This is a genomic window from Marinobacterium halophilum (genome assembly GCF_003014615.1).
Lineage (GTDB): Bacteria > Pseudomonadota > Gammaproteobacteria > Pseudomonadales > Balneatricaceae > Marinobacterium > Marinobacterium halophilum.
In genome coordinates this window covers 1-57,671 of record NZ_PYGI01000021.1, presented here as the reverse complement: position 1 = coordinate 57,671, position 57,671 = coordinate 1, and the positions used below count along the sequence as shown (strand labels likewise).

Below are 57,671 nucleotides of genomic sequence, written 5' to 3'. Positions count from 1 at the left end.
CACCGGGCGTCCACGCACCAGCTCGACAACGTAGTACAACAGGTGTCCTCCATCCAGCATCGGGATCGGCAGTAAATTGAGAACGCCGAGACTGATACTGAGATAGGCCAGAAAACTGATAAACGACTCCAACCCTGAAGCTGCCGAAGCCCCCGCCACTTTAGCAATGGTTATCGGGCCACTCAAGTTTTTTACCGAGATCACTCCGGCGATCATCTTGCCGATGGAGTCCAGAGTCAAACCAATCATCTGACCGGTTTTATGAAAGCCATTTCCCAGGGCGTCCAGCGGGCCATAGCTCAAGGTGCGCTGCATCTCATCCGGAAGGCTGACGGGCGCAACACCAACACCGATATAACCTTCAACGGTGCCCTTTTCGGTCGTCCGTGCGGCGGGCGTCAATGTTATCGCCTGTTCACGACCGTCACGGTCGATCACCAAGCGCAGCGTTTTCTCCGGGGCCTGCTGAATCAGCGCAACCAGATGCATCCAGTTGGCGACGGGCTCACCCTCAACACTCAACACACGGTCGCCGACCTGAAGACCATCTCGCGCCGCAGCCCCCTCCGGCAGCAACTGCCCGATTTCAGCGGGGAAGTCAGGACGCCAGGGCTCCAGTCCCAGAGCACCCAGAGGTGATTGCCGCTCCAGGTCTACGCGCCAGTCGTCAATAGGAACCTGATAGCTATGGGCGAAGCCGCGGGCAGGCTCTCCCATCAACAGCTCGACGCTACCACTTTCACCAATCCGGGATGCCAAACGCAGATTGACCTCGCTCCAGGAACGTACCGAATGGCCATCGACTTCCAGTATTTCATAGCCGCTATCAACACCAGCCCGAGCTGCAGGCGAGTCGGCCGTGATCCCGCCAACAACCGGCACCACCACGCTAACGCCCGACATGAACAGGAACCAGTAAGCCAGCACGGCAAACAGAAGATTGACCACAGGGCCGGCAGCGACAATAGCGATACGCTGCAACACCGGCTTGTTGTTGAATGCCTGGCCACGCAGCGCCTCAGGCACATCGCCCTCGCGCTCATCCAGCATGCGCACATAACCACCCAGTGGAATGGCAGCCACGGCGTATTCGGTACCGTCCGCTGCGGTACGCATCCATAGCGGCTTGCCGAAACCAACCGAGAAACGCAACACCTTGACCCCGCAGCGACGCGCCACCCAGAAGTGGCCCCACTCATGAATGGTGACCAGAACGCCAAGCGCCACCAGAGTGGCCAACAGGGTCTGCAGCAGTTGCATAAGGGTGGTTAGACTCCGTAAAGAAAATAGAGGCCCGCAAAGAAGACGGGTGCCGCAGCTGTCAAACTGTCGATGCGGTCAAGAATGCCGCCATGTCCCGGCAGCAGCTTGCCGCTATCCTTGATACCACGCTCGCGCTTGAGCATGCTTTCAAACAGATCACCCAGCACCGAGACCAGCCCGGTCAGGACTGACAGCGCCAGTAAATAGACTGACTGCAGCCAGGATAGTTCCAACCATACCGCAAAGCCCAGCCCCACCAACACGCAGACTGACAACCCGCCGAACAGACCTTCACGAGTTTTGCCGGGGCTGACGGCCGGTAGCAGTTTATTGCGCCCAAACGACTTGCCCGCCGCGTAGGCACCTATATCCGCACCCCAGACCAGCAGCATCAGCATCAGCAACAACGCAAAACCCTGCTCTTGAGCCCGCAGAGCGGTCATTGCATACCAGGAGGGCACCAGCACAACCGCCCCCATCAGCAAGCCAATGCCACGCTGACAGTAGCTTGCCGATGCAGGATAACCACGGACCATGAACAATGCTGCCAGCCAGAACAACAGCGCAAATCCAATGACAATCAGTTGTAATGGTGCCGCCCAGCCAACCAGCGCCATCAAGACACCCAACAGCAACACATAACCTGCCCGCAGGCCTGACGGCAGTCGGCACAGGTTACCCCACTCCCAACCGCCATATAGAAAAACTGCCGCCGCCACCCATTCGAAAGGTTGCTGCGGCAGCAAAAACAGCGCTGCCAGCGCCAGAGGCGCCAGTAGTAATGCCGTCAATATTCGTTGTTTCAACACCGCTGATCGGCCTCCACCTGCTCACTGGTACGCCCGAAACGACGCTCACGGGTCAGAAAGGACTGCATCGCGCTCAGCAGTTCGGCCTTACCAAAGTCAGGCCAGTACGCGTCAGTAAAATAGAATTCGGCATACGCAAACTGCCAAATCAGGAAATTACTGATCCGCTGCTCACCGCCCGTACGAATACACAGATCCGGCGCAGGCAGGTCTGCCAGGCAGACCTGTTCAGCAAACAGCGCCTCATCGATATCCGCAGGTGACAGCTCACCACTGACACAGCGCCGGGCCAAGCTTTGCGCCGCCTGTACGATATCCCAACGACCACCATAGTTGGCCGCGATATTCAGCGCCAAACCGGTATTTTCGGCCGTTTTGGCTTCAGCATCACGGATACGCTGTTGCAGCTCTGGACTGAATCGACTGAGATCACCTACCACCCGCAAACGGATATTATGCCGCGCCAACTTGCGCACCTCACGCTCCAGTGCATGCATGAACAGCTGCATCAACCCCTTGACTTCAAGAGCCGGGCGTTTCCAGTTTTCACTGCTGAATGCAAACAGTGTCAACGCTTCAACACCCTGCTCGGCACAGCACTCGATGACGGCACGTACGCTGTTAACGCCAGCCTTATGCCCCGCCAAGCCCGGCAGGTGCCGTTCTTTGGCCCAGCGGTTATTGCCATCCATGATAATAGCGATATGGCGGGGCAATGCGCGCCCCGGAGGAATAGTCAGTTGCTGATCAGAAGCCATGCAGATCCGTCGCAGAGCCCAAGCCCTGCTTGCCAGTTTAGATTTCCATCAGGTCCGATTCTTTCTGAGCCAGCAGCTGATCGGCTTCGGCCACATACTTATCGGTCAGCTTTTGCACGATATCTTCACCGCGACGGCCATCATCTTCACTGATGTCCTTGTCTTTCAGCAGGTTCTTGATATCACCATTGGCGTCACGACGAATATTACGAATCGCCACACGTGCGTTTTCCGCTTCATTACGCGCCTGACGGATGTAGGTTTTACGTGTTTCCTCAGTCAACGCAGGCATCGGCACACGAATCACGTCACCATTGGTGCTGGGGTTCAAACCCAGATCCGACTTCATGATCGCCTTTTCGATATCACCCGCCACTTTCTTTTCCCACGGGATGATCGTCAGCGTACGCGCATCTTCAACCGACACGTTGGCAACCTGCTGGATCGGCACATCAGAGCCGTAATAGGAAACAGTGATCGAGTCCAAAATGCTCGGATGAGCACGCCCGGTACGGATCTTCTTGAAGTTCTCTACCAGGGACTCAATGCTTTTCCGCATGCGGCTTTCCGCATCGCTCGCAATCTCATTAATCATCGTTTTCTCCAGCGGCAGGACCGCTATCAATCAAGGTTCCTTCGTTCCCACCGACCACCAGATTCACCAGCGCACCGTGCTTGTTCATATTGAACACGCGTACCGGCATGCCGTGGTCACGGGTCAGGCAGATCGCAGTCATATCCATCACGCCCAGCTGCTTGTCCAGCACCTCGTCAAAACTCAGGTGCGTGTAGCGGGTCGCGGTCGGATCCTTCATCGGATCCGCGGTATATACGCCATCAACCTTGGTCGCCTTCAACACCACGTCAGCGCCGATCTCAATGCCACGCAGGCAGGCGGCAGAATCAGTGGTAAAGAAAGGATTGCCGGTTCCGGCAGCAAAAATTACGACGTCACCCTGGTTCAGGTAACGCATGGCATTGCGTCGGTCATATTGATCAACAACACCGCTCATCGGAATTGCCGACATGACCCGCGTCGCTATGTTACAACGCTCAAGGGCATCACGCATCGCCAGCGCATTCATGACGGTGGCCAGCATGCCCATATGATCACCGGTAACCCGATCCAGTCCGGCAGCACTCAGCGCCGCACCTCGGAACAGGTTGCCCCCGCCGATCACCATACCGACCTGTACGCCAATCCCCACCAGCTGCCCGATTTCGAGCGCCATACGGTTCAGAACCTTGGGATCAATCCCGAAATTCTCATCACCCATCAGGGCTTCACCGCTCAATTTAAGCAGTAACCGCTTATATCTGGATTGTTTATCATTGGCAGGCATGATCTGTCTCCGCACAGACGAAATGGCAAAAAGTGTAGCAGGAAAGCAGGCGACTGGGCACAGGAAGATGCCCAGTCGAAAGGATAGCAGAATCAGCCTTTCAGCTGTTCAGCTACTTCAGCAGCAAAGTCTTTGTGCTCAACTTCGATACCTTCACCCACGGCAACGCGAATGAAAGACACGACTTCAGCACCAGCGGCTTTGGTCATCTGGGCAACAGTCTGCTCAGGGTTCTTGACGAACGCCTGCTCAACCAGGCTGTTTTCGGCCAGGAATTTCTTGATACGACCGCCAGCCATCTTTTCCTTGATTTCCTGCGGCTTACCTTCCATATCCGGCTGAGCCATGATGATCTCTTTCTCACGCAGCAGCTCTTCTTCCGGCATATCTTCCGGACGAGTGATGCGCGGGTTGACCGCAGTCACGTGCATGGCAACATCGCGGGCTACTTCAGCAGTGCCGCCGTTCAGCGCAACGATGGCAGCCAGACGGTTGGTGCTGTGAACGTAGGCATCAACCATATCACCTTCAACCAGCATCAAACGACGCACGCTGATGTTTTCGCCGATCTTCTGTACCAGTGCTTCACGAGCAGTTTCCAGCTCGCCAGCCATCAGTTCAGCAACATCAGTGATTTTGGCAGCAAACGCCTTTTCCAGTACGGTGTTCACGAAGCCAAGGAAGTTGTCATCGCGCGCAACAAAGTCGGTTTCAGAGTTCACTTCAAGGGCTACGGCGTAGCTGTTGTCGTCGGCCACTTTAACGGCAACCACACCATCAGCAGCAGTACGGCCAGCTTTCTTGGCGGCTTTCATGCCGGAAGACTTGCGCAGATCATCGATCGCACGCTCGATATCACCCTCAGCTTCAACCAGTGCTTTTTTGCACTCCATCATGCCCAGGCCGGTACGTTCGCGCAGTTCTTTAACCATCGCTGCAGAGATTTTCGCCATGTCGCGGTCCTCTTTGTTTAATCGCTTAAATTCAAATTCAAAAAAGGGGAGCCAGGCCCCCCTTTGCACATCCAGACAGACTATGCGTATCGGTTGTCAGTACAGTTACTGAGCCGCTTCTTCAGCGTCAACTTCAACGAATTCGCCAGCATCAGCAGATGCACCTTCAGTGCAAGCATCAGCGATGGACTTAACGTAGATCTGGATGGCACGCAGAGCATCGTCGTTACCCGGGATGATATGGTCGATACCATCCGGGTTGCTGTTGGTATCAACTACGCCGATAACCGGGATACCCAGCTTGTTGGCTTCGTTGATAGCGATACGCTCGTGGTCAACATCGATAACGAACAGCGCGTCCGGCAGACCGCCCATCTTCTTGATACCACCAATGGACAGCTCCAGCTTTTCCATTTCGCGGGTGCGCATCAGAGCTTCTTTCTTGGTCAGCTTCTCGAAGGTGCCATCCTGAGACTGAGTCTCAAGTTCACGCAGACGGCTGATGGACTGACGGATAGTCTTGTAGTTGGTCAGCATACCACCCAACCAGCGGTGGTTAACGTAAGGCATGCCCGCGCGAGTGGCTTCCTCTTTGATCACTTTAGCCGCAGCACGCTTGGTGCCGACGAACAGGATCTTGTTCTTGTTGCTGGCCATGTTCTGAACCACATCCAGGGCGTTGTTCAGTGCCGGCAGGGTGTGTTCCAGGTTGATGATATGGATTTTGTTACGTGCGCCAAAAATGAATTTGGACATTTTCGGGTTCCAGTAACGAGTCTGGTGACCGAAGTGAACACCTGCTTTCAGCAGGTCGCGCATAGAAACTTTTGCCATTGTGGTATGTCCTCTAACGGGTTATAACCTCCACATATCCCATCGCCCAACCGCATGGCGGCACCCCGGACGTATGTGACGATACGTGTGTGTTTTTTAGTTAAGTAAATTCAAGGCACCTGAGCACCTCTTTCGGGAGCGCGATTTATACCATAGCAGCTGCCGTTTTTGAAGCACACTTTGGCACCAGGCGCCCGCTTTCGATACAATATGCATTTAGCCGATACACGCTCTGCCTGCGTGCGACTCATACCGTTCAGAGAAGCCGAGACTTTAATGACTATCAAAATCAAAACCCCGGAAGAAATTGAAAAAATGCGCATTGCCGGCCGCCTGGCAGCTGATGTGCTCGACATGATCGGCCCTTACGTCAAGCCTGGGGTCACCACCAACGAACTGAACCAGATCTGCCATGATTACATCGTCAATGAACAGCACGCGGTTCCGGCTCCGCTGAACTACCACGGTTTTCCGAAGTCGATCTGTACTTCGGTCAATCAGGTGGTCTGCCACGGCATTCCCAATGACAAAAAGCTGAAAAACGGCGACATCATCAACATCGACATCACCGTAATCAAGGACGGCTATCATGGTGATACCAGCAAAATGTTCTATGTTGGCGACGTTGCCCCCCATGCCCAGCGCCTGTGCGAAATCACCCGCGAGTGCATGATGAAAGGCATTGAGCAGGTACGCCCGGGCGCCCGCCTCGGCGATATCGGCGCGGTCATTCAGCAGCACGCTGAAAGCCATCATTACTCCGTTGTCCGCGAGTACTGCGGCCACGGCATCGGCGCCGAGTTCCACGAAGATCCGCAGGTTCTGCACTACGGCAAGGCCGGCACCGGCGAGGAACTTAAGGAAGGCATGATCTTCACCATCGAGCCGATGATCAACGCCGGCAAGCGCCAGGTAAAATTGAACAAGCGTGATGGCTGGACTGTTGAAACCAGCGACCGCCGCCTGTCTGCCCAGTGGGAACACGAAGTGCTCGTGACCGCCGATGGTTACGAAATTCTGACCCTGCGCGCAGACGAACGGACCCTCTGAACCACTGACAGCGAGAACCGGCATGCCACGCACTGTGCAACTGCTCGAAGCCGCACCTGAACTGTTCGATCCCGAGCAGGTTCAGGCCAACCTGCGCATCGGTGAACAACCGGTCATGACGGTTCTCAAAAAATCCCTGCGCGACGCCCAGAAACGCATGGATGACGCTTTCCGTGAAGGTGAGGATATCCGACGCCTGATCTATGGCCGCGCCTGGGTGCTGGACAGCATCCTGCAGATCGCCTGGGAGCAGTTCACCTGGCCCTCCGCGCACCAGGCCGCCCTGGTGGCGGTTGGCGGTTACGGGCGCGGCGAACTGCACCCGTTCTCAGACGTGGATATCCTGCTGCTGTTCGACCAGGTTGATCCGGAAGACTGGCAGGAAAGCATCAGCGGCTTTCTGACCCTGCTCTGGGATATCAGCCTCGACCTCGGCTCCAGCGTGCGCACCATCGACCAGTGCTATGACGAGTCCCGCAACGATATCACCATTGCTACCAACCTGATCGAGTCGCGTACCATCTGCGGCGAACCGGCCCTGCAGCAGGAGATGTATGAACGCGTCACCTCGGAAGGTGCCTGGACCGACAAGGAGTTCTTCAAGGGCAAGTTGGCCGAACAGAAAGAACGCCACGAAAAGACCAACAACACCGAACACAATCTGGAACCCAACCTCAAGACATCACCCGGAGGGTTGAGAGACATCCAGACCATCGGCTGGGTGGCCAAGCGTCATTTCGGCGCCACCTACATTCGCGACCTGGTCGACCACGGTTTCGTCACCGAATCGGAACTGGACACCCTGAACAAGGGCGAGCTTTACCTCTGGACCGTGCGTTACGCTCTGCACATGCTGTGCAAGCGTCGCGAAGACCGGCTGCTGTTCGACCATCAGCGTACGCTCGCCGCCTACTTCGGCTATGAAGATCAGGAAGGTGCTCTCGCAGTCGAACAGTTCATGAGCAAGTATTACCGGGTAGCCATGGCGATGTCAGAGTTCAATGACATGCTGCTGCAGCACTTCGACGAAGCGATCCTGCGCCTCGATGACGAACAAAGCATTCGGCCGCTCAACAACCGTTTTCAGGTCCGCAACGACTATCTTGAAACCGTGTACGACAAGGTATTCGAGCACCACCCCTTTGCCATCATGGAACTGTTCGTGCTGATGGCACAACACCCCGAAATCAAGGGCGTACGTGCTGCAACCATCCGTCGGGTGCGGGATCATCGCTACCTGATCGATGACGAGTTCCGCAACGATATCCGCAACACATCTCTATTCATGGAGCTGCTGCGCTCGCCCGAAGGCGTCTCCACCGAACTCAAGCGAATGAACCGCTACGGCATTTTAGGCCGCTACCTGCCCGAGTTCGGCCGTATTGTCGGCCAGATGCAGCATGACCTGTTTCATATCTACACCGTCGACGCGCACACGTTGAAAGTGATTCAGAAGATGCGCCAGTTTCGCCATGGCGAATACCGCGAACAGTTTTCCATCGCCCACCGCATCGTCAACCAGCTGCCGAAAATCGAACTGCTCTACATCGCCGGTCTCTATCACGATATCGGCAAGGGTCGCGGTGGCGACCACTCGGAGCTCGGTGCCGAAGACGTGATCGAATTTTGCCGCAGCCACCACTTGGGTAAATGGGATACTCACCTGATTGCCTGGCTGGTCCGCAATCATCTGAAAATGTCGATGACCGCTCAGCGCCGCGATATCTCCGACCCGGAGGTGATCCATGACTTCGCCATGGAAGTCCGCGACCTGGTACACCTCGATTACCTGTATGTGCTCACGGTCGCCGACATCAACGCCACCAACAACACCCTGTGGAACAGCTGGCGTGCCACCCTCCTGCGCCAGCTGTACATGGAAACCAAACGCGCTCTGCGGCGCGGGCTGGAAAACCCGATCAACAAGGAAGACCGCATCGAGCAGGTCCAGCACGAGGCCATGCTGCTACTGGCCCGCAAGGGCGTGCGCGAACAGGATATTCACGATTACTGGAGCCTGCTCGGCGACGACTATTTCCTGCGCGAAGACGCCCACAATATCGCCTGGCAAACCCAGGCCATACTGGAACATGGCGACGACCCCCTGCCACTGGTGCTGATCCGCAAAACCTCCTACCGCGTGTTCGAGGGGGCAACCGAAATCTTTATCTACAGCGAAGATCTGCCCACCCTGTTCCCGGCCACAGTGGCCGCCATGGACCAACTGCACCTGAATATTCAGGACGCCCGCATCATTCTGACCGACCACGGCCGCACCCTGAACACCTATACGGTGCTGACCGAAGACAACCAGCCGCTATCGGAAAACCCTGAATACCTGGCACACATCCAGCGCCATCTGACCGAAGAACTGGATGACCCCGAGGACTACCCGGCCATCATTCAGCGCCGAGTGCCGCGCCAGTTCAAACTGTTCACCACTCCGACCCGGCTTACCCTGAGCAACGACCCGGTGGCACAGCAAACCATTCTGGAAGTCATTACCCCGGACCGGCCGGGACTGCTGGCCCGCATCGGCCGCATCTTCGTCGAATACGGCATTTCGGTACGCAAGGCCAAGATTTCCAGTATCGGCGAACGGGTCGAGGATTTCTTCTTCATCACCGACCCCGACAACCAGCCGATCAGCGATCCGGAGCTGTGCCGACGCCTGCAGCAATCCATCTGCGAGCAACTCGACCAGCACGTACACGACCCACACTAAGCACCCGCCATGGAGGAGCGGCAGCAGGTTTTTCATGTCGCCGTTCCAATACAGACAGTGTTTTTTGCTAAAGTAGCGCCGCTGCGTACCGATACAGGCTTTTATAACCGTCTCGGCACAGCCATTTCAGACGTCAATAAGGAACGTGTGGCCATGAACAACCCCCTCAAGCTTTCTGCCATTGCAGGCCTGTCACTGCTCATTTCAGGTTGTGCACACTATACCTGCAGCACATGCGTCCCGGCATATCCGGCACATCAAACAACCCGGATTATACAGCCGGTCATCGCACCGCAGCGCGCTCCCCAGCCGATACCTCAGGCATATATAGCGGTAGACGACATCCAAGTGATTACCGTGACCGGTTACGGAGCCCCCAAAAGCACCTTCGAGAACCTGGCCCAGCGCCGCCTGATGGCACTGCGCTCCTCCGAACTGGATGCTTACCGCAAGATTGCCGAACAGATTTCCGGTCTGCACATCGTCGGCGATACCCGCATGGACGATTTCATCGCCAATCGTGACCGCTTGCGTGCCTACGTCAACAGCTTCGTGCAGGGGGCTGCCATTACCCGGCAGGAGTTTGAAGACGATGGCATGGCCGTGACTACCATGTCGCTGAAAATCAGCCGTCGCCAGATGCAGCAAATGCTGGAACAGGAACGTCGCTGGCATGCCTCCGGTGGTCATCTGCCTGCGGGCGCGGCCTACCATGACCACGGCAGTTACGCACCGCGCTATTAATGCAGACATGGCGCCCGACAATCGATGCGGGTGTCCGCCCTGCTTGAACCCTTAAGGAATCCGCATGCTGTCGTCATTTCATCGGACTGTTGTAGTGTTTGCGCTGAGCCTGGCGGCCATTTCGACGGCAGTCGCTCAAGAATCCATCTATGTGGTCAAGCGCGGCGACAGTTTCTCTTCCATTGCCGCCAGCCAGCTGAACAATGCCAGCCGCTGGCGTGAAATCTGGTCCCTCAACCCTCAGGTCCGCCGCCCCACACAACTACAGGCAGGCATGCGTCTGCAGCTGCCGACAGCAACAATGCCGGCGGCGGCGCGCATGACCACTGCAACGCCCGTGCCCGCCACCACAGGTACAACGCCCCCTGACGGCACTAAAATGATGGCACTGGACCTGATTCGCAGCGGCCATATCGGCACACTGAATGCGGACTATCGCCTGCTGGATAACAGTCAACTGCCGCAACTGCCTCGCATCCATGCCGAACGCAACGAAGCGGACGGGCAGTACCTGTACGCACATCAGCTCGACGTTCATGCTGCCACCGGGCAGACATATGGCCTGTTTCTGCGCAGTCCCGAACCGGCTGGTGCGACATTCACTGAACTCACCCGTGTCGGCAAGGCCGTACTGGTGATGCGCGACGGCAATAAGGGTCGGTTGAAAATCACCGAAAATCGACGCGGGGACCTGAGCGATGTACTGCTGTTACCGATGGCAACCCGGTCAGCACGCCTGACTCCCGAGTATCCGCAAACTGGAGTCGAAACGCGCATACTCAAGGCACTGTATGAACAGCCCGGCGGGTATCTATTGATCCTGGATCAAGGCAGTCAGGCAGGTTTGCAACCGGGCCACCTGCTCAACGTATTCAAGCGCAATCCGATCGAGAATGACACGGGGCAGATCCTCGAACTGACCGCCATTAACGCAGCACGGGTCATAATCATCGACACCAGTCGGGACGCCAGCCTGGCACTGGTGCTGAGTGCGCAGCGCGTCCCTGCCGTGGGTGACCGCGTCCGCTGATCTTCACTCAACAGCCTCGACCAGTACAGGAACCCCCTGTCGGAAGCGCGCACAGGGCAAGGTACGCTGCAGCCGACCACCGACATCAAGACGCAGGTTGCCCGTTTCGCCCTCGAAATAGCCCGAGACGGCAGACTGCATCTGTGGCAAGGCGCGATATATTGAAGCCGCATCCATGCCCAAGGCAAAAAAGCCACTGGATGAATCCGGTTGTAGCCGTTGCCGCAGCCGCCAGGGCATGTCACAGAACAGAATCCCTTCCAGGTCACGATCCCTGTGCGGATCGATATCGCCACTGAACAGGTGTGAGCTGGCGTAGACCGGCAACGCTGAAGCCTGATGGAAGTTCAAAATCGGTTTGAGCAAGCGAGCCGCGCCCGGGCGCGCAATCAATAGCACCGCATCCACATCCTGCCGCCGCCGAGGCTCATGCACCGGCTCTTCCCCCAGGAGCATGCCCAGCTGTACCGCCCGCCGCTTGCTGGCCTGCACCCCCAGCACACGCTGTACCTGTTGATTCAACTGCTCTGGCGTACCCTGATAGCGTACCCGCCCGGCAATGACAATGCCCTGCTCTGCCGTCAACTGTTCGACCCAGGCCAGCAATGGCTCGACCCAGACCTCCTCAGCCGGTGCCAGCAGCAGAATACGGCGTTGCCCGGCCTGCTGCATCCGGGCCACCAGCTGACGCAGCTCCTGATCGGAAGCCAGATCAAGCTGATAACCATTGAAACGCCCACCCCCGACACGGTTCAAGGCCAACACCGGGAACGGCTGCGGGCTGTCCAGCTGCAGGCTGAGCCGGCGTTGCATCGGCCCGACCAGCATATCCAGCTGATGGTCTCGAGCCAGTTGCTGCAGAAAAGGCTGCGTCGTCTGGATGTCAGCAGCGTCAAACACTTGCAGTTCGGGGACGGCATAACCCTGTCGACGGTCCCAATCCAGCGCCGCACGCAGGCCCGCCAGCACCTGTTGTCCCTGCTCGGCGAAGGCCCCACTCAACGGCAGGAGCACCCCCAGATGTGCCACTCGTTCCGGCACCGGCATGGCTGTCGATACCTGCTGCAGGCGCGATATCAGCGCCATCGCCGGATGGTGGAACCAGCGCTGCTGCCAGTGGGCCAACTGCGCCGATCGCTGTGGCGGCAGCGCCAAACGATAATCGCTGGCCAGTTCGAACCATCCCTGCTCGAAGTAGTTATTGTTCTGATCACGCACCTGCGCACTCAGTTGTTCCGCCGACAGACGCTGCAACGCTTGCCAGATACGGCCCAGCTCAACGGCTGATGCCTGACCGGCCAATCGGTTGATCTGCAGGCGCAATGCTTCATCCCGATCTGCAGCCAATACAGACCCGACAGGCAGCCACCCGAGCAGCAGTAACAGCAGACATATGCATAGCCGTGACATCAATTGACCCATCCATCCTTCGAGCCTGTAATATGGTGTTTTTCCCCGCTACAATCCAGAAATGCCTACCTTCTGTTCGGATGCCGGTTTTATGAAGCACATCGCTACCGCCCTGCTCCACGTTGCCCTATTCACCCTGCTGCTGTTGCCCGGGCGAGCTGTCGCACTGGCGATCGAAGCCACCGGCCAAGCCCCCCATACAGCTGAAGATCCGGGATTGGGACGGCAACAGGCGCTGCAGCGTGCCATGGCACAGGCATCGTCACAAGCCGCCTCATGGCTGAGCTCAACGCGCCAGGCCCGCGATGGCATCCTGGAAATCGACACCCTGCGTCTGCGCTCACTGGGCAAAGTCAGCAATGTCCGCATCATCGACGAGCAGATCAGCCGCGGCCAGATCAGTGTCACCATCATTGCCGACGTCGACATCGCCCAAGGGTGCAAGGACAGCCACCCCGAAACGGCCTACCGCAAATCACTGGCGGTGACCCACTTCCCGCTGGAACAGCCACAGGAAGCCAATAACGGCTACCTGCATGAGATTCAGCAAGGACTGGCCACTCTGCTGGCCTACGAACTGCGCCAGAGCAGCACCTTCGACGCCCTTGATGCCGGCAGCCTCAACATCATCGGCAATCCCGGTACGGCACCGGTGCGCATGTTACCCGAAGGCACCCTGACCACCCTGCTGCACAGCAGTGAACAGCACCAGGTGCAGTATCTGGTCAGCGGCGTCATCCGCAGCCTGGCACCTCACCAGGCCATTGGCCCCCGCGACCCCAACATATTGGTCGACCTCTACCGTCAGGCCGATGTCGTCGACCGCTACCATAAACGCGACTTTGTACTCGACCTGTTCATCCACGACGCACTCACCGGCACCCTGCAGCACCAGCAGCGTTATCACATGAATGCTGACTGGAATGCCGATGCGCATGCCAAAGTCGGTTTCGGTACCCCCGCATTCTGGCAACAGCCGTTCGGTCAGGAACTGCGTAGCGTGATCCGCGCGATCAGCAATGATATCCAGCTGCAGCTGACCTGCGAACCTTTTACTGCACGCATCACCCGCACCCGCAACAAGGAGGTCTGGATCAGTGCCGGCAGCATTGACGGTCTCAAGCCCGGTGATCGACTGAGCGTGTACCGCCGTCTGACCCACTACGACAGCCAGATGCGCCCTGAATATGAACTGGTCAATACCGAGCACAGCCTGACCATCACCCGCACTCAGCCCAACTTGGCCAGCGGCACCCTCGACGTCGACAGCGAAACATTGAACATTCAACAGGACGATATTGTAATTGCGCATTGAGCAGCTTAGTCTTGAGCCCTTTGATCACGCGTCAAGGAGCAAGGCACCATGCAGAGCGGACTCTTTACCGAACTGGAAAGCAAGATTGAAGGACTGATTGAAGAAGTTGAGCTGCTGCGTCTCGAAGTCAGCGAGCTGCGTCAGGAAAAACAGAGCCTCGAAGAAGATCGTGCGCAGACCGAACAGGGCCTGCAGCGGATGCTGGGCAAGTTTGATCGTCTGAAGGATAGCGAAGATATCTGACCGACAGATGAAACAGGGACATCATGAATGTCCCTGTTTCAGTTTCACCCGCCCGTCAACCGACGGACATGGCCACCTATATTAACGCTGAGTACCTCGGATCTTGATTTCCACCCGACGGTTCATCGCCCGTCCACCAGCCGAATCATTGCTCGCAATCGGGTAACGCTCACCCAATCCCTGCGCATTCAGGCGCAACTGACTCACCCCTACCGACGACAGGTAACGCGATACGCTGTAGGCGCGGCGCTCCGACAATTGCTGGTTGTACTCGAACGAACCTGTGGAATCGGTATAGCCTTCGACTGCCACCTGAGTGCGGTCAAACTTCGCCAATACTTTGGCAACGGAGTCCAGCACCGGATAAAACGACGGCGACACTCGATCACTGTCGGTCGCAAAGGTAATGTTGCCCGGCATGATCAGGCGAATATCGTCACCCACACGCTCAACGCGGACACCGGTGCCTTCCAGCTCCTGGCGCAGCAACATCTCCTGCCGGTCCATGTAATAACCGGCACCGCCGCCTACGGCCCCCCCGATCACGGCCCCGGCCAACGCGCCTTCGTTGCGATCACCCTTGCCGGCAACCGCCGCACCCAGTACGGCTCCGGTCAACGCACCGATCCCGGCACCTTTGGTTGCGTTGGATGTTTTCGATTGCTGGGTATAAGGATCTAGTGTTGTACAACCACCCAGTACCAGTGCGCTCATTGCCGTTGCCAGCATCAGTTTCTTCATGCTTTCTCCTGAATTCAGATACCCGGTACCCGCGTATGCACCGGTAAGTGTGGTCTATTTAGCTCAGCATAGCTGAATGGGTCATGAAAAACAGGCACTGCAACAATACTTAAAGCGGCGTACAGTGCTGGTCAGCTCAGCATTCAGGCGATAAAATGCACTGTTGTCCTTAACTGTCACCTGCATCACCACCCCGAGGAGTTTCTTTTGTCTCAACTGCCTGTCATTGTCGGTTTTGGTGGTATCAGCCCCGCTGGTCGTTCCTCTTTTCACCACGGTTATCGCCGTCTGATTCTTGATCAGCTGGATGAGCACAGTCGACAGGAAACATTGACCGACCTGGCCACTTTGACCGGTCTGGCCCAATACGACAATGGGCAATTCACGCTCGGCGAAAGCACCCTGCCGGACCGCAAGGCTCTGGCGGCCGCCGTTGAGCAGCAGGTGCGCAACAACACCCTGATCCGCCGCATTCATCCCGACTGGTTTGACGTCAACGCCGTAATGTTCAACCGGCCGGCAACGGTCCACACCGGTGAGCAACCGCTGCAATTCACCCTGCGCAACCGTCATCTGCCACAGGTAATTCCCGCCAATTGGACCCTGCGCGATATCGGCGGTGGCCAGTCGGAAGTTACCGTGGACGGCAGCTGCGAGCTGATCTTCCCGGACAGTAAAACCGCACTGGTGCAGAGCGCCGGCATGCTGCCCACCGGATTCGAGCCGGGCAAACTGTACCAGTCGCGTAACCACCCACGCGGCCTGCAGATGGCCGTATATGCCGCTTCGGACGCCCTGCGCTCCGTCGGTATCGATTATGACAGCATCATTGATCGCCTGCCGCCGGATCAGATTGCCGTGTTTGCCAGCAACTCCATCGGCCAGCTTGATGATCTCGGCTTCGGTGGTCTGACCAAATTCCCGGCACTGGGCAAACGCACCACGTCCAAACAGATGCCGCTGGGTTATGCACAGATGCCCGCCGACTTTATCAATGCCTATCTGCTGGGCAATGTCGGCACCACTGGCGGAGCACTCGGTGCCTGCGCCACCTTCCTGTACAACCTGAAAAGTGGCGTGGAAGCGATTCGTACCGGCCGTTCCAAATTGGTACTGGTCGGCGGCAGCGATGCACCGGTTACGCCCGAAATCATTGAAGGTTTCCGGGCCATGGGCGCGCTGGCTGAAGACAAACAATTGCAGGCACTGGATAACCTGGCTGAACTGGCCGAAGAGCACTATCGTCAGGCCTGCCGCCCGTTCGGCAACAACTGCGGCTTCACCATGGGTGAATCCAGCCAGTTCCTGGTGCTGATGAGCGATGATCTGGCGCTGGAGCTTGGTGCCGATATCCATGGCGCCGTGGCGGATGTTTTCGTCCACGCCGACGGCCACAAGAAATCGATCTCGGCACCGGGCATCGGTAACTACATGACCCTGGGCAAAGCGGCCTCTCTGGTCAGCGACATGCTGGGTGAAGAGTCCCTGCGCCAGCGCAGCTTCGTGCAGGCTCACGGCACCAGCACACCACAGAACCGGGTCACCGAATCCCACGTCATCAATGAAACCGCCAAGGCCTTCGACATTCCGGCCTGGAACGTCAGTGCCGTAAAAGCCTACCTGGGACACTCTCAGGGCACCGCCGGCGGCGATCAGTTGTTTGCCTCCCTTGGCGTGTGGAAATACGGCATCATCCCCGGCCTGACCACCACACCCGAGATCGCCGACGATGTGCATAACTCCCACCTGAACCTGCCGCTGCAGCACCTGAACACCGGTGCTGAAGGCATGGATTCCGTGCTGATCAACGCCAAGGGGTTTGGTGGCAACAACGCCAGCGCTGCGGTACTGGCACCGCATGCGGTCGAAAAACTGTTGACCAAACGTCATGGTGAAACGGCGATGAACGCCTGGCGCCAGCGCCGTGAGCAGGTTCGCGAGCAGGCCGAAGCCTATAACCAGGCGGCCATCAATGGTCTGGCACGCCCGATCTACCGGTATGACTACAATGTTCTGACCGGTGAAGATCTGCAGATCAGCGCAGATGAAATCCGCCTGCCCGGTTACAATCAGCCTATATCTCTGCGTACCCAAAACCCCTACAAGGATCTGTGCTGAACGCGCAGATCCTTGTAGGGGCGGGGCTGAGTCGAGGCGGAATTATCTGCTACACTCGCACGCACCGATTTTTTATACAGGACGTTGTCATGAAGCGTTTGAGTCTGCTGGCCGCCGTGCTGGCTCTGGGGGGATGCGTCAACCTGTCTGGCGCGCTGAAGGAAGATCCCACGGCTGACCAGTTCTATACACTGGATACCCGCTACTACCGTTTCTGTCGCGGCGAAACCGCTGACTGTCAGGATCTGACCTCTATCGTCTCGGTGCGTGCCCAACTGGCACCGATCGAGAAAGTCTATGGTCGGACAATCAGCGGACCCAATTACCCGACCGACCTGGCACGGATGATTCTGACCCCGCCTGACGGCAGCTATACCAGCACACCGATGGACAGTGACGGACGCTATTTCCGCATCCCGATCAACACCCACACTGACACGGTGTGGACCACCATCGACAACGCCTACAACAGCATCTACCGCTGATTCGGCAGGCGCAGCAACTGCTGCGCCGTCGCTGTTGTCACCTCGGCAATGTACTCAATCGGCTGTGTCCGCAACTCGGCAATCAACGCCGCCACCTCGGCGACCTGCGACGGTTCGTTGCGCTGCCCCTGACAACCGACCAGCGGCATATCCGGTGCATCCGTTTCCAGCACCAGCCATTCCAGCGGCAGCTCCACAGCCAAACGGCGCAGCCGGTGCGCTCGCGCATGGGTCATCGCACCACCAAACCCCAGCTTGAAACCCAGACCAGCATAGATCTGCGCCTGCTGCTCACTGCCGGAAAAGGCATGCACAATGCCACCGCGCACCAGTGAATGGCGGCGCAGCAACTTGAGCACCTGATCATGGGCTTTCACCACATGCAGCAACACCGGCAACTGCAGCCGCTCGGCAAGCTGCAGTTGCCGCTCGAACAGCGCCAGCTGGGCCTCCGGCGCAGCCTGGTCGGGGCGGAAATCGAGCCCGATCTCACCAACCGCGACCACCGACGAGTTATTCAGTGCCTGCTCCAGCATCGGCATGGCTGAATCGGCCGCATGTGGAAAACAGGGGTGCAACCCAAGCGCAGGATAAAACTGCGGCGACGTGGCACACAAATCGAGCACCGGCTGAAAGTTATCCACAGTGATGGAGGGCACCACAATTTGCCCGACACCGGCCGCTCGCGCACGACAGATAACAGCCTCGCGATCGGCATCAAAAACGGCAAAATCCAGGTGGCAGTGGGTATCGATCAACATGATGGGAGTATGGCACAGGCCGGAAAGGCCTGTGCCCTGACGCGTATCAGTGCTCGCGGGTGGCGCGGAACTGAATGTCCGGCCAGCGTTCTTCGGTCAGTGACAGGTTAACCCGGGTGGGTGCCAGATAGGTCAACAGCCCGGCACCATCCACCGCCAGGTTGTCATAGCCCTTGCGGCGAAACTCTTCCAGCATCTTGTTATCGTTGCACTCGACCCAGCGCGCCGTCTGCACACTCACCGGCTCATACAGGCAATCGACCTTGTATTCGTCCTTGAGACGGAACACCACCACTTCAAACTGCAGCTGACCGACCGCACCCAATACCAGGTCATTGTTGCGCAGCGGCTGGAACAGCTGCACCGCACCCTCTTCCGACAACTGCTGCAGACCCTTCTGCAGCTGTTTCATCTTCAACGGGTCAGTGGGGCGAACACGACGGAACATCTCCGGTGCAAAGTGCGGAATGCCGGTGAACTTGAGAGATTCACCCGCCGTAAACGTATCCCCGATCTGAATGGTGCCATGGTTGTGCAGGCCGATGATATCGCCGGACCAGGCTTCTTCCACGTTCTCCCGGTCACCGGCAATAAAGGTTACCGCGTCGGCAATGCGGATATCCTTGCCGATGCGCACATGCTTCATCTTCATGCCGCGGGTGTAGGAGCCCGAACAGATGCGCATAAAGGCAATGCGGTCACGGTGTTTCGGGTCCATATTGGCCTGAATCTTGAACACGAAGCCGGAAAACGCATCTTCGTCAGCGGCGACCTCACGGGTTTCGGTGGCACGCGCCGGCGGGGCCGGTGCCCATTCGACGAAATCATCCAGCATCTCCTTAACGCCAAAGTTGCTCAAGGCGGTACCGAAGAAAACCGGTGTCAGCCGACCTTCCATATAGGCCTGTTGATCCCACTCGTTGGTCGCGCCACGGACCAGTTCGATCTCGTCAACGTACTCGTCATACTCGTCATCGAGCAGTGCCCGCGCCTCATCGGAGTCCAGCCCCTGAATACGCTTGTCTTCCGGCAGCTTGTGACCCTGCCCCGGCGTGAACAGGTGGATGGTGTCCGTATAGAGGTTATACACACCCTTGAACCATTTGCCGGAGCCGATCGGCCAGTTGATTGGAGCCGCCTTGATTTTCAGCACCTCCTCAATCTCATCCAGCAACTCGATGGGGTCACGGATATCGCGGTCCAGCTTGTTGACGAAGGAGAAGATCGGCGTGTCACGCAGACGACAGACATCCATCAGCTTGATGGTGCGGTCCTCGACCCCCTTGGCACCATCGACCACCATCAGCGCCGAATCCACGGCGGTCAGAGTGCGATAGGTATCTTCGGAGAAGTCTTCGTGCCCCGGGGTGTCCAGCAGATTGACGGTACGATCGTTGTACGGGAACTGCATCACCGATGAGGTGATGGAGATACCACGCTCCTGCTCCATGCTCATCCAGTCAGAGGTCGCGTGGCGGTCGCTACCACGGCCCTTGACGGTACCGGCCACCTGGATCAGCTGGCCGAGCAACAGCAGTTTTTCGGTGATCGTGGTCTTACCGGCGTCAGGGTGGGAGATGATGGCGAAGGTGCGGCGCTTGGAAACTTCCTGGGCAATGGACATGAATTCGGGTCTTCTGTTCTGGACAGGGACAGGGCGTTGCGCCCCGTGTGTGCGATTGATCATGGATTGGGCGTTATTCTCGCCGATCACACGGGGTTAAACAACGGCTTTGGCATGGGTTGTTGTCGCAAGTGACGGGTTTATCCACAACCTCGGGAACCAGCATCCAGCCAATCAGGCCATCATGTGGTGGCTGTGGAGCCCATCCATCTGTTCAGCTGCAAGCTCATACACTCGCGATTTAAACTTTAACCACTACGCGAGATAGCGCCGCAGTTCAGACTTTAACCCGTTTCAACCAGGCCGTATCGGGCCTGGATGGTGTCGGCATAAGGACCACAGCTCAAGCTCAAGTGAGATCGGCAAGATCAGCCGCTCTCTGGATGGATATGCTCAACAACTGCAGCAACAGACCGGGCGATTCAAAGTCTGAACCGAGACCGGAACCATTATTCAGAGTGCGGTTTCCGGTTACTTCCATAACTCCGACACGGGTGTGTCCGGCTCGAACCGATCGGCTACCTGCGCCAGCAACAACTCGCCACAGGCAATGGCATCGGTCAGCGCATGGTGTGGACGATAGAACGGCAGATGGTAACGTTCGCGACTTTGTGCCAGCCGGATGGATATCGGCTTGCGGCCACACAACCGCGCCCAGAAGCCAATCCGCTTGCGTCGATACAGCCGTGCTTCCAGCTCCATGGTATCAATCACCGGAAATTCGATGCCTTCGCGAATCCGCGCCTTCAGTGCGGCATTGAGAAAGGCCCGCTCGATGCCACGGTGATGAACCACCACTACCTTGCCCTGCAGCTGTGCCAGCAGCTCGTCCAGAATATGTACCAGATCCGGTGCCGACGCGATCTCGGAATGGGTGATGCCATGCACTACCACCGACTCGCTGCTCAGTGCTGCCCGCGGCTTGAGTAGCCAATGCCTGGCCTGGGCACAGTGGATGCGGTTGATCGTCATCGGCACCAAGCCAATACTGACAATGCCGCCCTTGTGCGGGTCCAGCCCGGTGGTTTCAAAGTCCATCGCCACCATTGGCACCTCGGACAGCGGCGTACTGGCGTCCACCACACCGGCACTGTAAAAGGCTTTCAACGCCGGATGACGGGCCGAAACGGCCAGCGTACGGTAACGCTCCGCCCAGTCGGTAATCGCCCGGTCCTGCCCCGACAACGAGGGTTCGTTCTGCAACTTGTCCTTATCCAGATACAACATCAGTTGCTGCGCCCCGGCTGGTAACGGTATTTGAGGAACTTCTGCGCATTGGACAGTATCTGAAACGCATCTTTCAAATTCTTGCGCTCAAAGTCGGACAGGTTTTCCGGTTCGATATTATTGTCCGGTTCGTTGCCCGCTTCCAGATCCAGCGCCTGATGGCGAATACGTACCATGGCGATCAGCTCTAGCGCGTCACGCAGGTCCGGTCCGCGGCCACGGGGCAACAAGTCCGAGTCGATAATGTCCTTGAGCCGGTCAAAGGTGTTGCGCTCGCGGGAACCGATTGCCAGTGCATGTACCCGCACCAGATCGGCCAACGGTGCCGTACCGCGCCGCTTCATGTTGATCGAGTTACTGTGGCGACCATCGGTCTCCATCACGAAGTCCTTGAAGAACCCCAGCGGCGGCGTACGCCGCAGTGCGTTGCGCGCCATGCAGGCAAGGAAACGCGGGTTGCGCCGCGCCTTGCGCCAGATCAAATCATTGAGCATGTTGGCCCAGTACTCTTCGCCCCAGACGCCTTCAAGATCGAAGAAAATCGAGCTATTGAGCAGGGATTCCGGGGTTGGCTTTTCGATCCAGTCGTTGAAGTACTGCTCCCACACATGCAATGGCTGACGCCATTTGTTGTTGGTCGCCATGATGTTGCCGGTGCAGTATGTATAGCCGCACGCATCCAGCCCGTCGCAGACAAAAGCCGCCAGCGCCTTGAAGTAGGCGTCGTGTAGCTTGGGGTCAAAGCGGTTGTCCAAAATCATGGCGTTGTCCTGATCGGTGACGATCAGCTGCTCTTCCCGCGCCATTGAGCCCAAAGCCAGAAAACAATAGGGTACCGGCGGCGGCCCCAGTTTCTCCTCGCCAAGTTCGAGCAGACGCTGCTTGAAACTGCGCCCGATCACCGACATTGCCGTGCCGATCATCTGCGAATTCGCGTCTTCGTTGACCATACGGCTGAAGCAGGCACTGACATCACCGCGCAGTGCCACCAGCTCATCAACACTCTGGGCGCGGAAGATGCTACTGACCACAAACAGACTGTTCTGCGACTCGTAGCGGATGATATCGGACAGCGCGATTACACCCAGCGGCTGTTGCCGTTTGAGCACGGGCAGGTGGTGCACATTATGACGCAGCATCAGCAGCATCGCTTCGAACACAAACTGGCCGTGTTCTACCGCAATCAGCTCGGCAGTCATGATCTCTGTCACCGGCGTATCGAAGACAAGCCCCGGCGTAATCAGGCGGTTGCGCAGGTCACGGTCGGTAATGATACCTGCGACCGGGCGCCCCTCTGCAGCCTCATCCACGATCAGCACCGAAGAGACCCCCTCTTCGGTCATGCGAACTGCCGCATCACGTGCCGTGGCCGTAGTGGGCAGCGTAATCGCCTCACGCTTGACCAGGGTTTCAATCTTCGCGGTCATCAGTTCATTGGCGTCTTCACGCCGCCGCGCCACTGCCTGACGCAGCCGGGTACGGTCTTCCACTTCGACAATATCGGCAAAGGCCTCGTTGTCATCGAACAGTTCGTTGAACACTGGCTCCGGGATCAGATACACCAGCGTATCTTCCAGTGCCACAATCGGGAAACGTACCCTGCCATTGCGCAGCAGGCCAAATTCGCCGAAGAAACCGCCTTCGCTGAGGCGGTTGTACAGATCTCCGTTGCGCCGGTAAATTTCCACCGCACCGCTACGGATCACATACCAGTCATGGATCTCTTCACCGAATTCAAGCACCTGAGTACCGGCCTTGAAATAGGTGATTTGGACCTGGGTCGCCACGTGCGCGAGCTGCTCTTCAGAGAGTTCGCTGAACGGCTGGTGCCGGCTCAGGAAGTCGACGATTTCAATATGTTCCGCTTGCATCACAGAGGCCTCTCTTCAGCACTGAAACGAAAACAGGCGGAGCAGCGCATGCGCTGACTCCGCCTGTCGAAGTTGGACACCCGAGCCCTAGTTGCGCGGTTCCGACGCCAGCCCCTTGATGGTGGAGAACGACGCCATCAACAGTACCAGCGTGAACGGCAGTCCCGTGGAGACCGCCATCGCCTGCAAGGCTGCCAAACCGCCCCCGAGGATCAGCGCGATCGCCACCAGTCCTTCAAAGGTACACCAGAATACCCGCTGCGGCGTCGGTGCATCGACCTTGCCACCGGCTGCAATCACGTCAATGACCAATGAGCCGGAGTCCGACGAGGTCACGAAGAACACGACAACCAGGACGATTGCGATAAACGACGTGATCTCTGCCAACGGCAACGCATCCAGCATGGTGAACAGCTGCAGTGGCAGTGCCGCTTCCTTGATCGCGGTGTAGCCTTCGGTGAAGTAGAGATCGACCGCGGTTCCGCCAAACACGCTCATCCAAAGCACACAGGCAGTTGACGGGATCAACAGCACGCAGACCAGGAACTCGCGCACGGTACGACCACGGGAAACACGGGCGATGAACATGCCAACGAACGGCGACCATGAGATCCACCAGGCCCAATAGAACGCGGTCCAGCCGGAGACAAAGTTGGCGTCTTCACGCCCGACCGGATTGGACAATTCAGGCAGAAAGGTAAGATATGCCGTCAGGTTGTCGAAGAAACCGGTCAGCAACAGCAGGGTTGGCCCCACCAGGATCACGAACACCAGCAACAGTACCGCCAGAATCATGTTGATTTCGGACAGCCGCTTGACCCCCGCATCCAGCCCCGCCAGTACCGACACCAGCGCAATCGCGGTAATCACCACCACCAGCACGATCTGAGTGGTGTCACCCAACGGCACGCCGAACAGATAATTGAGACCCGAAGTTGCCTGAGAGGCTCCATAACCCAGCGAGGTGGCCAGACCGAACAGCGTCGCCAATACCGCAAGGATATCGATGATATGTCCCGGCCAGCCCCATACACGCTCACCCAACAGCGGGTAGAATACGGAACGAATGGTCAGCGGCAGACCCTTGTTGAACGAGAACAGCGCCAGACCCAATGCCATCACGGCATAGATTGCCCAGGGATGCAGACCCCAATGGAAAATGGTTGCCGCCATCCCCAACTGACCGGCAGCTGCGGCATCACCGGCAGCAGCACCCAATGGCGCCCAGTCAGTACGCAAGCCATCCTCGCCCAGACTGACGCCACCGAATGAGCTTAGCGTGTGCGACAGAGGTTCTGAGACACCGAAGAACATCAGGCCGATGCCCATACCGGCTGCGAACAGCATGGAAAACCAGCCCAGGTAGCTGTAATCGGGCTGCGCTTCGGTCCCGCCCAAACGCACACGTCCCAACGGGGACACGATCAAACCCAGACAAATGATCACAAAAATATTGGCGGCACTGATAAAGAACCAGTCCAGGTTACCGGTCAACCAGTTGCGCATTGCGGTGAACAGAGGTTCGGCCTGCGTCTGAAACACCAGCGTCAGCACCACGAATGCGATGACCGCCAGGCCGGAAATCGCAAACACCCGGTTATGGATATCGAGCCCAAACGGGCCTACGTTGACAACAATGTTATCCTGACCGATTTGGTAATCGGTATCGATCGGATTGACATCACCATCGGGGATCATAGGATCTTTATTATCAGCCATTACGGACTGTCTCCCTCAGGTTAGCTTTACTAAACACTTCGACGCGGCGCGCAATCACGCCTATGCCGACACTTGTATATTAGTATGTTGATCTGTCGCCTCGTTCGCAAGTTGCTGATCGGCGACAATACGCCTGCGGCAGCGTGTCGCAGGCTCAGACAAGGTTGAACGGCGTTATAATGGCCCTCCAATCAACCCTGGCGTCAACATGGAGACCCTTACCCTGAACGGCTTTCATACTCCTCTGTTGCAACTGACCTACATCCGCACACTGGTACTGTTTGTGCAGAGCGGCGCATTGCTCTTTGCCCTCTTTGCCCTGCACATGGCGCTGGATGTCTGGCTGCTCGGCTCGGTATTGGCCGCCCTGTTGTTACTCAACCTGATGACCTTCGCCCGTCTGCATTCAGCTCTGCCGGTGACCGATCTGGAGCTGTTCAGCCAACTCTGTGCCGATGTAGTGCTGTACGGCTGCCTGCTGTATCAGGCCGGTGGCGCTACCAACCCGTTCATTTTCACCTTGCTGGTGCCGCTGCTGATCACCGCCGCTACCCTGCCCACGCGCTTTACCCTGTTGATGGCGCTGATGGTGGTCAGCCTGTACAGCATTCTGCTGCGCCACTTCATTCCGCTGATCAGCCCCGACGCCGGCCACCAACATAGCCTGCTAAACCTGTTCGACCTGCACATCACCGGGATGTGGGTCAATTTTCTATTTACCGTGCTGTTGGTAACCTGGTTCATCAACCGGATGCAGCAATCCCTGCACACGCAGACGGCGACGCTGCAGCAGGAGCGTGAAACCCGCCTCCATGATCAGCAATTGCTGTCACTGGCCACCATGGCGGCCGGGACTGCACACGAACTGGGCACTCCACTGGCTACCATGCAGGTTACCCTTAAGGAGATGGCGCTGGACCATCCGCAGGACGCCCAGCTGCAGGACGATATCGCCTTGTTGCAAGAGCAGGTTCAACTGTGTAGCCAGCGCTTGCGTCAGCTGAGCATGAAAGTCAGGGATGAGCAGGACGGTGCGCGCCCCGTCGCACTGACGGCGTTGCTGGATGCGGTACTTGAGGATTGGTCATTGATGCGCCCCGAGGTTGGCTACACCCTCGACAGCCCCCAGGATGCGCAGGCCCTCGTTCAGGATTCAACGGCGCTGCGTCAGGCTCTGCTTAACCTGCTCAACAACGCCGCCGATGCCGCCCCTGAACAGATTTCGATCCAGCTCGACTTCCCGCAGCCGGCACAAGCGCGCCTGCGCATCCATGATCAAGGCCCCGGACTGTCACTGGAACAGGCCGATCAGCTGGGCAAACCCTTTGTTACCACCAAGGGCCGAGGACTCGGCATCGGCCTGTTTCTGACTACTACGACCCTGGCACGTCATCAAGGCGAGGTACGCCTGTACAACCACCCCGATGGCGGTACACTGACCGAGGTGTGTCTGCCGATACTTCCCTCTGAACACACGGAGTCGAGCGGATGCCCGAACGCTTCCTGATTGTTGATGACGACCCCACCTTTACCCGCGTCCTGGCACGCGCCATGACCCGTCGCGGCTTCGACGTGGATGTGGCCCGCGATGTGGAAGATGCCCGCGCACGCGCATACGCACAGCCGCCGGCTCTGGCCACCGTCGACCTGAAAATGGATGGACCTTCGGGGTTGGCCCTGATTCCGGACCTGCGGGCGTTGAGCCCGACCATGAAGATTCTGGTTTTGACCGGCTACGCCAGCATCGCGACGACAGTCGAGGCGATCAAGGCGGGCGCAGACAACTACCTGCCCAAACCGGCCGATGCCGACCAGATCCTGCGTGCGCTGGGAGCCGATATCACCCTGACAACACGGGACGCCGACATTCCCGACACACCGATGTCGGTCAACCGGCTCGAATGGGAGCATATTCAGAAGGTGTTGCAGGAACACGAGGGCAACATTTCGGCCACCGCCCGCGCTCTGGGAATGCATCGACGCACCCTGCAACGCAAGCTGGCCAAGCATCCGGTAAGGCGCTGAGCGCCCGATCTGTCGAGGTTACTGTTCGTCGATATACAAACGAGCGTCGAAGGTGCGAATCCAGTCGGGATGAAAGGCCATCATCGCCGTCATGATAATGCCGTTGAGCAACCCTTCCGGGAACATGATCAACGGCAGGAAACGCACGTACTCCAGATAAATTTTGCCCCAGACATAAACGCCATCGGCCCACAGTAGCAGCGCCATCACCATGCCGGCGGCCGCAGTCGCCACTCCGGCACCGAAAAACGCACACATGAACAGGTAAACGAAGAAATTGCGGGGCAGGCGCGCTTCCACCAGCCGCAGTACGCCCAGGCTTGCCAGCGCGGGCACGATCACCGAACAGAGCACATTGACGCTGAAGGTATCCCAGCTTTCATGGCCGATAAGCGTCATGCCCAACAGCGCCAGCGTGCCGGACAAAATCGCAAGATCCCAGCCGAACATCAGCGTCAGCGTGGTCATACCGAGAAAATGGATGCCAAGCCCCGGCGACACCCCGGCACGCATGGTCCACATCAACATCAGGCTGACCGTTGCACCGAACAGCAGATGCTGCAATCGCCGCTCACCCGCCAGCACGCGCCAGGGCGCACAGCGCAGGGCCAGCAGCAACATCAACAATGAAAACAGTGCCGAGGCCCACAGCCAGCCTCCGCTGATCAGTCCCTGAGTCAGACTCATCCGGTCACCCGTTCAATTTACCTGTCGGAGTTAGAGTACACGGTTGAACAGCACTGCATCTTCACGACCATCACCCAGCGGGTAATAATCCTTGCGCTGTCCGGTAACGCTCCAGCCATTACGGCAATACAGTTGCTGTGCCGCCTGATTGGATGCACGCACTTCAAGAAACAGCTGAGCGACACCACATCCCTTCAGCGCCTGATAAGCATGGGCAAGCAGAGCCGTACCCACGCCGACCTGGCGTGCCAGGGGCACCGTCGCGATGCGCAGCAGTTCGGCCTCGTCCAGCACCTGACTGAACAGACAATAGCCCACCGGCTCATCATTTCTGATGGCCAGCCAGGCCTGAGCCCCCTGCGCGTCGATTGCCTTCTGCCACCAGATGGCCGCGAAAGGTTCATCCGCAAAACAGAGACGATCCAAGGGCAGCAACAGGGGCAGCAGCTCAGCTGTCAGCGGACGTATCTCAAGCATCCGGTGTCCGCCGCAACGGCTGAATATCACGCCACACTTCTGCCTTACGCTCAGGCAAACGCAGCAGTTCACTCAGACTCAGGGTCATCAACATCTGTCGGCCATCACCCAACGTCAGACGCTGTCCCTGCACGTAATCGGCACCCGCTGGCGGCTCAACGACCCAACGAGCCGCCGTCTCACCCATCAACAGGATATGCTTGATCGCAGGCGTGAAAGCCAGGGTCCGCTGCAGCTTATGCTGCACGGCCCGCCGGGCTTCTGCCGGTCCCTGATCCAGGGTTTTACTGGCCAACATGGGCCAGGGCAGCATGAACGGAGCCGACAGTTCCTGCTCCGCCGTCAGCCCCAGCGCACTGGTGATACCCTGCAACAGGCGTTTATGCTGACGACTGAAGCCTTCAGGTTGATGCGGCGGCAGCGAATCGATGATCAACAGATCACCCCGTACCAGGTACGCCAGTTTGAAGCGGGGGGCCTCCTCCTGCTGCGCAGGCCGTGCAGGCGTGGCGGCTGGTGCTGAAGCCCGCAGAGGCTGGCGCACCGTAGCGGCTTCAGCGGCTGGTGCGGACGCCCGCTTGGGAGCATCCAGCAACCCCGCTGTATCGATACGAGCCGCCGCGGGACGGGAAGGCTTGGGCACCGAAGGCTGCGCTGCCGCGACCACAGGGGGCTCTTGGCTACCACTCTCCTGCGCCCCCGCACGACCGCTTTCAGCGTAGTGGAATGCGGCCACCCAGTCCGCTGACGGGGCCGCGCCGGGCAACGGCGCACGCGGTAGCCAGCTGTCGATGCCGATTGCATTCAGCCATTGATGACGCTGCTGTTCCCCCGAGTGGATAGACATCAATGCCTCTTATACCTGTGGGTGTGCTTTCTGGATATTGGCATCCAGCAGATTGAGTGCATGGATATACGCTTTGGCCGACGCGATGATGATATCGGTATCCGCCCCCAGACCATTAACGATACGACCCGCCTTTTCCAGACGTACCGTGACCTCACCCTGGGAATCGGTACCGCTGGTGATCGCGTTGACCGAGTACAGCTGCAGACTGGCACCGGACTGGGCAACCTGCTCCAGCGCTTTGAACGCCGCGTCCACAGGGCCACTGCCGCTGGCTTCGGTGGTCTGTTCTTCACCATCAACCGACACCACCAGACTCGCCAGCGGCACTTCGCCCGTCTGCGAGGTGACATTGAGGCTACTCAGCTTGAATTTCTCATGACCCGCTGATGCGCGCGCATCACTGACCAGCGCGATCAGATCGTCATCGAAGATTTCGCTCTTCTTGTCGGCGAGTTCCTTGAAGCGGGCAAACGCCGTGTTCAGCTCGGCATCGGACACAAACGTGGTGCCCAGCTCTTCCATGCGGGTGCGGAAGGCATTACGACCAGACAGCTTGCCCAGCACCATGCGATTGGTGTTCCAGCCGACATCTTCGGCGGTCATGATTTCGTAGGTTTCACGGTGCTTGAGCACACCGTCCTGATGAATGCCGGACTCATGGGCAAAGGCATTGGCACCGACAATCGCCTTGTTCGGCTGCACCGGGAAACCGGTCACGCTGGAAACCAGACGCGACGCCGGTACGATCTGGGTGGTATCGATACCGGTGGTCAGCCCCAGCACATCTTCACGAGTACGCAACGCCATCACGATCTCTTCCAGCGAGGCGTTACCGGCACGCTCACCCAAGCCATTGATGGTACATTCCACCTGACGAGCACCGGCATTCACCGCTGCCAGCGAGTTAGCCACCGCCAGCCCCAGGTCGTTGTGGCAATGGACCGAGAAAATCGCCTTGTCGGCATTGGGCACACGCTCGATCAGCTGACGGATGGTATTGCCATACTCATCGGGGACCGCGTAACCAACCGTGTCGGGGATATTGATGGTGCGAGCGCCGGCATCGATCACCTGTTCAATGATGCGGCACATAAAATCCAGTTCCGAGCGGCTGGCATCTTCCAACGAGAACTCCACATCGTCGATCAGGTTGCGTGCGCGCTTGACCGCACGCACGGCGTTTTCCACTACCTGATCCGGCTGCATCTGCAGCTTGTACTGCATGTGAATCGGCGAGGTGGCAATGAACGTATGGATACGGCCTGACACAGCATTGCGCAGAGCTTCACCGGCACGGTCGATGTCGCCATCCAGCGCACGGGAGAGCGAGCAGACGGTGCTGTCCTTGATCGCCTCGGCAATCGCCTTCACCGACGCAAAATCGCCGGGGCTGGCGATGGCAAAACCGGCTTCGATCACATCCACCCGCAACTTTTCCAGCTGCTTGGCGATACGCAGCTTCTCATCACGCGTCATCGACGCGCCCGGGCTCTGTTCGCCATCACGCAGGGTGGTATCAAAAATAATTACACGGTTGTCATTGCCGCTCATGCTCACTACTCCCGTCAATCCGGGCCGGTCCTGCCTACTCGGATATGGTTATGGCTGCCGTTACGGTAAAACAGATTGGAAGGCAGCAACAGATATGCTTATTGTATCATCAAGCCGCCACACCAGACATGGAGTAAGGATATGAACGCCACCCGTTTTGACCAGCTGATCGACCGCCGCGCCACTGCCAGCGAGAAGTGGGAAAAGTATGCCGACAGTGAGATTCTGCCGATGTGGGTGGCCGATACCGACTTCATGGCACCGCAGCCGGTGATCGACGCACTGCATCAGCGCATCGACCACGGCGTGTTCGGTTACACCTGCACTCCGGCCGAGCTTAACCGGCTGGTGATCGAACGGATGCAACGCCTCTACCACTGGACGATCAATGTGGATGACCTGGTCTGGTTGCCGGGGCTGGTCTGCGGCCTCAATCTGGCCTGCCGCAGTGTCGGCGACAGCGGATCTGCCGTGGTCACCCCGGCACCGGTTTACCCGCCGTTCATGTCGGCCCCACGCCTGTCGGATCGCAGCCTGGTCAAAGTACCGCTGCAGCGTGATGATACCGGCCGCTCAGTCATCGACCTGGATGCGCTGGAAGCGGCGATCACACCCGATGCCAAGTTGCTGCTGTTCTGCAACCCGCACAACCCCGGCGGCACCCTGTATCGTCGTGAAGAGCTGGAAGCACTGGCCGAGATCATCATTCGCCACGACCTGATCATCTGCTCCGACGAAATCCACTGCGACCTGATTCTGGAACCAGGCCTGAGCCACACCCCGATCGCTGCACTGGGCGATGCAATCGCCGCCCGCACCATCACTCTGATGGCGCCAAGCAAGACCTACAATATTGCCGGCCTCGGCTGCTCCTTTGCCATTATCCAGAACCCGGAACTGAGACGACGTTTCCAGCGCGTACGCAAAGGCATCGTCCCCGACGTCAACCTGCTTGGCTATACCGCCGCGCTGGCCGCCTACCGTGATGGCGATGAATGGAACCGCGCCCAGCTCAACTATCTGCGCGGCAATCGGGATTATCTGGTAACCGCCATCAACGCCATTCCCGGCCTGAAACTGGACCCGATCGAAGCCACCTATCTGGCCTGGATAGACGTCTCCGCCGCCCGGCTGGAAAACCCGCCCCATTTCTTCGAACAGGCTGGCGTCGGCCTGTCACCGGGCCGCGACTTCGGCGATGACCGTTTCATGCGCTTGAATTTTGGCTGCCCGCGGGCACTGCTGGAGCAGGCGGTGGACCGGATGCGACGGGCGCTGTTGAATGAATTGCCGGCTTAGCAAAAGTAGTGGTTCTAATGGCTATTGGCGCTCGCTGCCCAGTAGCCTCTTGAATATAAACATTGGGCTGATCATACAGAGCTGTTGAGTCAGATCAACCGAACAGAGTCTATGACGCTTCCACAAAAAATATCTTACCTTGACTCAGTTTGAGTTCATCTTCGAGCCTCTACCCTGCGCCAAGTACATTGATTTTTACCCAATTGTGCAGCCGCAATACGTTTTAATACCAATATCAGACAATGAAGTGAGGTTAGAATGGCCAACGGACAGTTTTATTCAAGTTTGGTACGTCTTTATCATGCAACCTATGACCATCCCAAAGATGGGGAAGGTATTGGTTACTGGTCTGCAAAGCTCGCCAAAGGTGAGGCAACATTTGAAGATGTTGCCAAATCCTTGATGGAATCCGATGCATTTAAAGAAAAGCACGGCGAAAATCTGACCAACGAAGAATTTGTTGCGGTTTTGTATCAACACGTTCTTGGCCGTGAGCCAGATGAAGTGGGTCAGGCGTACTGGGTACGTGTTTTGGAGGAAGGGAATCTTAGACACGAAGTGTTGGCTGATTTTTCACAGGCTGAAGAAGATGATGCGGATGACGCTGATGATGCGGATGACGCGGATGATGCAGATGATGCAGATGATGCAGATGACGCGGATGATGCAGATGATGCAGATGATGCAGATGACGCGGATGATGCGGATGACGCTGATGATGCGGATGATGCGGATGACGCTGATGATGCGGATGATGCGGATGACGCAGATGATGCGGATGACGCAGATGATGCGGATGATGCGGATGACGCAGATGATGTAGATGACGCGGATGGCCTGAGCGACGAGCAAGAGCTAATTCTCTTGTACAACGCCATCTTTGACCGAGATCCAGATCAAGGCGGTCTGGGACACTGGATGGGTAAGTTAGCCAGTTCCGATACTGAATTCGGTGATGTTGTCGACTTTTTCATGGCATCAGAAGAGTTTACCGAATTGTACGGTGAAAACCCAAGTGACAACGCGTTCATCGAAGCACTGTACAATAATACGCTGGACCGCCCCAGTGATGAAGCAGGCAAAGGCTTTTGGCTGGGTAAGCTAGCTTCAGGTATGGGACGAGGTGAAATACTTGAAGCATTTGCCACATCAGAGGAACACGTCGAGATTGTCCTGTCAGGTAGCACGGGCGGCGTTGACGACCTGATTATTTAGTAAATGGCGCCGGTAAATAATCCGGCGTAACCGCCAACCCCATGACAGATGGAGGGTGTTCATAGTTCTGTGTCAGCCAATACTCACAGATCTATGCACTCGTCGATCCGGCCTTCAAAGTGGATGCTCAGCTGCGACAGCGTAAGGTTCCAGTTCTGCACCGGATGCATCCACTTTTCCGAGGCCTTCAAAATACCGACATTGAGCAGTTTCAACGAGGCGTTCTTGCTGGTAAAGCCGCTTTTGGTCTTGATCAGTTTGGGGAACTGGCGGTTTCCGGCCTCGACGCATTTGTATAAATCGCCGTGCATACGTCTTCAGGGTATTTGAAGTAAGCTGACAGGTTTTCCCATTTGCTGAGCCAGGACTTGATAACCAGCAGGTATCGCTGACCCCACTTGGCTTCCAGATCATCCGGCACCTGTTCGGCCGCATTCTGCGGTTGACGCCCGCTAAACGCAACACAATTCCTTATATGCTGAGCGTGCTCTTCTCATAACTGGCGATCCGACTTGTACTTGATCAGCAGCCGACGGTTTCGCACGCCCAAGCGGGTCATGTGCGTCGATATCTCTTCGATTTCGGACGAAAGGTTTCAATAACCTCTACTGGTATCGATATACCCCAACAGCGGTTGGCCAGATGTCCAGCGGCGCACGCGAGATATTGATCAGATGACTACCGGGCTTCATCATGGACAACCGCCTTGCGTCCATCAACCCGGTGGATTCCGCTCCAGCAGTCGGGCTAGCGCCTGACTGCCACCCGGCGTCGCCAGCACTACATCCACCGCTGGCAGGTCAAACAACATCACAATGCGCATGGATCACTCCCCCAACAGAACACGCCCCAGCTGCACATCACCCTGAATGGTGGTGCGGTTGATGCGCCGACGCACGCCCACCGGGGTGCCGGTGGCACAATGCATGGCCCGCCAGTTATCCCACAGCACCATGTCCCCCGGCTGCCATTGGTGGAAATAGTGGAACTGCGGATCACGGGTATGGGCCACCAGACGCTCCAGCAGTTCGATGGATTCATCGTTGGAGAGCCCTGCATTATGAGGCGTCACCACACGGTCCAGAAACTGCTCGACGATGCCCAGTACCTTGATACCGGTAATCGGATGGGTCACGGCTGCCGGATAAACCGATTCAGGGAAGTCGGGGAAGTTGACGTCAGAGGGCTTCTTCGGGCTGTGAGGCCCCGGCTCGTAGCCATCCAGATCCACGTAGCGCATGTGACGGCGCTGCATGCTGAAGGCATAGGCTACTTCCAGCTTGTCGAGCAGTGCCTTGGTATCAGCATCCAGTACATCATAGGCTTTGGCCAGATCACCAAAACCGGTCAGGCCTCCCTCGCCCGCCACTTCGACTGCTGTCAGCACCGCGCCATGGTTGGGCTTGCCGGTATAGTGCAGGTCCATATGCCAGTCGAGGCGGCCGACAATCGTTTCGCCCTTGTAGGAGGCGGTCATCGACTTGTCCTTGTCGCCACCGCTCTCCAGCTCGAACAACTCAGGGTAATCGTCTGACAGTGTCGCCTTGAGTGGGTGCAGTTCCAGTGGACCAAAGATCCGGCTGAACTCAATCTGCCGTTCGGGGGTGATTGCCTGGTTACGGAACACCAGCACACCGTGCTCATACCAGAGATCACGCAGCTGCTGTTGCAACGCCTCATCGATGGGCTGGGTGATATCAAAGCCCTGTATCTCAACGCCGATATTGTCCAGCGGTTTAACGATCAGTGTCATGCCTCGCCCTCCCCTCAGCTCAGTACATTCGGATCACGGCGCAGTTCGCGGCGTGCCATCGCTTCCCACAGAAACGGAAAACCGTTCGGGTCCGGCAGACTGACCTGCTTGATCACGTCCGCGGCCAACGGCTCAGCACCACCGGCCAGGCGAACCTCATAGGCACGACGACAGCGCCACTCCAATGTAGCCGCACGCAGGTGGGCCTGGCGTAAATCACGCCCCACTACCAGTGCCCCGTGGTGCGCCAGCAACGCCCATTTGGCATCGCCCAGCGCCTCGACGGCCGTCAGACTGGTAGCCTGATTTTCAAAGGTGCCCAAATATTCGTTGTAGATCGGCAACTCGGAGCCACAGTAGGCACCTGCCTGATCATAGATCGGGGGCGTTTCCTGCAGATTGGCCCAGATACCGCTCCACTTGGGATGATTGTGAATCACCACGTTGATTTCGGAGCGGGCATCATGCAGCTGCAAATGCAGTCCAATGGCAGGGGTGGTATTCCAGTTGCTGTCGAGGATATTGCCCTTGTCGTCCAAGGTCACAATATCGCTGGCGGTCACTTCATCCCACGTCAGCTCCCAGGGATTGGTGAGGATGGTGCCGTCGGGTTGGCGAACAGTTATATGCCCGGCAATATGGTCATCCCAGCCTTCGGCAAAGAGCATGCGGCACATCAGCGCCACCTGCGCCTTGGGCGTCAGCTCGGGCACAAGTGCCCGCTCACCGGGGCGCGGGGCAAACTTTTCAAACATGTCGACATTGAGGTGATCGGTCTTCAACACGGCGTTAATCCTTATTTTGTTGCGTGTCGAATGATGATACCCCTCCCCTCAATGACAGGCCTTGGGATATCAGGCCAATTAACAGGCCTGAGTGGACAACAAAGCGTTATAACAGGACTGTTACGCAACTGTCATAACGCCCCATACGCTTTTTGAGTGCATTGATAACAGCAGTCGTCAAAATCATACAGCTGTAAGGCATCACCGGTTCGTTCTTGGTTGCGAGTTTATAATTTTCGATGGAATATTTATTAAGGGTACTTCGAAAAAACTTAATTTACCCTTGTTCATAGTGCCGATGGTCGCTCGATGCTATTACCACTGTTGAGAGACTGTGATAGAGGTTTTTACCTAAATTGCCATCTGTCTATCATTCTACATAATGATTTTTTTGCGGCTTTAACCCACAACTGCCATATCCCCTAAGTATCATGTTCACTCTCTATATGTATAGCCCAGAAAATGGCCATAAAATCCATTTTTATGGCCAGATTTGCGCAGTGCTCGCCCAGTTTAACTGCTAGGCTAATCAGCAGATCAATTTACCAATAGATAATTCTTGGACCATAGACATCGCAATAAAAATACGGCCACCATCAAAGAGCTAATACACCAAAATATATTGGCCAGAAGGACGTAAATCCCATGACCAACCGTATGTTCCGATCCATATCGGAAACAACAGAGAAGAACTGGCAACGAATCTACTCAGAAAAATTCTCAATGGTTACTAACCTGGGTGAGCATATTCTAGAGCACTTAACGCTATTGCGAGGTGATTATGCTGGCTTTCCTGCTGTTCGCCCCACTATCTCCCCCCGCCCTTCCTTACTTAAAGAGATTCAGCAATGAGTGAAATGACCAGGCGACTATTTCTCAAAAGCTCTGCCCAAATTGCAGGGGGGCTCGCGTTTGGAGGTTATACATCGTTGATCAATGCAAACGCGAGCATGACGTTTGAAGAGTATCGAAAGTACGATGCGCTTGGGCTTGCCGATTTGATTCGTAAACAGCAGATTTCCCCGAGAAACCTGCTCGATAAGAATCCCAGCCTCTGCTTGCGGCCTGTTCGGGCTGAAACCCAGTCGTGGTTTGGTTCCGGTGGGTGCAGATGGTGAAGGGGCTCGAGGCGGGCTAGCTGCACAGCACGTAATTAGTCGAAGCGTTCGGGATTCCGCCGCATTTTTGGACGCCTTTGCCTGGTCGAACCCTGGACGTCATTTTGATTCAGCATCGAGGGACGGAAGCTATCTTAGCCAGGTTTATCGCACTCCAGGAAAGTTGCGGATTGCGATGATGCGCGAGCCATTGCAGCCGACTGTAGTTGATCGGGAATGTGTTGCAGCAGTTGAGTATGCGGCTGATCTTTGCAAAGAACTGGGTCATGAGGTTATAGAGGCGGCACCCAACATCGATACCAGGGCGTTATCCAGGGCTTCAGGCGTACTTAGTGTTGTCAGCCTTGCCAATAAGATTCGTCTACGTGAGGCTCAAATAGGCAGAGCGGTAGTGGAATCTGATATTGAACGTGGGAACTGGGAAATGCTCAGGTGGGGCCGGCAAGTGCCAGCAACGGATTACATGCGAAGTCTGGAAATGATTCAGCGTGCTGAACATGAAATGACAGCCTTCATGGCACAGTATGACTTGATCCTGAGCCCTACGATTGCCAGAACTCCTCCTAAAATTGGATCTGTTATCCTGTCCCGTCCTTTGGAAGAATTTGGTCCAATGGCATACAGAATGGCTGCATTTGCTTCCTTGTACAACATTACGGGACAACCTGCGATGTCGGTCCCACTGTTTTGGACAGAAGGAAATATGCCTGTGGGCGTTATGTTTGCAGGTCGATACGGTCAGGACCGCATGTTGTACCGAATTGCCGCCCAGCTAGAAAAAGCCAAGCCATGGTTTGCTCGTGTTCCTGAGATTTGAGTAGTATCTTCAGTAACACCTTTGAACGACTGGAGTGATTCCCGATTAATACTGATGTTGATGCCCGATACGTACTTTGGCTTTTTGACTTTTTGGCTGACCAAGGTGTAGACACGTCAGCTTTGGCGAAGCAACACGAGCTTTCTAATCTTGAGGATCTCATTGGCTCCATCAAGGGTAGCAAGCACCGGGCACTTTTGTTGGATGCTTTACACCTCACCCATAATCCCGGGCTCGGGCTGGACCTTGGGTTACACCGCTCGCTCGCCACTTACGATCAATTGGCATACCTGATGATGAGTTCGTCGACCTTGCGTCGAGCGATAGAGCAGGGGCTTCGTTATCAGAACTATCCTGGCCGTTTTTCTGGCGATGCAATCATCACCGACTTTCGTGATCTCGGTGACCAAGGGTGCTTCGATGTGATTGTCAGGCACGATCTGGGAGAGCTGCGGCTTTTAGCCGTCGAAGAACTGCTAAGTAATATTGTTGCAACCTCTCGATGGGTATTGGGTAAACCCTTGCCAATTACGCAGTTGCGTTGTGATTATGCGATGCCGGGACATGTTGAGAAATATAAAACAGTTTTTGATTGTCCGGTTAAGTTTGATACGTCATCGATACAGCTTTTTTTCAATGCATCGGTTCTCGACGAACCTCTTCCACATGCAAGCCCCCAGAGTTCGAGACTGTACGCCTCTCTATGCAAAGAAAAGAGTATCGCCAGAACAAAAGGCACTGTCTCCGCGCAAATTACCCAATTGATTGAAGGCAGTCCAGCAAGCTCGCCAAGCATGGCAGACATAGCAAACCTGCTGCACTGCAGTCCTCGCACGTTAAGGCGCAAGTTGCAGGCAGAAGGCTGGCAATACCAACAGTTGGCCGACAGCATAAGGATGAAGCGAGCACGTAAGGCATTGGCAGATCCTTTGAAGCCGATCACCGAAATAGCAATATCTCTTGGCTACTCAGATCATTCTGGTTTTGTACGTGCCTTCAAAAAATGGACCGGTGTATCGCCTAGCGAATTCCGAAAAAAACTCTTTGATTAATTTTCACATCTTGGATGTGGATTCAAACCGTAACGGCATTGCACATGGGCTGCTTTATAATTTTCAGCAGCACCGCTTCCTTCAACGGAGGGGCGAAGATAAAGCCTTGAATAACGTCACATTTCATATCTTTGAGCAATTTAAGCTGCGCATAATGCTCGACCCCTTCGGCCACTGTCGAGAAGCCAAAAAGACCCGCCATTCCGATGACTGTTTCCGTTAGCTTCTGATCTGCAACGTTGGTGTCCAACTCCCGGATGAACGCACGATCGATTTTCAAGACTGATACAGGCAGCTTTTTCAGGTACGCAAGCGACGAATAACCCGTGCCAAAATCATCAATTGCCACCCTGAAACCCGCTTGACTGAGTGCCTGAAGCTGGCGCAGAGCCAGCTCCATATCCTGCATCAGGCCCGACTCGGTGACTTCAATCTCAAGGCAATGAGGCGGTAAACCTGCTGCTGACACACACTGCATGAGCCGCTGCGCAAAATCAGGCTGGGCAAGTTGTAAAGGTGCCACATTCACCGCCACCGAAAAAGCATCATCGACATCACCCCTGCACCGCCAACGTACCAGTGCCGCAACCGCTTCTTGTATAACCCAGGCCCCCACACCCAATATCTCACCGCTCGCCTCGGCCAAGGGGATAAACTCGGCCGGTGATACATGACCATATACAGGGCTGTCCCACCGCAGCAAGGCTTCGACACCGCATACCTGGTTGGACTCAAGATCAACTTTGGGCTGATAGGCCAGGTACAGCTCATGTTGTTGCACCGCTGTGCGCAGCCCGTTACGCAAACCTGTCCGCCTTTGCAGCAAATGCTCCAGCTGATCGTTATAGCCTTGCCAGCATCCGACATTTTGCGGCAAGGCCAGTGCAGCCATGCGCACTAACTGGTCCGTTTTCCGGCCCGGTAAACTGGCACTAACGCCTATACGCACCCCCAGGTGCAGCTGCATTTGCTCAATTTCAAAAGCGTACTCAAAACAGCCGAGTACCCCCTGCACCAAAGGACCAACGGCTTCGTTAGTCAGTGCACACGGGGACTGGACAACCCATTCCGTACTATTCCAGACGCCTAAAGTAGAAGCCGATGCATCAAGCTGGGCTCGCAACCGTTGTGCCAGGCTGAACGCGACCTGGTCGGCAACCGTAAAGCCGTGCAGGCGTGCGATCTCATCGATCCCTTCAATCGCCAAAAACATGACAATCGTGTCGCACTTGGTATCCAACTGCTGCTGGATAACATTCAGCAAGGCACGCCGGTTAGGCAGTCCGGTCAGCGGTTCCTGCAGGGCTCTACGCGCCAGCTCTTGTGTACGCTCCTGTACCAGACTCTCCAGCAGTTCAGCACGCTCCAGGCGCTCATTCATCAATCGCTGTAACTGCAGGGTATTATTGATGCGCTGCAGCACCTCAAGATGATCAAACGGTTTGGTCAGGAAGTCACGCGCACCCAATTCCAGAGCACGGTATCGAGTGGCCGTATCAATCTGGGCAGTCAAAATGATCACGGCAGGTGCCTGGTCACCGAGTGCACTTAGCTGCTGCATAACATCAAAGCCGCTCAAGTACGGCATTCGAACATCCAACAGAATCAAGGCCGGGCACTGCTTTGCCACCCGCGACTCAACTTCTCGCGGATCACAGGTACCCTCAATATGGCGATATCCTTCATCCTCCAAGAGCGCGATAAGCAACTCCACATTCGCTGCATTATCATCCACCACCAGAATATGAGCATCAACATGCAGGGGGGGCATCGTAACCACGGTGGAGCTCCTTACGACAGGATCTGTTTAACGTGCTGCATCAGTGCCAGCAGATCAACGGGTTTAGTAAGATAATCGATGAAACCCGCATCACGGGCACGGCGAATGTTATGCGACGAAGCGGAAGCCGATATGGCAAGCACAGGTAGTTTAGAGGTCAGCGGATTGCGGCGAAGAATTTTCTGCGCATCAAAGCCACTCATCCCTGGCAGATCGATGTCCATCAAAATCAGATCCGGAGATTCAGAGAACACCAACTCGATACCCTGCTCTGCATCATGAGCACAGATCAATTCAATATCCGCCTGATCATCAAACAATTCCTTTATCAAACGCTGGTTGGCCGGATTATCTTCAATGTACAAAATACGGTGACTTACGGCTGGTGGTGGCAGGTCAGCCTGAATTTTGACCGCTTCAGTTTCGGTTGGCTGGTCAAATTGGCCGTTATACAACGGTAATTCAAACCAGAAATCACTGCCTTCACCCTCACGGCTGACAACCCCCATTTCACCCTGCATCAAGCCGATAAGCTGGCGAGTCAACACTAAGCCAACCCCTGTACCCTCGATACTGCCCGATTCTGCTCCCAGCCGATTAAAGGGCTGAAACAATTCCGCCAGGCGAGACTCCGGAATACCCCGACCGGTATCGGACACGGTAATACGGTACAGGTCTCCAATCACTTCACACTGCAGTGTTACCGTACCGCTTTCACGGTTGTACTTGACCGCATTGCTCAGCAGATTAATTAACACCTGCTTGGTACGCGTATAATCGCCCAGGACATGAACCCCACAGCGTTCGGGCGCGGGGAAATGCAATTTCAACCCCTGCTCTGCAGCCAAGGGCTGAATGATTTCAATGGCGTCCTGAATCACGTCCTGCGCGTTGACCGGTTCCATGGAAACCTGCATATTGCCAGACTCGATACGCGCCAGATCCAACACTTCATTGATCAATTCAAGCAGGTGCCGCCCACTGCGAATGATCTGCCCTGCCTGCCGTTTTTGACGTTCGGGCAAAGGGGTACGACTGTTCTCCAGAAGCTGAGCAAAGCCAAGAATCGAGTTCAATGGCGTACGTAATTCATGACTCATGGACGACAGAAAATCGGTTTTGGCCTGACTTGCGGTCTCAGCCTGCTCCTTTGCAATACGCAGCTCTTCTGTAAAACGATCTTGTTCATTCAACTGGCGATACAGGTTGATTAACAGCGCACAAGTCGATGTAAATGGCTTGAGCCACTCCACGAGCGACTCATCATAATCCTGAGGCGCATTGGCAATGGCATACATACCGATGAGCCGGCCACGATCGACAATCGGCACGCCAAGGTAGCGCGTCAAAGCCGGATGACCCGGCGGTAAGTGTCCGCCTCGCGGGTCATTCTGCATGTCGTTGCTCAAGACGATTTCACCACCTGCAAACACCCGTCCCAGCATGGTCGAAGGGCTGCTCAGCATCATATTGCCACTGACAAGCTGTTCCATTAAATGCCGCGACTTGTCACTCCATGACAGATCCGTAATCGCATGTACCTTTAAAGCTGGCGTGTCATTCTGCTGAACCACCTCACCGATCAGCGCATATTCACTGTGAGTGAGTTCCTTCAGAGCCTCCTTGAGAAAACGCCACAGGGTGTTGCCGGATACCAGCGCCCGATAATCCGTCAGCCCGTGGTGCAGCACTTCAAGCAGTGCTCGTTCTTTTTGCTCCCGCTCGCGTGCAGCATGAACGTCCCGCAAGTCTGAAATAATGCCGATGAACTGTCGGCTGTCATGATCATCACTCTTCGCACCAAGATGCACCTCACTGACCGCAAGGTGCACCGGGATTGAATGCCCATCACCGTGCTGAGCTTCAACCTCTCTGCCCTTGCCGATGACCTTTGCTTCCCCGGATCGCTGATAGGCACCCAGATAGCCATCATGAGCCACCGCATATGCCATGGGCATCAGCATTTTTACGTTCTGACCCAGCAATTCCTGCTCGTCGTAACCCAGCATATCGCATACAAACCGGTTGACCTCCAGCATGCGACCACGGCCATTAATACGCACTACCCCTGCTGCAGCGCCCTGAATGATCGCCTCATACTGCGCATTGACCGTTGATGTTTGGTCAATTTCGACACCGAGCCGATGCGCTTGCCGATGGAGCAGAATCAGCTGTTCCACCTGAAGTGCCAGCAGCTGCAGGCGTTCCAGCTCAGCCGCCGACAGGTCACGTGCTCGGGTATCAATCAGACAGAGTGTACCCAGAATAAAACCGTCAGAGAGGATAGGAACACCGGCATAAAAGCGGATATAGGGCTCACCGGCTACCAGTGGATTGGCAGCAAAGCGAGGGTCTTGAGTCGCATCGCTCACAACCAGTGGCGCTGCATTGAAAACAACATGGCTGCAGAAAGAGATATCGCGGGCAGTTTGAACCGAACACAGGCCCTGCGCAGACTTGAACCACTGACGCTCCCGATCAACCAGTGACACCAAAGCAATCGGCACACCGAACAACTCGGCAACGAGCCGGGTCATATTATCAAAGGCGTCTTCGCGGGGAGTATCAAGTATGTTGAGCGCATGCAAATGCGCAACACGCTGATCATCATTAGTCGGTCGATCATTGACTGCCATGAGTGCTCCTTCATATGGCAGAAATAGACCTCAGGAAGGTCAATACCATGGCGGTTTTATGGGGTAGTGTGCGTGAGCCGGTATACTGGCAACGTGAGCGGCCAAACGAAACACTTGTACGCATCATAGCAAATTAGGCTGGGCAGATAACACGCCGGTGACGTGCATGACTGACGTGTGTCGGGTCGCGCCCTTTGCAATATGTATCGCGGCAAAAAAGTGGAGGCCGGAGCCCCCACAAAAGCCACTTACAAGTAACGGAATTCACATACTGGCAGAGAGAAGGCAGCCCCCATCCAGCTTGCTCGTGCTGGATCAGCGCCGCTTTTAAGAAGGGTTACAGCAGGTTGGTACGATATTCGGCAATCAGGCGGATATCGTTGATACGCGGGACCACCGCCTCATCACCGTCGGCCTGCGCCACACGCAAGCGCAGGCTCAGCCCCTTTGCAGCCCCGTCCTGCAGCGTGTATTTGGCATCGATGTTGGTTTCACGGCGCTGGCCATCATCACCGCCGGTGTAGTCGATATCCCAGGATTCGGTGTGCCGTGCCATCAGATGCAGACCTGGCAGAGCCGGCACATCATAATCGACGCGCAGTTGTAAAGACTGCTCATCACGGGCATTGAAGTCCAGCAGTTGCACGGCCCCCCAGGTAAAGAACTGGGTATTATCGCCACCGCCCCACTGCTGGCGATAATCGTCACGGCCGCCGATGGTCTGGTAAGCCAGGGTGTAGGCCCAGCTGCCCTTGGACAGGCGACCGGTCAGCCCGGTCAGGTTGCTGTCATAGTTTTCATCTGCAAACAGGGAACCATCAGCCTCACCCCGCATGTGGGTCAGGTCCAGCAGCAGGTCATGATCACCCAGACGGGTCGGGTAACTCAGGTTCAGGTACAGCTGCTTCTGGTAATCATCTGCCACGGCGTACTGCAGGTGAGTGCTCAGACCGTTGTCGAATTTATAGGTCGTACCCAGCGATTTGATGTCATAGGTTTCCCCGCTGGCACTGCGGTATTGCTCGAATTTCTCGCTGTTGTTCATCGACGCACGATCAGAATAGAGCGCATAGACCTCGCCGTTGCCGAGCGTGGCAGAGCCATAGATAGCCTGGGTGCTCGGCGCGGATAGACGCGAGGTCAAATCGTTCAACAGCGGGGTCATCAGAATCATGCGGCCCACTTTCACATTGACGTTATCAACAGGACGCAGCTTCAGATAAGCCTGCTCCAAAGTGGTGTAGCCTTCACCCTCGGGGGTCAGTACATCGGAAGAATTTTCGGTCTTGTCGCCTTCCAGCTTGGCCACATGCACCGCCGACACATCAACGCCGATCATGTCATGCCAGTACGGCGAGAGGAGTTCAACACGAAATGCCTGGCCCGCAGCGATCGTGTCCGGAATATTTTGATCAAAATCGCGGTTCATGTAGAAGGTGCGGAAATCGAGATTCACCTGCATGTCGTCATCTGCCGCCATCGCGGGTACTGCCGACATCATGCCGAGTGCTGCCATTATCAGTGGAGGCTTGGTCAGGTACGGGTGACGGACAAGGGCCGACACTACAGCAGATATGGCGAATCGCCCGTGTTCAGGGGGTAGGGAATTGTGCTTCATGCGCACCTCAATACTTTTTATTGTTATATCCACCGCAGATATTCAGGCTGCAGTGAAAGCGAGAGTGCAGAAAAGTCTACCGTGAGCGTTACGAAAGGTGCTTTTGTTTAACATGAAAAATCGGCAAATTGCGCAAGATTATTTCTTTAATCTATCATCAAAGAAATAATCTTCAGAATTGGCCGTTCCATAGCCTGTTGTCACAGGGAGCGCGACAGCCTTCGCGTTCAAGCAGAGGAAAGGTGTCTTATAAGAACGACACAGTTATTGTTTTATTGATCTGGCGCAAAGGATAATTTGGCATGTCACACGCATCATTGCTAAGATGTTTAAAGGTTTTCGGCGTCAAGCCGCTATAACCGCTTTCCAGCGAAGAATCTCTCTCGAAAAGGCAACGACCCATTTCCGGTCGGCGCAAAGCTCAGGGCCTACGGAAAAGGCTGCCGGGTTACCGAAAGAGAGGTTCGCCTTCGGGCATGACAGCCCATAGAGCTGACTGCCACACCCTCCGGCATTAACCCCGCTCAAGCACCCTGATCTTTCGAATCAAGCGCCTGATTCAAGGCCTTTTCAATCGCACCACTCGGTTTGGTGAACGGCGCCAGCAGGTTGTACAGTACCGGAATAATGAACAGCGTCAGTACCGACGCAAACAACAGCCCGCCGATAATAACCACACCGATCGACATCCGGCTTTCCGCACCGGCACCACTTGCCAGTACCAACGGCACCGCACCAAACAGTGTCGAGATAGTGGTCATCAATACCGGACGGAAACGCAGTACTGCGCCCTGCAGAATCGCCTCCCCCACCGCCAATCCCTGATCACGCAACTGGTTGGCAAACTCCACGATCAGAATCCCGTTCTTGGCCATCAATCCCAGCAGCATGATGATGCCGATCTGGCTGTAGATGTTGAGACTGATACCGGTAAGCCAGAGTGCAACGAGTGCGCCGGTCACCGCCAGTGGCACGGTCAGCATGATGATCAGCGGATGAATCCAGCTTTCGAACTGCGCCGCCAGCACCAGAAACACGATTACGAACGCCAGCGCAAAGGTCAGATAGATCGCATTGGATGAGTCCTGAAACTCGCGACTCTCCCCCTGATAACTGACCCGCGCTTCCGCCGGCAGGTAGTCCTGTGCCAGCCCGTTGAGATATTCCAGTGCCGAACCCAGGTCATAGCCCGGTGCCAACGAGCCACTGATCACCACCGCCGGCAAGCGGTCAATCCGCTTCAGGTCCGGGTTCGCACCGACCTCGCTCACCTCCACCAGTGCTTGCAGCGGAATCAAATCGCCACCGGCACGGGGACGCAGATAAATCTCCCCCAGATCGGACGGGCTGGCACGGCTGCGGTCAGCGGCCTGCACGATGACATCATATTCACGACCACGGTCCAGATACGTGGTTACTTGCCGCGAAGCCAACACCGTCTGCAGGGTCAGGCCTACGTCTTCCACGGTCACATCCAGATCGGCCGCACGCTGGCGATCAATATCCACCCGTAACTCCGGCCGCGTCAGCTCGAAGTCGGTTTCCAGATTGCGCAGGTTCGGATTTTCCTTGGCTCGCTGCAGAATCGCTTCGCTCCAGCGTTGCACGCTGGCATAGTCGGGGCCACCGATAACAAACGAGATCGGCTGGCGGAAACCGCTCTGTCCCAGCCCCGGCGGGTTAACGGGAATGGAGCGCACCCCAGGCACTTCCGCAAGTTTGGGGAACAGCTCCGCGGCGATGGTTTGCTGCTTAACATTCCGCTGATCCCAATGGCTCAAACCGAAAATGATGAACGCGTTATCCGCCTCACCGCGAAAGCCGACGATGCCGAGCAGCCGTTCGGCCACACCGGATTCCACATAGGGCAGCAGCCGGTCTTCAATCTGGCGCACATGGTGTTCGGTGTAATCAGCAGTCGAGCCCCGCGGTGCCTTGGTTGGCATGATGATCACGCCACGGTCTTCGGTCGGTGCCAATTCCTGCGGCAAACGCGGAAAGATCGCCAGCGCCAGCAGCAACCCGGCAACACCCAATCCCAAGACCAGTCCCGGCTGACGCAGTGAAACCTCCAGTCCGCGCTGGTAACCATGGGTCATGCCGTTCAATACCCGCTCGGTCCACAGCCACAGGCGATGCCCTTCCGTGGTGTCGGGACTGTGACGCAGCCACTTGGACCCCAGCATCGGTGCCAGTGTCAGTGCCACCAGGCTGGACACCACCACGGCCGTTGCCAAGGTAAAACCGAATTCGCCAAACAACCGGCCCACGTTGCCGCCCATGAACGAGATCGGCACGAACACTGCCACCAGCGTCAGTGTGGTTGCGATGATGGCGAAAGCGACCTGACGGGCACCGAGGAAGGCCGCCACCAGCGGAGTTTCACCCTCATCGATACGACGCTGGATGTTTTCCAGCATGACAATCGCATCATCCACCACCAGCCCGATCGCCAGAATAATCGCCAGCAGGGTCAGCACGTTGATCGAAAAACCGAAAAAGCCCAAACCGATAAAAGCACCGACTACGGCGACCGGAATCGTCACCGCCGGGATCAGCGTTGCTCTCCAGGAGCGCAGGAACAGGAAGATCACCAGAATCACCAACACCACGGCAATGGCCAAGGTGACCAATACCTCTTCAATCGAGGCACGAATAAAGACCGACTGGTCATAACTGCGCGCGATTTCCACTTCCGCCGGCAGCGTCTCACGGATCTGCTCAATTTCAGCCAGAACCCGGTCAGACACCGCAACGGTGTTGGCCTTGGACTGACGGATAATGCCCAGCCCTATTGCCGTTTTGCCATTGGCCCGCAACCGGCTGACATCGGATTCCACCCCCAACCTGACCTCGGCCACGTCCCCAAGGCGCAGCTGAACATCGCCATCACGACGAATCACCAGCTGGCGAAAGGCATCCACGGTATTCAGACGGCCTTCGGTCCGTACGGTAAAATCACGGCTGACCGACTCGATCGAGCCGCTGGGCAGTTCAATATTATTGGTGCGCAGCGCACGCTCCACTTCGGCAACCGTAAGATCACGTGCGGCCAGGCGCTCGGGGTCAAGCCAGACCCGCATGGCATAGCGGCGCTGGCCACCGATATAAACATCGGCCACCCCGTCCACCACTGATAGCCGGTCCGACAACACCCGTTCGGCAAAATCACTGAGCTGCGCCGCATCCCACACCTTGGACTGCAACGTTACCCACATCATTGGCCGGGCATCGGAGTTGGCCTTGCGCACCACCGGCGGGTCGGCCTCTTCCGGCAGGCGATTAACAATACGCGACACTGCATCACGCACATCGTTGGCGGCGATGTCCACATCTCGAGTAGTGCTGAATTCGATGGTGGTACGCGATTCGCCCTGCTCGGTGCTCGACTCGATGGAACGAATGCCCTCGATACCGCTGATCGCATCTTCAATCACCTGAGTGATCTGGGTATCCACCACCTCAGCGGCAGCGCCGGTGTAATCGGTGGCGATCGACACGACTGGCGGGTCGATATCCGGGTACTCACGAATCGGCAGATCGAGCAACGCGGCCAAACCAAAGACCAGAATCAGCAGGCTGATCACCGTGGCCAGTACTGGCCGTTTGATCGACAGGTCAGAGAGCATCATGGTGCAGACTCCTCCGCCTGCAACCGATTCGGCGGGATGGCATTTTCAAGTCCCGGTAATATCTGAATGCGATCACCGCTGGACAGACGGTCCTGCGCGGTGACGATGACCTGGTCTTCCGCCGCCAACCCACTGGCCACTTCAACGAACCCCGGCTCGCGCGCGCCCAGTTGCACCGTACGCCGCTCGGCCTGTTCGCCCTGCACGACAAACAGATACTGCTCGTCAGCGCGCAGCAGCACCGCCTGCTCGGGAATCACCAGTGCTTCACGGGCTCGCAAGGTCAGCTGCACCGACATGAACTGTCCCGAACGCAGCAACTGCTCATCGTTATCGATCAAGGCACGCACCCGCAGGCTGCGGCTGAGCGGGTCGATGCGGGTATCCAGCTCGGCCAACACGCCGTTAAAGACCCGATCAGGCCACGCTGAACTCTCGGCCTGCAACGCCAAGCCCTCGCGTAACTGGCCAAGATAACGTTCCGGTACCGAAAAACGCAGTTCCATCGGATCGATCGCATCCAGCGTCGTCAGCGGGTCACCACTCTCGACATAGGCTCCGGGGCTCAAGTCTCTCAGCCCGACAACGCCGGCAAACGGAGCCTCAATACGATGATTACTCACCCGAACTGCGGCAGCATTGCGCTCGGCCGCCGCGACATCCACCGCTGTCCGCAACTCATCCACACGGGACTGAGACACGCTATTACTGCTGCGCAACTGCTGTGCACGGCGCAGCTGGCGGCGCGCATCTTCCAGACGCGCCTCGACCACCTGCAGATCAGCCCGTGCCTGGCGATCATCCAGCTGCACCAGCAATGCACCGGCCGCCACCGCCTGGCCGGTCCGATAATTCAGCGCCACGACGCGGCCATTGACCTCACTGGTAACAGTGATCTCTTCCCGCGCACTCAAAGTGCCCACGGCGCGGATACGATCTTCCACCCGTTGCAGCTGAGGCGTCACCACATGCACATTCTGCACCTGTGGCGGGCGGCCCTGCGCGCTTTCCTGCGGTGCCCAATAATGCCACCCCAAAAGGGCCAGCGTTGCCACAACCACAACACACAATCCCAACACCCACTGTCTCACTTTGCCTCTCCTTGTGTTGCAATATTCCCACGCAGTCGCACAGTATTACGTATCTTCACGCCACCTGTACCAGATCACAACAGTGTTTACCGGTTGTTTCATCGTCTATTCAGCCGAAATTTTGCATAATCCGCCGACCGTCAAGGCCACACGCCATGAACTAACCTGTATCCTGAGCGCTGCGCTATGGAGACGTTATTAATGAACACAACACCCTACCCGAATCTGTTTCGCCTATTCACAATATTACTGCTGGCGGGCCTGACCAGTGCCTGTAGCCACGACCGCTACTTATTTATGGAACGTGCGCAACTCGACACGTTGAGTCAACAGCTGCATCAACAGCAGAGCCGCCTGGAAACCCTGAGCGCCGTTAACCAGCAGCAGTTCGACAGCCTCAGTCGCGCCCAGCATTTCCAACGCAAAGAACTGCGCGATGCGCTCAATGACCAGACCAGCAAACTGGAGCGCCTGTCCCGCCCCCCTGAACGCACACTGCAGAGTACAGCCACAACCGCACGCCTCGACGCACCCGGTCGCTACCAGGGTAAGCTTGTGGTCGGCGAGGTGGAGAAACTGTATCTGGCGGTTCCCGGACTGATCTACGATGCCCGTATCGATAGCGGTGCCACAACCTCGTCACTGCATGCGACCAACATCAAACGCTTTGAGCGCGACGGCGAAAACTGGGTCCGTTTCGACATCAAGCATCCCGTCTCCGGTGAAGCGATTCCTCTAGAACGTGAGATTTCCCGCAATGCGAAGATCGTTCAGGCCAACAGTGACGACCCTGAGCGCCGTGCCGTGGTCGAACTGCCGTTCATGATCGGTGATCACCGCCAGAGTGCCGAGTTTACCCTCAGCGATCGCAGTCATCTCACCTATCCGGTGCTGATCGGGCGCAACGTACTGCGCGACGTGATGCTGATTGATGTCGGCCGCGAGTATGTCACCACGCTGCCCGATACCCTGACCAAGCCCGATACAGGAGACACCCCTTGATCCGTCACTCCAAAGCGCCGTTCTACCTGGCGACCCTGCTGTTGATCGCGGCGGGCCTGCTGCTGGCAACGTTGCGCCACCTGCAGATGGGCGTGCCCTGGCTACCGGGCGAGCAGCAGCCGGTCTGGCTGGTGGAAGCCCGTATCGACTTCCAGGCCTGGGGTGAACCGGTCAGCGTCAACCTGAACATTCCCGAACAGCCACCGGGGTTCTACACCCTGACCGAGCAGGCAGCGTCCCCCGGTTACGGCTTTGCCATTACCGAGCAGCAGGGTGACCGCCGCGCCGAGTGGACCATCCGTGACGCCAGCGGTCCGCAGACCCTGTATTTCAAGACCCGACTGATTCCAAACAGCGAGACCGCCGAACCCCTACTCGATCCGCGTCCGGTCAAGCCGAGCGAAGTATTCCTGGAGGAGCCCGCCGCCACCGCTGCCCGCGCCCTGCTGCAGCAGGCCGAAGCACGTTCCAGCAATGCCGCCAGCCTGACGCGTGAACTGATCGCCCTGCTCAACAGCCAGACCCCCGACCAGAACACCCGCCTCTTGCTCAGCGATGGCGCATTGGCACCCACCCTGCACCGCCTGCTCAACTTCGGTGGCATACCGGCACGCATTGCCGAGGGCCTGCAACTGGAGGATGCCCGCCGTCAGCAGCTGCTGCAACCCTGGATCCAGATCCACGACGGCGAACGCTGGCTGACCTTTAACCCGCGCACCGGCGTTCAGGGCGTACCCGCCGACGTGTTGCTGTGGCGTCAGGCCACCGGCTCGTTGCTTGATGTAACCGGCGGCACCGACTCCATCGTCCGCTTCTCCATGCTGCGCCAGACCGTACCAGCCCTGCAGATCGTGCGCGCCGAAGCCGATGATCGCGCCTTCGGTTCACTCAGCCTGTACCAGCTGCCGGTCGAACAGCAGGGCATGTTCCGCATGCTGTTGCTGCTGCCCTTCGGCGCACTGGTGGTCTGCTTGATGCGCATTCTGGTCGGCATCAAAACCTCCGGCACCTTCATGCCGGTATTGATTGCCGTGGCTTTCGTCCAAACCTCACTGCTGCCCGGTCTTGCCGCCTTCATCAGCGTAGTCACTCTGGGCCTGCTGATGCGCGGTTACCTGTCCAGCCTCAACCTGCTGCTGGTTTCGAGGATCTCGGCCCTGATCATACTGGTCCTGTTCATCACCGCCGGTATCAGCATCGTTGGCTACCAGATGGGCTTCAGCACCGGCATGACCGTCACCTTCTTTCCCATGGTGATTCTGGCCTGGACGATCGAACGCATGTCGATCCTGTGGGAGGAAGAAGGCGCTCATGAAGTCCTGATTCAAGGCTCCGGCAGCCTGATTGTCGCTGTACTCGCCTATCTGGTCATGCGCGCCCCGCTGGCCGAACACATCAGCTTCAACTTCCCGGAACTGCACCTTGTGGTACTGGGCGTGATCCTGCTGCTGGGCCAATACACCGGCTACAAGCTGACCGAGCTGCGTCGTTTTGCACCGATGAAAAGGTATCTATGATGTTCGACTGGATCCGACCGCGTGAACTGACGCAACTGGGTATGCTCAGCATGAACAAGCGCAATATCGACTACATCGCCCGCTATAACGACCGCCAGGCCTATCCGCTGGTCGACAATAAACTGAAGACCAAGCAGGTGGTCGACGAGTACGACGTGCCCAGCCCCAAGCTGCTGCAGGTTGTACGTGAACAGCATGAGATCAGCCACTTCCGCGAGCAAGTGGCCAACCTGAACGGTTTCGCCATCAAACCGGCCAAAGGCTCGGGGGGCAAAGGCATTCTGGTGATTACCGGCCGCGACGGTGACGACTTCGTCAAACCGTCAGGCAGCAAGGTCAGCCTGGCCGAGATTGAACGCCACCTGTCCAATATTCTGGCGGGCCTGTACTCGCTGGGTGGCTCACCCGATGACGCCGTCATTGAAGCACTGGTACGCTCCGAGCCCATGCTGGCCCGCTACTCCTACCAGGGCGTACCCGACATTCGCATTGTCGTATTCAAGGGCTACCCGGTGATGGCGATGCTGCGACTGGCCACCCGTGCCTCCGACGGCAAGGCCAACCTGCACCAGGGCGCGGTAGGCGTAGGCCTGAACCTGGCCAACGGCCACGCACTCAATGCGGTCCAGTTCGACCGCCCGATCGAGCAACACCCCGAGACCGGACTGACCCTGACCGATATCCGCATCGATAACTGGCACTACCTGCTCAACATGGCCAGCCGCTGCTATGAAGCCACCGGGCTGGGATACATGGGCGTGGACCTGGTGGTTGATGCCGAGGAAGGTCCACTACTGCTGGAGTTGAACGCCCGCCCGGGGCTGGCGATCCAGATCGCCAATGGCCAGGGCCTGCTGCCTCGACTGAAAGCCGTTGAAGCGTTGAAACGGCCCCATCTGACCCCGGAGGAGCGAGTCCACTGGGCGATGACTTGTGCCGGTGCCGAAGATATTCCCGAGCCACACCGCTCGATACCGGCGCTGGAACCGGCGCTGCAGGCCTAAAGCAAACGTCCGACCCGCGTCACCAGCAACACCCCCAACAACGACATCGCGCCGGTGGCCAGCCACGTCAGCTGCCAGCCACCGGCCCAGACCGCCAGTGCCCCGATCAGCGGCGGCGTCACAAACTGCCCAAGCGCCGATAGCTGCAGCATCCAGCCCACCGCCGTGGAGACCACCGAACTGTCGGGCGCCAGGCGCACCGCCAATGAAAACAGCACGCCGGGAATCACCCCACTGACCGCGGAAAACACCAACACAGCAGCATAGCGCAGCCAGGGCAGGTCTGCCGTGACCGACGAGAACGCGGTCCAAGTGGTCAAACTCATGACCGCAAAACCGGTATAGAGCAACTGGCGTGGCCCCACCCCCGCCTGCAACAAACGACCCGCCGCTGCATTACCCACAACATTGGAGACTGCCGCCAATGCCGTCAGTATCCCGACAACACCGCCTTCCAGTCCCGCCTGAATATAAATGGACGGCAAAAAGCCGATCACCGACAACCACTGTCCCGAATAGGCGGCAAAGATCAATGCTACCAGCCACGGTCCCGGACGGCTCAGCGTCAGCCGCAACCGGCCCAGCAGTGTCCGCAACCCGGACAGCGGCGAGCCGGTACGCGGATTATCCGCGCGCTGATCCGCCGGTACAGTCCTGACAACCCACGCCAGCATGCCCAGCGTCACCGCCGCAATAAGCCACCACCAGCCCTGCCAGCCAAACGCCTGCATCAACCAGGGCCCCGCCAGCAAACCGGTACCGGTGCCAAAACCCATATAGCAGCCCCACCAGCCCAGACGCAGGCTCAACTTATCAGGTGCCACCAATTGCCGGATCAGCCCGGGACCTGACAAGGTCACCAGCAGAAAGCCAAAACCTTCACCGGCACGCAACAGCAATAGTTCTGTCGCCGAGTTCGCAAAACCGCCCAGCACACTGCTCAACGTCAGAATACCCAGGCCGGTAAGGATACTGCGGCGTAACCCCGCACTGTCGGCCAATACCCCGATCAACGCACCGCCCAGCATTCCCGCCAGCTGTACCAGCGACAGCAAAAAGCCGGCCTGTACCAGGCTTACATCCAGTTCCGCCTGCAATACCGGTATCGCCGGCGGTAACTTGCCGATATGTAGCGCCGCCGTAATACCGGCCAGCATCACCACTACTTCAGGCGCCAGCCCCCGGCGGCTAGAGGTTACTACATTCACATCGGCACTCCCTGTCGGCAAAAGAACGCATTGTACGCCCGCCCGCACACTGAACCAAAGCGGTTGTGCTGCGTAAAACAATCAGACAACAAGGAGTCCTGTCATGAAACGCCTACTCTGTACCCTGTGCGGTCTGTTCCTGAGCCATCAGGTGATCGCAACCGAGCCCGATACCGCCGCCCTGCTCGACCATAAATTGAAACGGTTGCACGCCAACGACATCGTCGACCTGAGCGCCAATTACACCGGCCACCCCATGCTGGTGATCAACACCGCCAGTTTCTGTGGTTTCACCGGACAGTTCGAAGGCCTGGAAGCCCTGCATCAGCAGTACAAGGACAAGGGACTGAAAGTGGTCGGCTTTCCGTCCAACGACTTCCGCCAGGAAGCCAAGGACGAAGCCAAGGCCGCAGAGGTCTGCTTTATCAATTACGGTGTCAGCTTCGACATGTTCAGCCCCATCCATGTTCGTGGCAGCGAGGCGCACCCCATTTTCCGCGAAATTGCTCGCCAGAGCGGAAAACCTCCGCGTTGGAACTTCTACAAGTATGTGATTGACCGTGAAGGACGGGTAACAGCAGCTTTCTCCAGCATGACCTCACCAGATGACAAAAAACTGCAGCAGGCGATAGAAGCGGTGCTATGACAAGCGGCTCAAAAGCCTTATTTCAGACAATAAAAAACGGGCCACAAGGGCCCGTTTTTTCATCGGCAATCTAAATACAAGATTTAGATTGCAGCGATGTTTTCCGCCTGAGGACCCTTCTGGCCCTGAGTAACGGTGAACTCAACCTGCTGGCCTTCAGCCAGGGTTTTGAAGCCTGAACCGGAAATAGCGCTGAAGTGGGCGAAAACGTCCGGGCCGTTCTGCTGTTCGATGAAACCAAAACCTTTAGTTTCGTTGAACCATTTAACGGTGCCAGTAGTTGTATTAGACATAATAGTAATCTCGTTCTTAATAAAATATATGAACCGTGTGGCGTAAATGCCATATCAGCTCGGGTAATGCTTTACAGTAATGCAGGGACTTATGGAATCAGAACGAGGCGCTTACGATTAGGCAGGACGTCGAAATGGGGGCATAAATTCAGGTTTTACTCTCAAGCCGTTGTAGTGTACACCTTATATTCCATGGGTCAAAGGTTTATTAATATAAAGCAGATAATTGTTTTTTCAAGACGGCTTTCCGACAGTAATAATTGAAAAAAATGTATTTAAATCAACACGAAGCCTCACGATTAAATCCAAAACAAATATCCTTTTTCAGACAATAAAAAACGGGCCACAAGGGCCCGTTTTTTACATCAGCAGTCTAAATACGAGATTTAGATTGCAACGATGTTTTCCGCCTGAGGACCCTTCTGGCCCTGAGTAACGGTAAATTCAACCTGCTGGCCTTCAGCCAGGGTTTTGAAGCCTGAACCGGAAATAGCGCTGAAGTGGGCGAAAACGTCCGGGCCGCTCTGCTGTTCGATGAAACCAAAACCTTTAGTTTCGTTGAACCATTTAACGGTGCCAGTAGTTGTATTAGACATAATAGTAATCTCGTTCTTAATAAAATATATGAACCGTGTGGCGTAAATGCCATATCAGCTCGGGTAATGCTTTACAGTAATGCAGGGACTTATGAAATCAGAACGAGGCGCTTACGATTAGGCAGGACGTCGAAATGGGGGCATAAATTCAGGTTTTACTCTCAAGCCACTGCAGTGTACACCCACTGACCCGTACGTCAAAGGTTTATTTGTAAATAAAATGATCAATCGACACACCCTGCATCGGAATAATACCGCCGCAGCGGTCAACGTGGCTTGTATTGCCCCGGTGCACATCCGCGACTAACGCCCGGCGCACGCCGCTGCAGATGCTTGGTTGCCCGCCCGCTTACCCGCCTGCGCCACAAGCGGAAACTGGCAGGCTTGAGCGAACGCTGCATCAACCGAATAACGCCCGCCTCGGGCAAGCCATAGCAGTGTTCAATTGCCTCAAACGGGGTGCGGTCTTCCCAGGCCATTTCGATGATACGGGAGTGATCCTCAGGTAATAGAGTCATGCGGGTTGCCGTCCGGTTGCAGGTGAGTGACTGAGTAGTCAGATACGGATGAGTAACGGGAATTGATCAGTTGGATGGGCAGGTCTTTCACCTGCCCGCGTATCTGTATGTTGCAGCAGAATGCCTAGGAAACACGGGGACGATTCAGGGCGGGGGAAGTGTCGCGCAAGTTAGAACTTGTGCGACACTTAACTGCCTCCTTAGCGACCAAATATAGAGAATCGACCTTAAACAGCCCCCAATCCTACGGGGGGCGGTTGAAGCTAAACACCCCTAAATACCCTGCCCTAAAACCTCGTGGTTACTGGGTTAGGGCTTGAAAAACCTGAACACAGATCGTGGAATACATGCATGATATTGTGAAGATTATAAATATCAGAGAACTTGGAATTTGCTCGGAATAGCGGCTCAATAGTACAGCGTTTTATTCTAGAAATTTCTCTAATCTGTTGCCATCTGTCCACATCTTGACCGGTATTACCTAAAATCATAAGGTTCTGAATCCACTCAATATAGGAAAGAGCCTTAAAATGGGGATGAGTAAACGAGATTTTAGTAATGATTATTCTAAGGGTAACTTAACCTTATTAGAGTATCCTGCCACAGAGTTCAGAGAGCACATCGTAAACAATACCATCTATTCACCTAACAAAAATATCAATGCAGCCGCTCAGATAGCAACCCTAAATATGCTTAGACGAACTGTTCAAGGTATGAAGCATGGGGATACTCGACCAATAAAGCTCTACACAGTTGTTTGCGAGCCGTTATCTGTTGATGGTGCTAATGCTGCTACTCATAAGCAGTATAAATTTGCTAATGCTGTAACCGGTGCTGTTACGGCAACTTTAGCTTTTTTGGTGACGATAAAACTTCCCAAGAGTATCCAATATAGCAATGCTAAAAAGGGGGCGCTACGGTTGCCATTGGCTATTTAATAGGGCCGAAAATCAATAAATATATTATTGACAATATGATAAATCTTAACGCAGAGGACGTAGCTATCATGACGTTTATTGAAGTAAACGGTTGAATAGGTCCTCAGTATAGCTTCGCAGGAACACACTCAACTTTAGATAAATATTAATATGATTTTTATACTGCTTGTAGTATTCGTGCTTGTATATACTTTCGCGGCAAATAAGTTCTTACCTAAGTTGGCAAGGAAAGTTCTAGGGGCTATTCTAGTCATGGCAGGTTTGGGAGCATTATTTATAGCTCCACCTTTTATGTTTGATTATCAGCTTGAAGTTTTTCTAACAACTCTTGCTTTAGGCATAACTACATCAGTTGGAAGATAGCTCATAAAAATGATAAAAAATTGAGCTATAGCTAAGGAAGCTGCGAATAAGTCCGCCGCATGGGATAATGCCTGCCGCACACGATTGAGGACGCAGAGATGGATCAGCAACTTACATTCGCGGACAGCGAGTTCAGCAACAAGCGCCGTCAGACCCGTAAGGAAAAGTTCCTGGGCC

General features: G+C 56.4%; 51 protein-coding genes, 1 pseudogene and 1 riboswitch (1 of these 53 running past the window's edge). Of the genes and pseudogenes, 21 read left to right on the top strand and 31 right to left on the bottom strand.

Annotation, left to right across the window (positions count from 1 at the left end; genetic code table 11):
• The 7 genes from rseP to rpsB form a co-directional block, all read right to left on the bottom strand.
• On the bottom strand, positions 1-1,260 hold the 5' portion of the coding sequence (gene rseP / locus CLV44_RS14275) for a sigma E protease regulator RseP (RefSeq protein ID WP_106592802.1). Its footprint begins 99 nt before the window's first position; 1,260 of the gene's 1,359 nt are visible here — the first part of the coding sequence; the start codon lies at positions 1,258-1,260; its stop codon lies off the left edge, out of view.
• Positions 1,261-1,268: 8 nt separating this feature from the next.
• Positions 1,269-2,072: a phosphatidate cytidylyltransferase gene (locus tag CLV44_RS14270; RefSeq protein WP_106592801.1), complete on the bottom strand. Its 804-nt coding sequence runs from the start codon at positions 2,070-2,072 to the stop codon at positions 1,269-1,271.
• The gene (gene uppS / locus CLV44_RS14265; RefSeq protein WP_106592800.1) at positions 2,066-2,830 is read right to left on the bottom strand and encodes a polyprenyl diphosphate synthase; all 765 of its coding nucleotides are present in this window, start codon (positions 2,828-2,830) and stop codon (positions 2,066-2,068) included. The genes CLV44_RS14270 and uppS overlap by 7 nt, the downstream gene beginning before the upstream one ends.
• A 37-nt stretch (positions 2,831-2,867) precedes the next feature.
• Complete coding sequence (gene frr / locus CLV44_RS14260) at positions 2,868-3,425, bottom strand: ribosome recycling factor (protein ID WP_106592799.1); 558 nt, start codon at positions 3,423-3,425, stop codon at positions 2,868-2,870.
• Complete coding sequence (pyrH, locus tag CLV44_RS14255) at positions 3,418-4,173, bottom strand: UMP kinase (RefSeq protein WP_106592798.1); 756 nt, start codon at positions 4,171-4,173, stop codon at positions 3,418-3,420. Before pyrH ends, frr begins: the two co-directional genes overlap by 8 nt.
• Before the next feature lie 92 nt (positions 4,174-4,265).
• A complete protein-coding gene (gene tsf, locus CLV44_RS14250; protein WP_106592797.1) occupies positions 4,266-5,126 on the bottom strand; it encodes a translation elongation factor Ts in 861 nt (286 codons plus the stop codon).
• Positions 5,127-5,231: 105 nt separating this feature from the next.
• Entirely contained in the window at positions 5,232-5,960 is a 729-nt protein-coding gene (gene rpsB, locus CLV44_RS14245; protein ID WP_106592796.1) for a 30S ribosomal protein S2, read from the bottom strand.
• A 276-nt stretch (positions 5,961-6,236) separates the two neighbouring features.
• Here rpsB and map point away from each other — a divergent pair, with 276 nt between their 5' ends.
• The 4 genes from map to CLV44_RS14225 all read left to right on the top strand — a co-directional run bounded on the left by map (position 6,237) and on the right by CLV44_RS14225 (position 11,509).
• On the top strand, positions 6,237-7,010 hold the full coding sequence (gene map / locus CLV44_RS14240) for a type I methionyl aminopeptidase (protein WP_106592795.1): 774 nt from the start codon (positions 6,237-6,239) through the stop codon (positions 7,008-7,010).
• A gap of 22 nt (positions 7,011-7,032) precedes the next feature.
• Entirely contained in the window at positions 7,033-9,735 is a 2,703-nt protein-coding gene (locus CLV44_RS14235) for a [protein-PII] uridylyltransferase (protein ID WP_106592794.1), read from the top strand.
• Between the two features lie 153 nt (positions 9,736-9,888).
• Positions 9,889-10,479: an LPP20 family lipoprotein gene (locus CLV44_RS14230; RefSeq protein WP_146140014.1), complete on the top strand. Its 591-nt coding sequence runs from the start codon at positions 9,889-9,891 to the stop codon at positions 10,477-10,479.
• A 64-nt stretch (positions 10,480-10,543) separates the two neighbouring features.
• Positions 10,544-11,509 carry a LysM peptidoglycan-binding domain-containing protein gene (locus tag CLV44_RS14225; protein WP_106592792.1) on the top strand — a complete coding sequence of 322 codons (966 nt, stop codon included), beginning with the start codon at positions 10,544-10,546 and terminating at the stop codon, positions 11,507-11,509.
• 3 nt (positions 11,510-11,512) lie between these two features.
• Here CLV44_RS14225 and CLV44_RS14220 read toward each other — a convergent pair whose 3' ends face one another.
• Positions 11,513-12,919, bottom strand: coding sequence for a penicillin-binding protein activator (locus CLV44_RS14220; protein WP_170069360.1), 1,407 nt, complete (start codon positions 12,917-12,919; stop codon positions 11,513-11,515).
• A 91-nt stretch (positions 12,920-13,010) separates the two neighbouring features.
• Between CLV44_RS14220 and CLV44_RS14215 the strand changes: the two genes are divergently transcribed.
• Positions 13,011-14,234, top strand: a complete 1,224-nt coding sequence (locus CLV44_RS14215) for a flagellar assembly protein T N-terminal domain-containing protein (protein WP_170069359.1) — start codon at positions 13,011-13,013, stop codon at positions 14,232-14,234.
• Positions 14,235-14,282: 48 nt separating this feature from the next.
• Complete coding sequence (zapB, locus tag CLV44_RS14210) at positions 14,283-14,477, top strand: cell division protein ZapB (protein WP_106592789.1); 195 nt, start codon at positions 14,283-14,285, stop codon at positions 14,475-14,477.
• Positions 14,478-14,558: 81 nt separating this feature from the next.
• Here zapB and CLV44_RS14205 read toward each other — a convergent pair whose 3' ends face one another.
• A complete protein-coding gene (locus CLV44_RS14205; protein ID WP_106592788.1) occupies positions 14,559-15,218 on the bottom strand; it encodes a YiaD family glycine zipper/OmpA-like lipoprotein in 660 nt (219 codons plus the stop codon).
• Between the two features lie 207 nt (positions 15,219-15,425).
• Here CLV44_RS14205 and CLV44_RS14200 point away from each other — a divergent pair, with 207 nt between their 5' ends.
• Both CLV44_RS14200 and CLV44_RS14195 read left to right on the top strand, forming a co-directional pair.
• Positions 15,426-17,336: a beta-ketoacyl synthase gene (locus CLV44_RS14200; RefSeq protein WP_106592787.1), complete on the top strand. Its 1,911-nt coding sequence runs from the start codon at positions 15,426-15,428 to the stop codon at positions 17,334-17,336.
• Between the two features lie 89 nt (positions 17,337-17,425).
• A complete protein-coding gene (locus CLV44_RS14195) occupies positions 17,426-17,821 on the top strand; it encodes a hypothetical protein (RefSeq protein ID WP_106592786.1) in 396 nt (131 codons plus the stop codon).
• Here CLV44_RS14195 and CLV44_RS14190 read toward each other — a convergent pair.
• The 5 genes from CLV44_RS14190 to CLV44_RS14170 all read right to left on the bottom strand — a co-directional run bounded on the left by CLV44_RS14190 (position 17,812) and on the right by CLV44_RS14170 (position 25,023).
• Complete coding sequence (locus CLV44_RS14190) at positions 17,812-18,582, bottom strand: TatD family hydrolase (protein WP_106592785.1); 771 nt, start codon at positions 18,580-18,582, stop codon at positions 17,812-17,814. The genes CLV44_RS14195 and CLV44_RS14190 overlap by 10 nt on opposite strands.
• 46 nt (positions 18,583-18,628) lie before the next feature.
• Positions 18,629-20,206, bottom strand: a complete 1,578-nt coding sequence (locus tag CLV44_RS14185; protein ID WP_106592784.1) for a peptide chain release factor 3 — start codon at positions 20,204-20,206, stop codon at positions 18,629-18,631.
• Positions 20,207-20,677: 471 nt separating this feature from the next.
• Positions 20,678-21,433: a 3'-5' exonuclease gene (locus CLV44_RS14180; protein WP_106592783.1), complete on the bottom strand. Its 756-nt coding sequence runs from the start codon at positions 21,431-21,433 to the stop codon at positions 20,678-20,680.
• Entirely contained in the window at positions 21,433-23,304 is a 1,872-nt protein-coding gene (locus CLV44_RS14175) for a DUF294 nucleotidyltransferase-like domain-containing protein (RefSeq protein WP_106592782.1), read from the bottom strand. The genes CLV44_RS14180 and CLV44_RS14175 overlap by 1 nt, the downstream gene beginning before the upstream one ends.
• A gap of 87 nt (positions 23,305-23,391) precedes the next feature.
• Entirely contained in the window at positions 23,392-25,023 is a 1,632-nt protein-coding gene (locus CLV44_RS14170; RefSeq protein WP_106592781.1) for a BCCT family transporter, read from the bottom strand.
• Between the two features lie 208 nt (positions 25,024-25,231).
• Between CLV44_RS14170 and CLV44_RS14165 the strand changes: the two genes are divergently transcribed.
• Positions 25,232-26,530, top strand: coding sequence for an ATP-binding protein (locus CLV44_RS14165; protein WP_170069358.1), 1,299 nt, complete (start codon positions 25,232-25,234; stop codon positions 26,528-26,530).
• Positions 26,512-27,048 carry a response regulator transcription factor gene (locus CLV44_RS14160; RefSeq protein WP_106592780.1) on the top strand — a complete coding sequence of 179 codons (537 nt, stop codon included), beginning with the start codon at positions 26,512-26,514 and terminating at the stop codon, positions 27,046-27,048. The genes CLV44_RS14165 and CLV44_RS14160 overlap by 19 nt, the downstream gene beginning before the upstream one ends.
• Before the next feature lie 18 nt (positions 27,049-27,066).
• Here the strand turns inward: CLV44_RS14160 and CLV44_RS14155 are convergent, their stop codons facing one another.
• From CLV44_RS14155 to CLV44_RS14140, 4 genes are read right to left on the bottom strand one after another with little or no spacing between them, the layout of a single operon-like run.
• Positions 27,067-27,735, bottom strand: a complete 669-nt coding sequence (locus tag CLV44_RS14155) for an energy-coupling factor ABC transporter permease (RefSeq protein ID WP_106592779.1) — start codon at positions 27,733-27,735, stop codon at positions 27,067-27,069.
• A gap of 30 nt (positions 27,736-27,765) precedes the next feature.
• Positions 27,766-28,212: a ribosomal protein S18-alanine N-acetyltransferase gene (rimI, locus tag CLV44_RS14150; RefSeq protein WP_106592778.1), complete on the bottom strand. Its 447-nt coding sequence runs from the start codon at positions 28,210-28,212 to the stop codon at positions 27,766-27,768.
• Complete coding sequence (locus tag CLV44_RS14145; protein WP_106592777.1) at positions 28,205-29,059, bottom strand: uracil-DNA glycosylase family protein; 855 nt, start codon at positions 29,057-29,059, stop codon at positions 28,205-28,207. The genes rimI and CLV44_RS14145 overlap by 8 nt, the downstream gene beginning before the upstream one ends.
• Positions 29,060-29,068: 9 nt before the next feature.
• Positions 29,069-30,613 (bottom strand): 2-isopropylmalate synthase, encoded by a 1,545-nt coding sequence (locus CLV44_RS14140; RefSeq protein WP_106592776.1) that lies wholly within the window; start codon positions 30,611-30,613, stop codon positions 29,069-29,071.
• A 141-nt stretch (positions 30,614-30,754) separates the two neighbouring features.
• On the opposite strand from CLV44_RS14140, the gene CLV44_RS14135 reads away from it, so the two are divergent.
• Together CLV44_RS14135 and CLV44_RS14130 are read left to right on the top strand one after the other, a co-directional pair.
• Complete coding sequence (locus tag CLV44_RS14135) at positions 30,755-31,912, top strand: MalY/PatB family protein (protein ID WP_106592775.1); 1,158 nt, start codon at positions 30,755-30,757, stop codon at positions 31,910-31,912.
• 258 nt (positions 31,913-32,170) lie between these two features.
• Positions 32,171-33,127, top strand: a complete 957-nt coding sequence (locus tag CLV44_RS14130) for a DUF4214 domain-containing protein (protein ID WP_106592774.1) — start codon at positions 32,171-32,173, stop codon at positions 33,125-33,127.
• Between the two features lie 83 nt (positions 33,128-33,210).
• Here the strand turns inward: CLV44_RS14130 and CLV44_RS17565 are convergent.
• The 3 genes and pseudogenes from CLV44_RS17565 to CLV44_RS14115 all read right to left on the bottom strand — a co-directional run.
• Positions 33,211-33,563, bottom strand: a pseudogene (locus CLV44_RS17565) (transposase); the annotation flags it as partial.
• 390 nt (positions 33,564-33,953) lie between these two features.
• Positions 33,954-34,880: a TauD/TfdA dioxygenase family protein gene (locus CLV44_RS14120; RefSeq protein ID WP_106592772.1), complete on the bottom strand. Its 927-nt coding sequence runs from the start codon at positions 34,878-34,880 to the stop codon at positions 33,954-33,956.
• Positions 34,881-34,894: 14 nt separating this feature from the next.
• A complete protein-coding gene (locus CLV44_RS14115; protein ID WP_106592771.1) occupies positions 34,895-35,665 on the bottom strand; it encodes a class II aldolase/adducin family protein in 771 nt (256 codons plus the stop codon).
• A gap of 645 nt (positions 35,666-36,310) precedes the next feature.
• Between CLV44_RS14115 and CLV44_RS17245 the strand changes: the two genes are divergently transcribed.
• The 4 genes from CLV44_RS17245 (at position 36,311) to CLV44_RS14100 (ending at position 38,652) form a co-directional block, all read left to right on the top strand.
• On the top strand, positions 36,311-36,517 hold the full coding sequence (locus tag CLV44_RS17245; protein WP_146140013.1) for a hypothetical protein: 207 nt from the start codon (positions 36,311-36,313) through the stop codon (positions 36,515-36,517).
• Entirely contained in the window at positions 36,514-36,783 is a 270-nt protein-coding gene (locus CLV44_RS14110; protein ID WP_106592770.1) for a hypothetical protein, read from the top strand. The genes CLV44_RS17245 and CLV44_RS14110 overlap by 4 nt, the downstream gene beginning before the upstream one ends.
• Entirely contained in the window at positions 36,758-37,600 is an 843-nt protein-coding gene (locus CLV44_RS14105) for an amidase (protein WP_245912702.1), read from the top strand. Before CLV44_RS14110 ends, CLV44_RS14105 begins: the two co-directional genes overlap by 26 nt.
• Before the next feature lie 92 nt (positions 37,601-37,692).
• A complete protein-coding gene (locus tag CLV44_RS14100) occupies positions 37,693-38,652 on the top strand; it encodes an AraC family transcriptional regulator (RefSeq protein WP_281257835.1) in 960 nt (319 codons plus the stop codon).
• 22 nt (positions 38,653-38,674) lie between these two features.
• On the opposite strand, the gene CLV44_RS14095 is transcribed toward CLV44_RS14100, so the two are convergent.
• From CLV44_RS14095 to CLV44_RS14075, 5 genes are all read right to left on the bottom strand, one after another.
• Complete coding sequence (locus CLV44_RS14095) at positions 38,675-40,423, bottom strand: putative bifunctional diguanylate cyclase/phosphodiesterase (RefSeq protein ID WP_106592767.1); 1,749 nt, start codon at positions 40,421-40,423, stop codon at positions 38,675-38,677.
• 20 nt (positions 40,424-40,443) lie between these two features.
• Positions 40,444-43,068, bottom strand: a complete 2,625-nt coding sequence (locus CLV44_RS14090) for a GAF domain-containing protein (RefSeq protein WP_106592766.1) — start codon at positions 43,066-43,068, stop codon at positions 40,444-40,446.
• A 337-nt stretch (positions 43,069-43,405) separates the two neighbouring features.
• A complete protein-coding gene (locus tag CLV44_RS14085; protein ID WP_245912701.1) occupies positions 43,406-44,686 on the bottom strand; it encodes an OprD family outer membrane porin in 1,281 nt (426 codons plus the stop codon).
• 380 nt (positions 44,687-45,066) lie between these two features.
• Positions 45,067-45,142, top strand: a riboswitch (cyclic di-GMP riboswitch).
• Positions 45,143-45,210: 68 nt separating this feature from the next.
• Positions 45,211-48,318, bottom strand: a complete 3,108-nt coding sequence (locus CLV44_RS14080; RefSeq protein WP_106592764.1) for an efflux RND transporter permease subunit — start codon at positions 48,316-48,318, stop codon at positions 45,211-45,213.
• Entirely contained in the window at positions 48,315-49,409 is a 1,095-nt protein-coding gene (locus tag CLV44_RS14075; protein ID WP_106592763.1) for an efflux RND transporter periplasmic adaptor subunit, read from the bottom strand. Before CLV44_RS14075 ends, CLV44_RS14080 begins: the two co-directional genes overlap by 4 nt.
• Before the next feature lie 201 nt (positions 49,410-49,610).
• Here CLV44_RS14075 and CLV44_RS14070 point away from each other — a divergent pair, with 201 nt between their 5' ends.
• The 3 genes from CLV44_RS14070 to CLV44_RS14060 are packed head-to-tail and all read left to right on the top strand — an operon-like array spanning position 49,611 to position 52,932.
• A complete protein-coding gene (locus CLV44_RS14070) occupies positions 49,611-50,411 on the top strand; it encodes an ATP-dependent zinc protease family protein (RefSeq protein WP_211298150.1) in 801 nt (266 codons plus the stop codon).
• Entirely contained in the window at positions 50,408-51,928 is a 1,521-nt protein-coding gene (locus tag CLV44_RS14065) for an inactive transglutaminase family protein (RefSeq protein WP_106592762.1), read from the top strand. The genes CLV44_RS14070 and CLV44_RS14065 overlap by 4 nt, the downstream gene beginning before the upstream one ends.
• A complete protein-coding gene (locus CLV44_RS14060) occupies positions 51,928-52,932 on the top strand; it encodes an alpha-L-glutamate ligase-like protein (RefSeq protein ID WP_106592761.1) in 1,005 nt (334 codons plus the stop codon). The genes CLV44_RS14065 and CLV44_RS14060 overlap by 1 nt, the downstream gene beginning before the upstream one ends.
• On the opposite strand, the gene CLV44_RS14055 is transcribed toward CLV44_RS14060, so the two are convergent.
• A complete protein-coding gene (locus CLV44_RS14055) occupies positions 52,929-54,140 on the bottom strand; it encodes an MFS transporter (protein ID WP_170069357.1) in 1,212 nt (403 codons plus the stop codon). The two genes, CLV44_RS14060 and CLV44_RS14055, sit on opposite strands and share 4 nt — an antisense overlap.
• 103 nt (positions 54,141-54,243) lie before the next feature.
• On the opposite strand from CLV44_RS14055, the gene CLV44_RS14050 reads away from it, so the two are divergent.
• Positions 54,244-54,786 (top strand): glutathione peroxidase, encoded by a 543-nt coding sequence (locus CLV44_RS14050; RefSeq protein WP_106592759.1) that lies wholly within the window; start codon positions 54,244-54,246, stop codon positions 54,784-54,786.
• 83 nt (positions 54,787-54,869) lie between these two features.
• On the opposite strand, the gene CLV44_RS14045 is transcribed toward CLV44_RS14050, so the two are convergent.
• From CLV44_RS14045 to CLV44_RS14035, 3 genes are all read right to left on the bottom strand, one after another.
• Positions 54,870-55,079 (bottom strand): cold-shock protein, encoded by a 210-nt coding sequence (locus tag CLV44_RS14045; protein WP_106592758.1) that lies wholly within the window; start codon positions 55,077-55,079, stop codon positions 54,870-54,872.
• Positions 55,080-55,465: 386 nt separating this feature from the next.
• On the bottom strand, positions 55,466-55,675 hold the full coding sequence (locus CLV44_RS14040; RefSeq protein ID WP_106592757.1) for a cold-shock protein: 210 nt from the start codon (positions 55,673-55,675) through the stop codon (positions 55,466-55,468).
• A gap of 266 nt (positions 55,676-55,941) precedes the next feature.
• Positions 55,942-56,193, bottom strand: coding sequence for a TIGR03643 family protein (locus CLV44_RS14035; protein ID WP_106592756.1), 252 nt, complete (start codon positions 56,191-56,193; stop codon positions 55,942-55,944).
• 530 nt (positions 56,194-56,723) lie between these two features.
• On the opposite strand from CLV44_RS14035, the gene CLV44_RS14030 reads away from it, so the two are divergent.
• Complete coding sequence (locus CLV44_RS14030; RefSeq protein ID WP_106592755.1) at positions 56,724-57,131, top strand: hypothetical protein; 408 nt, start codon at positions 56,724-56,726, stop codon at positions 57,129-57,131.
• Positions 57,132-57,433: 302 nt separating this feature from the next.
• Here CLV44_RS14030 and CLV44_RS17675 read toward each other — a convergent pair.
• Positions 57,434-57,671: hypothetical protein (locus CLV44_RS17675; protein ID WP_211298149.1), on the bottom strand; the 238-nt coding region annotated here is incomplete at its 5' end.

Coding starts and splice junctions, on each gene's coding strand:
- CLV44_RS14095 (WP_106592767.1), bottom strand. CDS start 40,423: ATGCCCCCCCTGCATGTTGATGCTCATATTCTGGTGGTGGATGATAAT.
- CLV44_RS14185 (WP_106592784.1), bottom strand. CDS start 20,206: ATGTCCATTGCCCAGGAAGTTTCCAAGCGCCGCACCTTCGCCATCATC.
- rpsB (WP_106592796.1), bottom strand. CDS start 5,960: ATGGCAAAAGTTTCTATGCGCGACCTGCTGAAAGCAGGTGTTCACTTC.
- CLV44_RS14155 (WP_106592779.1), bottom strand. CDS start 27,735: ATGAGTCTGACTCAGGGACTGATCAGCGGAGGCTGGCTGTGGGCCTCG.
- CLV44_RS14165 (WP_170069358.1), top strand. CDS start 25,232: ATGGAGACCCTTACCCTGAACGGCTTTCATACTCCTCTGTTGCAACTG.
- CLV44_RS14060 (WP_106592761.1), top strand. CDS start 51,928: ATGTTCGACTGGATCCGACCGCGTGAACTGACGCAACTGGGTATGCTC.
- CLV44_RS14230 (WP_146140014.1), top strand. CDS start 9,889: ATGAACAACCCCCTCAAGCTTTCTGCCATTGCAGGCCTGTCACTGCTC.
- CLV44_RS14220 (WP_170069360.1), bottom strand. CDS start 12,919: ATGTCACGGCTATGCATATGTCTGCTGTTACTGCTGCTCGGGTGGCTG.
- rimI (WP_106592778.1), bottom strand. CDS start 28,212: ATGCTTGAGATACGTCCGCTGACAGCTGAGCTGCTGCCCCTGTTGCTG.
- CLV44_RS14070 (WP_211298150.1), top strand. CDS start 49,611: ATGAACACAACACCCTACCCGAATCTGTTTCGCCTATTCACAATATTA.
- CLV44_RS14225 (WP_106592792.1), top strand. CDS start 10,544: ATGCTGTCGTCATTTCATCGGACTGTTGTAGTGTTTGCGCTGAGCCTG.
- uppS (WP_106592800.1), bottom strand. CDS start 2,830: ATGGCTTCTGATCAGCAACTGACTATTCCTCCGGGGCGCGCATTGCCC.
- CLV44_RS14140 (WP_106592776.1), bottom strand. CDS start 30,613: ATGAGCGGCAATGACAACCGTGTAATTATTTTTGATACCACCCTGCGT.
- CLV44_RS14175 (WP_106592782.1), bottom strand. CDS start 23,304: ATGCAAGCGGAACATATTGAAATCGTCGACTTCCTGAGCCGGCACCAG.
- map (WP_106592795.1), top strand. CDS start 6,237: ATGACTATCAAAATCAAAACCCCGGAAGAAATTGAAAAAATGCGCATT.
- CLV44_RS14205 (WP_106592788.1), bottom strand. CDS start 15,218: ATGAAGAAACTGATGCTGGCAACGGCAATGAGCGCACTGGTACTGGGT.
- CLV44_RS17245 (WP_146140013.1), top strand. CDS start 36,311: ATGACCAACCGTATGTTCCGATCCATATCGGAAACAACAGAGAAGAAC.
- CLV44_RS14215 (WP_170069359.1), top strand. CDS start 13,011: ATGAAGCACATCGCTACCGCCCTGCTCCACGTTGCCCTATTCACCCTG.
- CLV44_RS14195 (WP_106592786.1), top strand. CDS start 17,426: ATGAAGCGTTTGAGTCTGCTGGCCGCCGTGCTGGCTCTGGGGGGATGC.
- tsf (WP_106592797.1), bottom strand. CDS start 5,126: ATGGCGAAAATCTCTGCAGCGATGGTTAAAGAACTGCGCGAACGTACC.
- CLV44_RS14130 (WP_106592774.1), top strand. CDS start 32,171: ATGGCCAACGGACAGTTTTATTCAAGTTTGGTACGTCTTTATCATGCA.
- CLV44_RS14080 (WP_106592764.1), bottom strand. CDS start 48,318: ATGATGCTCTCTGACCTGTCGATCAAACGGCCAGTACTGGCCACGGTG.
- CLV44_RS14045 (WP_106592758.1), bottom strand. CDS start 55,079: ATGTCTAATACAACTACTGGCACCGTTAAATGGTTCAACGAAACTAAA.
- zapB (WP_106592789.1), top strand. CDS start 14,283: ATGCAGAGCGGACTCTTTACCGAACTGGAAAGCAAGATTGAAGGACTG.
- CLV44_RS14040 (WP_106592757.1), bottom strand. CDS start 55,675: ATGTCTAATACAACTACTGGCACCGTTAAATGGTTCAACGAAACTAAA.
- CLV44_RS14135 (WP_106592775.1), top strand. CDS start 30,755: ATGAACGCCACCCGTTTTGACCAGCTGATCGACCGCCGCGCCACTGCC.
- CLV44_RS14180 (WP_106592783.1), bottom strand. CDS start 21,433: ATGTTGTATCTGGATAAGGACAAGTTGCAGAACGAACCCTCGTTGTCG.
- CLV44_RS14170 (WP_106592781.1), bottom strand. CDS start 25,023: ATGGCTGATAATAAAGATCCTATGATCCCCGATGGTGATGTCAATCCG.
- CLV44_RS14120 (WP_106592772.1), bottom strand. CDS start 34,880: ATGACACTGATCGTTAAACCGCTGGACAATATCGGCGTTGAGATACAG.
- CLV44_RS14050 (WP_106592759.1), top strand. CDS start 54,244: ATGAAACGCCTACTCTGTACCCTGTGCGGTCTGTTCCTGAGCCATCAG.
- CLV44_RS14090 (WP_106592766.1), bottom strand. CDS start 43,068: ATGGCAGTCAATGATCGACCGACTAATGATGATCAGCGTGTTGCGCAT.
- frr (WP_106592799.1), bottom strand. CDS start 3,425: ATGATTAATGAGATTGCGAGCGATGCGGAAAGCCGCATGCGGAAAAGC.
- CLV44_RS14085 (WP_245912701.1), bottom strand. CDS start 44,686: ATGAAGCACAATTCCCTACCCCCTGAACACGGGCGATTCGCCATATCT.
- CLV44_RS14030 (WP_106592755.1), top strand. CDS start 56,724: ATGGGGATGAGTAAACGAGATTTTAGTAATGATTATTCTAAGGGTAAC.
- CLV44_RS14190 (WP_106592785.1), bottom strand. CDS start 18,582: ATGTTGATCGATACCCACTGCCACCTGGATTTTGCCGTTTTTGATGCC.
- CLV44_RS14145 (WP_106592777.1), bottom strand. CDS start 29,059: ATGTCTATCCACTCGGGGGAACAGCAGCGTCATCAATGGCTGAATGCA.
- CLV44_RS14235 (WP_106592794.1), top strand. CDS start 7,033: ATGCCACGCACTGTGCAACTGCTCGAAGCCGCACCTGAACTGTTCGAT.
- CLV44_RS14110 (WP_106592770.1), top strand. CDS start 36,514: ATGAGTGAAATGACCAGGCGACTATTTCTCAAAAGCTCTGCCCAAATT.
- pyrH (WP_106592798.1), bottom strand. CDS start 4,173: ATGCCTGCCAATGATAAACAATCCAGATATAAGCGGTTACTGCTTAAA.
- CLV44_RS14035 (WP_106592756.1), bottom strand. CDS start 56,193: ATGACTCTATTACCTGAGGATCACTCCCGTATCATCGAAATGGCCTGG.
- CLV44_RS14160 (WP_106592780.1), top strand. CDS start 26,512: ATGCCCGAACGCTTCCTGATTGTTGATGACGACCCCACCTTTACCCGC.